The 57,671-nt window shown below is 40.7% G+C and carries 52 protein-coding genes and 1 pseudogene; 34 read left to right on the top strand and 19 right to left on the bottom strand.

Annotated features, from left to right (window positions below):
- Positions 1-150 precede the first annotated feature (150 nt).
- Both ACM0OP_RS09080 and ACM0OP_RS09075 read left to right on the top strand, forming a co-directional pair.
- Positions 151-3,645, top strand: a complete 3,495-nt coding sequence (locus tag ACM0OP_RS09080; protein ID WP_414528078.1) for a WD40 domain-containing protein — start codon at positions 151-153, stop codon at positions 3,643-3,645.
- Between the two features lie 324 nt (positions 3,646-3,969).
- Positions 3,970-4,956, top strand: a complete 987-nt coding sequence (locus ACM0OP_RS09075; RefSeq protein WP_414528077.1) for a retropepsin-like aspartic protease family protein — start codon at positions 3,970-3,972, stop codon at positions 4,954-4,956.
- 7 nt (positions 4,957-4,963) lie between these two features.
- On the opposite strand, the gene trpD is transcribed toward ACM0OP_RS09075, so the two are convergent.
- The 6 genes from trpD to ACM0OP_RS09045 all read right to left on the bottom strand — a co-directional run bounded on the left by trpD (position 4,964) and on the right by ACM0OP_RS09045 (position 11,427).
- Positions 4,964-6,034, bottom strand: coding sequence for an anthranilate phosphoribosyltransferase (trpD, locus tag ACM0OP_RS09070; protein WP_414528076.1), 1,071 nt, complete (start codon positions 6,032-6,034; stop codon positions 4,964-4,966).
- 632 nt (positions 6,035-6,666) lie between these two features.
- Positions 6,667-6,933, bottom strand: a complete 267-nt coding sequence (locus tag ACM0OP_RS09065) for a DUF7219 family protein (protein ID WP_414528075.1) — start codon at positions 6,931-6,933, stop codon at positions 6,667-6,669.
- 143 nt (positions 6,934-7,076) lie between these two features.
- The gene (gene glgB, locus ACM0OP_RS09060) at positions 7,077-9,365 is read right to left on the bottom strand and encodes a 1,4-alpha-glucan branching enzyme (RefSeq protein WP_414528074.1); all 2,289 of its coding nucleotides are present in this window, start codon (positions 9,363-9,365) and stop codon (positions 7,077-7,079) included.
- Between the two features lie 562 nt (positions 9,366-9,927).
- Positions 9,928-10,251 carry a hypothetical protein gene (locus ACM0OP_RS09055; RefSeq protein ID WP_414528073.1) on the bottom strand — a complete coding sequence of 108 codons (324 nt, stop codon included), beginning with the start codon at positions 10,249-10,251 and terminating at the stop codon, positions 9,928-9,930.
- On the bottom strand, positions 10,248-10,931 hold the full coding sequence (locus ACM0OP_RS09050) for a glutathione S-transferase family protein (protein ID WP_414528072.1): 684 nt from the start codon (positions 10,929-10,931) through the stop codon (positions 10,248-10,250). The genes ACM0OP_RS09055 and ACM0OP_RS09050 overlap by 4 nt, the downstream gene beginning before the upstream one ends.
- Before the next feature lie 331 nt (positions 10,932-11,262).
- Positions 11,263-11,427 carry a hypothetical protein gene (locus ACM0OP_RS09045; RefSeq protein WP_414528071.1) on the bottom strand — a complete coding sequence of 55 codons (165 nt, stop codon included), beginning with the start codon at positions 11,425-11,427 and terminating at the stop codon, positions 11,263-11,265.
- Between the two features lie 700 nt (positions 11,428-12,127).
- Between ACM0OP_RS09045 and ACM0OP_RS09040 the strand changes: the two genes are divergently transcribed.
- The 3 genes from ACM0OP_RS09040 (at position 12,128) to ACM0OP_RS09030 (ending at position 15,609) form a co-directional block, all read left to right on the top strand.
- Complete coding sequence (locus ACM0OP_RS09040; protein WP_414528070.1) at positions 12,128-12,826, top strand: hypothetical protein; 699 nt, start codon at positions 12,128-12,130, stop codon at positions 12,824-12,826.
- A 212-nt stretch (positions 12,827-13,038) separates the two neighbouring features.
- Positions 13,039-14,715, top strand: a complete 1,677-nt coding sequence (locus ACM0OP_RS09035; protein ID WP_414528069.1) for a peptidoglycan D,D-transpeptidase FtsI family protein — start codon at positions 13,039-13,041, stop codon at positions 14,713-14,715.
- A gap of 204 nt (positions 14,716-14,919) precedes the next feature.
- Entirely contained in the window at positions 14,920-15,609 is a 690-nt protein-coding gene (locus tag ACM0OP_RS09030; protein ID WP_414528068.1) for a protein kinase family protein, read from the top strand.
- Positions 15,610-15,693: 84 nt separating this feature from the next.
- On the opposite strand, the gene ACM0OP_RS09025 is transcribed toward ACM0OP_RS09030, so the two are convergent.
- Positions 15,694-16,800 (bottom strand): glutamate--cysteine ligase, encoded by a 1,107-nt coding sequence (locus ACM0OP_RS09025; protein ID WP_414528067.1) that lies wholly within the window; start codon positions 16,798-16,800, stop codon positions 15,694-15,696.
- Between the two features lie 437 nt (positions 16,801-17,237).
- Between ACM0OP_RS09025 and obgE the strand changes: the two genes are divergently transcribed.
- The 3 genes from obgE (at position 17,238) to ACM0OP_RS09010 (ending at position 21,773) form a co-directional block, all read left to right on the top strand.
- Positions 17,238-18,266, top strand: a complete 1,029-nt coding sequence (gene obgE, locus ACM0OP_RS09020; RefSeq protein WP_414528066.1) for a GTPase ObgE — start codon at positions 17,238-17,240, stop codon at positions 18,264-18,266.
- A 622-nt stretch (positions 18,267-18,888) separates the two neighbouring features.
- The gene (dnaK, locus tag ACM0OP_RS09015) at positions 18,889-20,793 is read left to right on the top strand and encodes a molecular chaperone DnaK (RefSeq protein ID WP_414528065.1); all 1,905 of its coding nucleotides are present in this window, start codon (positions 18,889-18,891) and stop codon (positions 20,791-20,793) included.
- A gap of 320 nt (positions 20,794-21,113) precedes the next feature.
- Complete coding sequence (locus ACM0OP_RS09010; RefSeq protein WP_414528080.1) at positions 21,114-21,773, top strand: acetoacetate decarboxylase family protein; 660 nt, start codon at positions 21,114-21,116, stop codon at positions 21,771-21,773.
- Positions 21,774-21,824: 51 nt separating this feature from the next.
- Here the strand turns inward: ACM0OP_RS09010 and ACM0OP_RS09005 are convergent, their stop codons facing one another.
- A complete protein-coding gene (locus ACM0OP_RS09005) occupies positions 21,825-22,253 on the bottom strand; it encodes a hypothetical protein (RefSeq protein WP_414528064.1) in 429 nt (142 codons plus the stop codon).
- A gap of 91 nt (positions 22,254-22,344) precedes the next feature.
- Between ACM0OP_RS09005 and rppA the strand changes: the two genes are divergently transcribed.
- From rppA to ACM0OP_RS08990, 3 genes are all read left to right on the top strand, one after another.
- The gene (rppA, locus tag ACM0OP_RS09000; RefSeq protein WP_414528063.1) at positions 22,345-23,070 is read left to right on the top strand and encodes a two-component system response regulator RppA; all 726 of its coding nucleotides are present in this window, start codon (positions 22,345-22,347) and stop codon (positions 23,068-23,070) included.
- Positions 23,063-24,388, top strand: a complete 1,326-nt coding sequence (locus tag ACM0OP_RS08995) for a sensor histidine kinase (RefSeq protein ID WP_414528062.1) — start codon at positions 23,063-23,065, stop codon at positions 24,386-24,388. Before rppA ends, ACM0OP_RS08995 begins: the two co-directional genes overlap by 8 nt.
- Positions 24,389-24,629: 241 nt before the next feature.
- Positions 24,630-25,457 (top strand): Rpn family recombination-promoting nuclease/putative transposase, encoded by an 828-nt coding sequence (locus ACM0OP_RS08990; protein WP_414528061.1) that lies wholly within the window; start codon positions 24,630-24,632, stop codon positions 25,455-25,457.
- A gap of 25 nt (positions 25,458-25,482) precedes the next feature.
- Here the strand turns inward: ACM0OP_RS08990 and ACM0OP_RS08985 are convergent, their stop codons facing one another.
- Entirely contained in the window at positions 25,483-26,076 is a 594-nt protein-coding gene (locus ACM0OP_RS08985; protein WP_414528060.1) for a Uma2 family endonuclease, read from the bottom strand.
- A 149-nt stretch (positions 26,077-26,225) separates the two neighbouring features.
- On the opposite strand from ACM0OP_RS08985, the gene ACM0OP_RS08980 reads away from it, so the two are divergent.
- From ACM0OP_RS08980 to ACM0OP_RS08955, 6 genes are all read left to right on the top strand, one after another.
- A complete protein-coding gene (locus ACM0OP_RS08980; RefSeq protein ID WP_414528059.1) occupies positions 26,226-26,615 on the top strand; it encodes a hypothetical protein in 390 nt (129 codons plus the stop codon).
- Between the two features lie 187 nt (positions 26,616-26,802).
- The gene (locus ACM0OP_RS08975) at positions 26,803-27,726 is read left to right on the top strand and encodes an FTR1 family iron permease (protein ID WP_414528058.1); all 924 of its coding nucleotides are present in this window, start codon (positions 26,803-26,805) and stop codon (positions 27,724-27,726) included.
- An 82-nt stretch (positions 27,727-27,808) separates the two neighbouring features.
- Positions 27,809-30,184 carry a TonB-dependent receptor plug domain-containing protein gene (locus tag ACM0OP_RS08970; protein WP_414528057.1) on the top strand — a complete coding sequence of 792 codons (2,376 nt, stop codon included), beginning with the start codon at positions 27,809-27,811 and terminating at the stop codon, positions 30,182-30,184.
- Between the two features lie 194 nt (positions 30,185-30,378).
- Complete coding sequence (locus tag ACM0OP_RS08965; RefSeq protein ID WP_414528056.1) at positions 30,379-31,341, top strand: 6TM ABC transporter family protein; 963 nt, start codon at positions 30,379-30,381, stop codon at positions 31,339-31,341.
- A 46-nt stretch (positions 31,342-31,387) separates the two neighbouring features.
- The gene (locus tag ACM0OP_RS08960) at positions 31,388-32,254 is read left to right on the top strand and encodes an ABC transporter ATP-binding protein (protein WP_414528055.1); all 867 of its coding nucleotides are present in this window, start codon (positions 31,388-31,390) and stop codon (positions 32,252-32,254) included.
- A 45-nt stretch (positions 32,255-32,299) separates the two neighbouring features.
- On the top strand, positions 32,300-34,090 hold the full coding sequence (locus ACM0OP_RS08955) for an ABC transporter ATP-binding protein (protein WP_414528054.1): 1,791 nt from the start codon (positions 32,300-32,302) through the stop codon (positions 34,088-34,090).
- Here the strand turns inward: ACM0OP_RS08955 and ACM0OP_RS08950 are convergent.
- Positions 34,087-35,700, bottom strand: coding sequence for a helix-turn-helix domain-containing protein (locus ACM0OP_RS08950; RefSeq protein WP_414528053.1), 1,614 nt, complete (start codon positions 35,698-35,700; stop codon positions 34,087-34,089). The genes ACM0OP_RS08955 and ACM0OP_RS08950 overlap by 4 nt on opposite strands.
- Before the next feature lie 982 nt (positions 35,701-36,682).
- On the opposite strand from ACM0OP_RS08950, the gene fdxB reads away from it, so the two are divergent.
- The 5 genes from fdxB to ACM0OP_RS08925 all read left to right on the top strand — a co-directional run bounded on the left by fdxB (position 36,683) and on the right by ACM0OP_RS08925 (position 39,339).
- A complete protein-coding gene (gene fdxB, locus ACM0OP_RS08945; RefSeq protein ID WP_414528052.1) occupies positions 36,683-36,976 on the top strand; it encodes a ferredoxin III, nif-specific in 294 nt (97 codons plus the stop codon).
- Positions 36,977-37,503: 527 nt separating this feature from the next.
- On the top strand, positions 37,504-37,989 hold the full coding sequence (locus tag ACM0OP_RS08940; protein ID WP_414528051.1) for a hypothetical protein: 486 nt from the start codon (positions 37,504-37,506) through the stop codon (positions 37,987-37,989).
- Positions 37,990-38,016: 27 nt separating this feature from the next.
- Positions 38,017-38,178, top strand: a complete 162-nt coding sequence (locus tag ACM0OP_RS08935) for a hypothetical protein (protein ID WP_414528050.1) — start codon at positions 38,017-38,019, stop codon at positions 38,176-38,178.
- Positions 38,179-38,180: 2 nt separating this feature from the next.
- Positions 38,181-38,795 (top strand): cysteine dioxygenase family protein, encoded by a 615-nt coding sequence (locus tag ACM0OP_RS08930; RefSeq protein WP_414528049.1) that lies wholly within the window; start codon positions 38,181-38,183, stop codon positions 38,793-38,795.
- A 52-nt stretch (positions 38,796-38,847) separates the two neighbouring features.
- Positions 38,848-39,339, top strand: coding sequence for an ArsC/Spx/MgsR family protein (locus ACM0OP_RS08925; protein ID WP_414528048.1), 492 nt, complete (start codon positions 38,848-38,850; stop codon positions 39,337-39,339).
- Positions 39,340-39,412: 73 nt separating this feature from the next.
- On the opposite strand, the gene ACM0OP_RS08920 is transcribed toward ACM0OP_RS08925, so the two are convergent.
- Positions 39,413-40,090, bottom strand: coding sequence for a response regulator transcription factor (locus ACM0OP_RS08920; RefSeq protein ID WP_414528047.1), 678 nt, complete (start codon positions 40,088-40,090; stop codon positions 39,413-39,415).
- Position 40,091: 1 nt separating this feature from the next.
- Complete coding sequence (locus tag ACM0OP_RS08915) at positions 40,092-41,195, bottom strand: sensor histidine kinase (RefSeq protein WP_414528046.1); 1,104 nt, start codon at positions 41,193-41,195, stop codon at positions 40,092-40,094.
- A 346-nt stretch (positions 41,196-41,541) separates the two neighbouring features.
- On the opposite strand from ACM0OP_RS08915, the gene ACM0OP_RS08910 reads away from it, so the two are divergent.
- From ACM0OP_RS08910 to ACM0OP_RS08885, 6 genes and pseudogenes are all read left to right on the top strand, one after another.
- Positions 41,542-41,904 (top strand): hypothetical protein, encoded by a 363-nt coding sequence (locus ACM0OP_RS08910; RefSeq protein ID WP_414528045.1) that lies wholly within the window; start codon positions 41,542-41,544, stop codon positions 41,902-41,904.
- Positions 41,874-43,559: a potassium-transporting ATPase subunit KdpA gene (gene kdpA, locus ACM0OP_RS08905; RefSeq protein ID WP_414528044.1), complete on the top strand. Its 1,686-nt coding sequence runs from the start codon at positions 41,874-41,876 to the stop codon at positions 43,557-43,559. Before ACM0OP_RS08910 ends, kdpA begins: the two co-directional genes overlap by 31 nt.
- A 79-nt stretch (positions 43,560-43,638) precedes the next feature.
- The gene (gene kdpB, locus ACM0OP_RS08900) at positions 43,639-45,705 is read left to right on the top strand and encodes a potassium-transporting ATPase subunit KdpB (RefSeq protein WP_414528043.1); all 2,067 of its coding nucleotides are present in this window, start codon (positions 43,639-43,641) and stop codon (positions 45,703-45,705) included.
- Between the two features lie 32 nt (positions 45,706-45,737).
- A complete protein-coding gene (locus ACM0OP_RS08895) occupies positions 45,738-45,926 on the top strand; it encodes a potassium-transporting ATPase subunit F (RefSeq protein WP_414528042.1) in 189 nt (62 codons plus the stop codon).
- Positions 45,926-46,262, top strand: a pseudogene (locus tag ACM0OP_RS08890) (potassium-transporting ATPase subunit C). The gene ACM0OP_RS08895 and the pseudogene ACM0OP_RS08890 overlap by 1 nt, the downstream one beginning before the upstream one ends.
- Positions 46,259-47,380, top strand: coding sequence for a sensor protein KdpD (locus ACM0OP_RS08885; protein WP_414528041.1), 1,122 nt, complete (start codon positions 46,259-46,261; stop codon positions 47,378-47,380). The pseudogene ACM0OP_RS08890 and the gene ACM0OP_RS08885 overlap by 4 nt, the downstream one beginning before the upstream one ends.
- 127 nt (positions 47,381-47,507) lie before the next feature.
- Here the strand turns inward: ACM0OP_RS08885 and cysK are convergent, their stop codons facing one another.
- Positions 47,508-48,461 carry a cysteine synthase A gene (gene cysK, locus ACM0OP_RS08880; protein WP_414528040.1) on the bottom strand — a complete coding sequence of 318 codons (954 nt, stop codon included), beginning with the start codon at positions 48,459-48,461 and terminating at the stop codon, positions 47,508-47,510.
- A 944-nt stretch (positions 48,462-49,405) separates the two neighbouring features.
- Here cysK and ACM0OP_RS08875 point away from each other — a divergent pair.
- From ACM0OP_RS08875 to ACM0OP_RS08850, 6 genes are all read left to right on the top strand, one after another.
- A complete protein-coding gene (locus tag ACM0OP_RS08875; RefSeq protein WP_414528039.1) occupies positions 49,406-49,831 on the top strand; it encodes a hypothetical protein in 426 nt (141 codons plus the stop codon).
- A 41-nt stretch (positions 49,832-49,872) separates the two neighbouring features.
- Positions 49,873-50,139, top strand: coding sequence for a hypothetical protein (locus tag ACM0OP_RS08870; protein WP_414528038.1), 267 nt, complete (start codon positions 49,873-49,875; stop codon positions 50,137-50,139).
- 2 nt (positions 50,140-50,141) lie between these two features.
- Positions 50,142-50,453 carry a hypothetical protein gene (locus ACM0OP_RS08865; protein ID WP_414528037.1) on the top strand — a complete coding sequence of 104 codons (312 nt, stop codon included), beginning with the start codon at positions 50,142-50,144 and terminating at the stop codon, positions 50,451-50,453.
- Positions 50,454-50,617: 164 nt separating this feature from the next.
- Positions 50,618-51,001, top strand: a complete 384-nt coding sequence (locus tag ACM0OP_RS08860; RefSeq protein ID WP_414528036.1) for a hypothetical protein — start codon at positions 50,618-50,620, stop codon at positions 50,999-51,001.
- Complete coding sequence (locus tag ACM0OP_RS08855) at positions 50,998-52,002, top strand: LLM class flavin-dependent oxidoreductase (RefSeq protein ID WP_414528035.1); 1,005 nt, start codon at positions 50,998-51,000, stop codon at positions 52,000-52,002. The genes ACM0OP_RS08860 and ACM0OP_RS08855 overlap by 4 nt, the downstream gene beginning before the upstream one ends.
- Complete coding sequence (locus tag ACM0OP_RS08850; RefSeq protein WP_414528034.1) at positions 51,995-52,366, top strand: hypothetical protein; 372 nt, start codon at positions 51,995-51,997, stop codon at positions 52,364-52,366. The genes ACM0OP_RS08855 and ACM0OP_RS08850 overlap by 8 nt, the downstream gene beginning before the upstream one ends.
- A gap of 94 nt (positions 52,367-52,460) precedes the next feature.
- Here ACM0OP_RS08850 and ACM0OP_RS08845 read toward each other — a convergent pair whose 3' ends face one another.
- From ACM0OP_RS08845 to hypD, 6 genes are all read right to left on the bottom strand, one after another.
- Positions 52,461-53,132 (bottom strand): Coq4 family protein, encoded by a 672-nt coding sequence (locus ACM0OP_RS08845; RefSeq protein WP_414528033.1) that lies wholly within the window; start codon positions 53,130-53,132, stop codon positions 52,461-52,463.
- A 531-nt stretch (positions 53,133-53,663) separates the two neighbouring features.
- Positions 53,664-54,488, bottom strand: a complete 825-nt coding sequence (gene hypB / locus ACM0OP_RS08840; RefSeq protein ID WP_414528032.1) for a hydrogenase nickel incorporation protein HypB — start codon at positions 54,486-54,488, stop codon at positions 53,664-53,666.
- 2 nt (positions 54,489-54,490) lie between these two features.
- Positions 54,491-54,820 carry a hydrogenase maturation nickel metallochaperone HypA gene (gene hypA, locus ACM0OP_RS08835; protein WP_414528031.1) on the bottom strand — a complete coding sequence of 110 codons (330 nt, stop codon included), beginning with the start codon at positions 54,818-54,820 and terminating at the stop codon, positions 54,491-54,493.
- Positions 54,821-54,906: 86 nt separating this feature from the next.
- A complete protein-coding gene (gene hypE / locus ACM0OP_RS08830; RefSeq protein WP_414528030.1) occupies positions 54,907-56,004 on the bottom strand; it encodes a hydrogenase expression/formation protein HypE in 1,098 nt (365 codons plus the stop codon).
- A 59-nt stretch (positions 56,005-56,063) separates the two neighbouring features.
- Positions 56,064-56,279: a tautomerase family protein gene (locus ACM0OP_RS08825; protein WP_414528029.1), complete on the bottom strand. Its 216-nt coding sequence runs from the start codon at positions 56,277-56,279 to the stop codon at positions 56,064-56,066.
- An 81-nt stretch (positions 56,280-56,360) separates the two neighbouring features.
- Positions 56,361-57,500, bottom strand: a complete 1,140-nt coding sequence (gene hypD, locus ACM0OP_RS08820; RefSeq protein ID WP_414528028.1) for a hydrogenase formation protein HypD — start codon at positions 57,498-57,500, stop codon at positions 56,361-56,363.
- Between the last annotated feature and the right edge of the window lie 171 nt (positions 57,501-57,671).

The raw sequence follows: 57,671 nt of genomic DNA, 5'->3' as shown, positions 1-57,671 counted from the left end.
GCTTGCCCTGAGCGCAGTCGAAGGGTGAAAGGGAGAACAGGAAAGGTGTTTCAGAGGCCGTCCGTGTTAAGTAATTTCTAACTCCCCCCTGCTCCCTGCTCCCTGCTCCCTGCTCCCTGCTCCCTTGCTTCTTATGAGGAGTTTTTCAATATGGTTGTTTATCCTAGTCCTCAAGTTTCTTATCAGGTGGGTGGGAGTCTCCCTGCTGATTCTGTAACTTATGTGCGGAGAGAAGCTGATGAAGTTCTGTTTCAGGGATTGTTACAGGGTGAGTTTTGTTATGTGTTTAATGCTCGACAAATGGGTAAATCTAGCTTGCGGGTGAAAACTACTCACCGCCTACAGGCTGAAGGTGTGCGCTGTGGTGTCATTGATATTACAGCCATTGGCACGCGAGAGGTAACGCCAGAACAGTGGTACGCTTCGATTATGGGGCTGTTGGTGAAGAATTTTGGCTTAGATATAAATTTGGGCAGTTGGTGGCGCGATCGCACTCATTTATCATTAGTTAATCGATTGAGTGATTTTTTTGATACTGTACTGCTAGAGCAAATTTCCGCCCCTATTGTCATTTTTATTGATGAAATTGATAGTGTTCTCAGTCTCAAATTTTCGACTGATGATTTTTTCGCCCTGATTCGAGCTTACTATAACCGTCGGGCTGAACAACCCAAGTATTCCCGTCTGAGTTTTGCTTTATTTGGTGTGGCGACTCCGGGAGATTTGATTGCTGATACTACCCGGACTCCCTTTAATGTGGGCAAAGCCATTGAATTACGGGGATTTCAGGGAAATGAAGCTAGGGCATTATTAGTTGGTTTAAATGGTGTTGTTGTCGATTCTCAAGCTACCCTAGAAAGGATTTTATACTGGACTGGGGGACAGCCATTTTTAACCCAAAAGTTATGTCGCTTGGTAGTTCATAGCCAGTTAGATTTTGTTGATCAGTTAGTGCAGACTTATATTCTGGATAATTGGGAAAGCCAAGATGAACCAGAACATTTAAAAACCATCCGCGATCGCTTACTGTATAGTGAAGAACGCAGAGGACGATTACTGGGACTATATCAAAAAATTTTGTTGTGCTTCACCCTAGATCAAGATGGGATTCCTGCCGACAATAGTCCAGAACAAACAGAATTAATATTAACAGGAATAGTAGAAAAACAAGGCGGGTTGCTGCAAATTAAAAATCCCATTTATCAACAGATTTTTAGTTTAGATTGGGTGGGGAAAGAACTAGCAAACTTGCGTCCCTATTCTCAGGCTATCACTGGTTGGATGGCATCGGGATATATAGATAAGTCTTGGTTGCTGCGGGGAAAAGCCTTGGAAAAAATACTGGTATGGACTCAAGGTAAAAGCTTAAGTGATTTAGATTATCGGTTTCTAGCAGCTAGTCAAGAACTAGAACGCAGAGAAGTAGAAGAAACACTGGAAGCTCAAAGATTACAAGAGGTTGAGGCGAGATTAAAACTAGAACAACAGCGTTATTTAGAACAGCAGCAACATCTTAAGCGCCAACGGGTAATGTTAGGAGTTGTCAGTGTGATGATGTTCGTGGCTATTTCCCTGGGACTTCTAACCTACAATCAATATCAACAAACAGCAATTAGTGAAGTTAAAGCGATCGCAGCTGCTGCTAGTGGTAGTTTCAATTCTAACCAGCGATTAGATGCCTTAGTCCAAGCCATTAAAGCTCGTAAAAAGTTGGAAAATTTATTCTTTCAATCTTTTCCTGACTATAAAAAGTTAGATTTGTCAACTAAATCAGTTTTAGAGCAAGCCGTCTATGGAGCCGATGAAGTCAATCGCCTATTGGGTCATCAAGGAATTGTTTTAGGTGTTGATTTTAGTCCAGACGGTAAATGGATTGCCTCATCTAGCTTTGATCGTACAGTCAAGCTATGGCAAACAGATGGCACACTGGTGAGAACCCTGGCAGACTCGACAACATTACACAGTGTCCGCTTCAGCCCTGATAGCCGTTTAATTGCCGTAGCGGGGATTGATGGCTCTGTGCGTCTGTGGACAATAGAGGGTAAATTGCTCAAAAAATTCACAGGACATCAGTCTGCATTATCAAGAGTGGCTTTCAGCCCGGATGGAAAAATTATCGCCTCCGGTAGTGGCGATCGCACCCTTAAACTCTGGCGATTAGATGGTACTTTAATTAAAACTCTTCAGCATAACCGGGGTGTGTGGGGAATTGCCTTCAGTCCCGACGGCAAAACTCTCGCTTCTAGCACAGTGGGCGGAGAGAATTACCTTTGGCAAATGGATGGAACATTGATCAAAACATTCACAGCCGGAGAAGCCAGTATCTGGAGTCTGGCTTGGAGTCAGGATGGTAAAACTCTGGTTTCAGGAGGTGCAGACCATGTAGTCCGACTGTGGAATCAAAATGGTGTTCTGCTGAAAAGTTTTTTGGGACACACATCTGAAATCATGAATATAGCCATCAGCCAAAATGAACAAATCATCGCCTCCGCCAGTGCTGATAAAACCGTAAAATTATGGCGAATGGATGGTACTTTAATTAGAACATTGCGCGGGCATACTTCCAATATAGAAGGAATCGCCTTTAGTCCAGATGGCAAAATTGTCGCTTCTGCTGGCCATGACAACACCATCAGACTGTGGCGAGTTCACCCACCATTAGTTAAAATTCTTCACAGTCATCAAGGAAGAGTATGGCGAGTAGAATTTAGTCCAGATGGCAAATATTTAGCCTCTGTCGCCGGTAAAGAAGTGAAACTCTGGAATCGAGACGGTTCTCTAGCACAAAATATTGTGGAAGAAGATTCCCAAATGCTGAGTCTTACCTTTAGCCCTGATAGTCAAACTTTAGCAATTGTCGGTTCTCTGGGTGTGATGAGACTATGGCAAATTCAGGAGCAGCAGCGCACAATAATTCCCGGAATTGGTTTTGGTCTTTTAGGTATTACCTACAGTCCAGATGCTAAATTTTTGGCAACTGTGGGATTTGACGGTAATTTAAGATTTTGGCAACGTCAAGGGAATCAGCAGTTTCAACTACGTCAAACCATTAACGCACACCGCGATCGCATTTGGGATCTAGCTTATAGTCCTGATGGGGAGTTTTTAGCCTCAGCCAGTGCTGATGGTACAATCAAAATCTGGATCAAAAATGGCGATCGCATATCAGAAAAACCCGTACATACATTAGAAGGACATAATAGTGAAGTCCTGGGTGTCGCTATCAGTCCCAACAGTGAATATATTGCCTCTACCGGCGGCGATGGTAATCTGAGGCTATGGCGAAGAGATGGGACTCTAGTAAAAGTTTTTCCCGGAAATAACATAGGCTTCACAAGAGTAGCATTCAGTCCAGATGGGGAAATGGTAGCAGCTGGCAGTTTCGACAATACCATCAAACTCTGGAAAATAGATGGTACATTGCTAACTACCCTTCAAGGACACAGTTCCAACGTTAGCACTGTCGCCTTTAGTCCCGATAGCAAAACCCTGGCCTCTGGTAGTGATGATCAAGTAGTCATTCTCTGGGATTTAGATCAAATTCTCAATTTAGACCTCCTAGAATCCGGCTGTGACTGGGTAAAAGATTACTTAAGTACAAATACAGATATTGACCAGAGCGATCGCGCTCTTTGTAGAAAATAACTGGGGAGTGGGGAGTGTGGGAAGTTACAATCTTTTCCCCCCTGCACCCTGCCCCCTTGCCTCTTTCTCCCCCTGCACCCTGCACCCCTGCCTACCTCAGTAATGGAATATTTTTTTAATTGTGTCAGTCCCTTATCCGCCACCAAGTTTACCAAAGCTCAACATTCAGTCTAGACTTTTCGATATAGTGAAATAACTATAGTTAATAATAAACAGTATGGCCTACGCCATTTAGCCGATACTGCAAATATTAATTATTGCCTCTCAGACTTCGTATAATTGGCAGATTTTCAGTCCCTTAGCTATGTATAATTGAAGTTAATTATGCTTCAGTCCTTTTTATCTCGTACCACTCTGCTTTTTCTTTCCAGCACTCTCGCAGTTGTGACTGTAGCTTGTCAGCAGAAAATTGGGTCTGAGGGTAGCTGGTCCAATGGTTTGCTAGAACGCAGGGAAAACACTTCTGAAACCATTAGCAATCAAAATTCTCCAGTAAATAATTTAGCAGAATCGCCAAAGACTGAACCAGTAATATTACCAGAGCAGTCAGCGCCGGAAACCACACCACTTCCCCCAGAACCCGCAGTAAATTCCTTTGAAATGGGTCTAGATAGAGCTATCGGGGCTTGGAGTATCAGTCAATCGGCTCAATCTCCAGATGATTGGAACTTAGTAGCCAGTCACTACCAAGAGGCGATCGCACTCATGAAAAAAGTGCCACCTCACAGCCCAGAATTTACCACAGCCCAAGCAAAAATTTACGAATACAACAGTCACCTGGAATCAGCCCAAAAAAGAGCGGTTCCTCCCGCAACTCCCCCCAGAAATGTGATTGTAGCCGTTCCCCAACCTCAAATCCGCCAATTACCTAACCTCCCCCCACCCATATCCAGAAACGAGCAATCAAGATCCGCCTTTATCACCCCAGGCACAGAAGTATTTACTGTCCCCATTAAACGGCGCATGGGAGGAACACCAGTTGTAGAAGTTACCTTCAACAACCAGCAAAAATTTGACATGATTGTAGATACAGGAGCCAGTGGCACAGTTATTACCCAAGAAATGGCTAATAGCTTAGGAGTAGTAACAGTAGGAAGCATTAAAGCCAACACAGCCAGTGCTAGAACAGTAGAATTTCCCATTGGCTATGTCGATTCTATGTCAATATCTGGGGTGAGGGTGAATAGAGTGGCAGTGGCGATCGCCGGGCCAGAGCTAGAAACCGGATTATTAGGTCACGACTTCTTTGGCAAATATGATGTCACCATTAGACGAGATGTAGTCGAATTTACCCCACAATCACCCTCCTAAATCCACTCTATTTGAGAAACTCCACCAGCTGCTCCAACTTTTGCCAAGCAGAACCACTCCGAATAATCTCCCTAGACACAGCCACACCTTGAGCATGGTCTAACCAGGGAACAACACCCGCCACCTGAAGAGCCAAAGAAGCATTTAAAGCCACAGCATCCTCTTGTGCTGGAGTTCCCTTACCTTGTAGCACTGCTTGGAGAATCACCGCATTTTCATCCACATTTCCACCCCGTAATGCCGTAATAGGAGCAGCAGTCACACCTACTTCCTGCGGATTAACAGTCGTTAACTGCACCTCACCACCCGATAAAACTGCCAAATCAGTTAAATCCCCTAAACCAGCCTCATCCAGACGTTCCCGCCCATGTAAAACAATTGCCCGTTCCTTACCTAAATTATGTAAGGCTTGGGCAACAGTCGTTAACAGCTGAGGTGTAAATAGCCCCACAACCTGCCCCTGTGGATACAAAGGATTCACTAAAGGCCCCAGTAAATTAAAAATAGTTCTCACCTTCAGAGTCCGACGCAAACCAGCCACCGCCTTCAGTGCTGGATGCCAACCAGGAGCAAACAAAAAAGTAATTCCTACCTCTTGCACTGCTGCTTGTACCCTTTCACCATCAGCACTGAGATTGACCCCCAATGCTTCCAAAACATCCGCGCTACCAGTCAAACTAGAAGCAGAACGATTACCATGTTTAGCCACAGGCACACCATAGGCAGCAGCCACAAAAGCCACAGCCGTAGAAATATTAAAAGTTGATGAGCCATCACCGCCAGTACCACAGGTATCTATAACCGGAATCGCCGACGGAGTGGATTTTTGCCCATTCCCCACCTTTGATTGAGCTTGTAATACTTCCGCCATACCCGTCAACTCATCGGCGGAAATACCTTTAAAATTCAGCGCCGTTAAAATGGCTCCTGATAATTCCGGTGGTACAGCTTCACTCAACCACCCCTGCATTAATTCCGCCGCTTGCACACGAGTCAATGATTCACTATCCATTAATTGTTGTAGCAGCAGAGACCAGTTAGCAGAAGATTCTGACGCAGAAATTGCAGAAGTCGCCATAATATCACCCTTTATCTATGGTTGAACTCGATTGAATATATGGGAGCTATCCTACCGAAAAATGGCAACCTAACATTCAAAAAGACCCAGGGAACAGAGAACAGGAAATACAGGAAATGTCTTATAGCAACCGCCAAGGACGTTAGGACATAAGCTGATCATAAAAGTTAGACACCCAAAAGCTTTTACCCCACCCCCCACACTCCCCACACTTCCCACACTCCCCAGCTATAAGTCCGTAATTGCCCCATGGCATAATCCAAACCAAATTTAGTTAAGAAAAGGTTATAAAATAGACAAAATTTCGCTACAATAATTTCACTCTGAGGCAGAATTTAGGAGCAAGAATATTGTATAATTCAGGGGTTATTCAAATTGGTGATGAAGTCTTAATCCTACGTCCAGCATACGTTATGGGAAAAGTTGGGGTAGTCTGTGCAACCGAATCAAACCCGCACAATCAAGGCACTACCCGTTGGATTATCCAAATAGATTCAGAAAATATAATAGTTTCACTGACCCACGATGATTTCACACCAGTGAACAGTAAACAGTCATCACGCTGATTGAGTCAGAAATGCAACCCAATCATGTCTCATAACTGATAACTGACTTACTTTAAGTTAATAATTTTACAGCGTTGTCGGTGGTTCTACTTCCTTAGTAATTTGCAGTTCTTTTTTGCTGCGTTTCAACTGTTTCCAAAGAGTTTTAATGCGTTTATATGCTTCCTCTGGCGAGAGTTTACCAGATGTTTCTAAATTGGCAATATAGCCCACTTTATGAGCAAATTCTTGAAGATTGGCATTAAATATGACATTTTCTGGCTGAAATTTGCCATAGTAGGGACTACGAGGGTAAATAAAGTTGTTTTTATGCTCCTGATTTGGCTCTGCCATCAGTTGACCCCCTATAAATTATGTTTCATTCACTAATTTGACAAACTTTGCTGTATTTATCAACACTTTGTAAAAATAGTATTTTCCCTTAGTGCTTCCCCACCCTCCTGATTAGGAAAAAGAAGGGTAAGGATTGGTGATTATTAGATAACTTCGGCTGTCTTTTGTTTATCCAACTTCAACATCAACACTCCTAAAGGTGGTAGACATAAATCTAAGGAATAAGGACGATTGTGCAACGACCAATTATCCGTCCACTTACCACCTAAGTTGCCCATATTACTGCCTCCATAGGGACGAGCATCACTATTAAACAACTCGGTGTAAAATCCCTCTTCTGGTACACCAATGCGGTAGTGAGAATGGGGTTGGGGTGTAAAGTTACAAACCACCACGATAAAATCATCAGAATCCTTGTCATAACGCAGAAAGGAAGCCACACTATGACGATTATCGCTACAATCAATCCACTCAAACCCATTCTCCGCAAAATCCTGGGTATATAAAGCTGGTTCAGAACGGTAGAGACTATTTATATCCTGGAAAAACTGTTTCAGTTGTTGGTGGTCATCATACTGCAATAATTGCCATTCCAAGTCAGCCCAAACATTCCACTCACTCCATTGTCCAAATTCCATGCTCATAAACATGGTTTTCTTCCCTGGGTGAGCAAACATATAGCTAAATAAACAACGCACATTTGCTAACTTCTGCCAAGTATCACCGGGCATTTTGCCAATGATGTTACTTTTGCCATGTACCACTTCATCATGAGACAAAGCTAGCATGAAGTTTTCACTGTGGTTGTACCACATACTAAAGGTAATATTATTTTGATGGAACTGGCGGAACCACGCGTCCATGCTAAAGTAATCAAGCATATCGTGCATCCAGCCCATATTCCACTTTAAGTTAAAGCCTAATCCCCCTGTGTAGGTCGGCCAAGATACCATTGGCCAAGAAGTGGACTCTTCCGCAATTGAAAGCACACCAGGAAAATAAGTGAAAAGATGGTGATTCACCTGACGCAGAAAATCTGCTGCTTCTAAGTTTTCTCTACCACCATACTCGTTAGTTAACCATTCTCCTGGTTCACGACAATAGTCCAGGTAAAGCATTGAAGCCACAGCATCAACCCGAATCCCATCAATATGGTATTTGTCAAACCAAAACAGAGCATTGGCGACTAGGAAGTTTCTGACTTCGTGGCGATTGTAGTTGAAAACGAGAGTACCCCATTCCTTATGTTCACCTTTGCGGGGATCGGAGTATTCATAAAGGTGACTACCGTCAAAGAAGGCTAAACCATGACCATCTTTAGGAAAGTGACCAGGAACCCAATCGACTATTACGCCAATATCGTTTTTGTGACATTGGTCTACAAAATACATGAAGTCTTCGGCACTGCCAAATCTGGATGTGGGGGCATAGTATCCTGTTACTTGATATCCCCAAGACCCATCAAAAGGATGTTCAGCTATGGGTAGCAGTTCTAAATGGGTATATCCTAATTCTTTGACGTAGGGAATCAGTCTATCTGCTAGTTCTCTGTAGGTGAGGAAGCGTGCGCCAGGTTTGAGTTCGGAGACTACTACTACAGGTTCTGTTTCTCCATTGGGTAATTTAGCTGGTTCTGAACTAGAAGCGTGTAACCAAGAGCCTAAATGTACTTCATATACTGAAACTGGTTGGCTGAGTGGGTCGGTTTCACGACGTTTTTCCATCCACTTTTGGTCTGACCAAGTATAAGCATTTAAGTCAGTGACGATAGATGCTGTTTTGGGTCGGGGTTCTTGTTGAAAACCGTAGGGATCGGTTTTTTCGTAAATGTGTCCGTCAAAATTTTTAATTTCATACTTGTAATGCTCTCCTTTGCCGATTTCAGGAATGAATAATTCCCAAACTCCGGTGTGGCCTTTCCGCATTTGGTGTTTGCGTCCGTCCCAAAGGTTGAAATCTCCTAGCAAGGAAACATTACGAGCATTGGGGGCCCAAACGGCAAAGTAAACGCCTTTGACACCGTTAATCTCGGTGGGGTGCGCCCCCATTTTTTCGTATATACGGTGATGATTGCCTTCGGAGAACAGGTGCAAGTCAAAATCTGTTAATTTGGAGGAACGGAAAGCGTAGGGGTCATAGATGACACGCTCATGCTCTCCTTCCTTGATGCGTAGTTGGTAGTTTGTGAGTTCTGCTATTTCAATTGTGCATTCAAAAAAGTGGGGATGATGTACTGGTTGCATCGGGTATTCTTGACGTTGCTCTGGCAGAACTACTGATGCTGCACTGGCATTTGGTAGGTAAGCTCTCACAGCCCAAACTTTTTTACCATTTTTTTCTATGCAATGAGAACCAAGTATTTCAAAGGGATCGTGATGTTGATTCCCTACTATACGGTTAACCTGTTCTGCAACAATTGTTGTGATGGACATGAAGCTACCTAAATTTCGATAAAGTAATTGAATGATATAGTTGCTAACAATATAGACAAATATCCACTCTGTTAGTAGAAGTTTAACCTTCACTAGGGAAACTACAATCCCCTGGATTTTTTGGGGAAAAGCTTCAGGGATGGTTTTCCTCAATATGTTCAGAGATCCATTTACTCAATCCCAGTGCTGATTATATAGATTAGAGCCTGGGTGGTATTACTATGACTAAAATATATTGTTTACATTTATTTTGACCGAGAAGAACGGGATACAAGCCCCGTCACTTCGGCAAGTTTTGCAGTGAGCTTGTCAAACTGCTCAGTGTAAGTCTTTTAGGACGGCTTTTTGGTAAAAGTTGACTGGATAAAAAGGAAGTTTCAGTATTAATTTTAGTTTTGCCATAAATATATTTTACTTTACTATGTAACATACTGATAAATAAATGCTCTGCTGAGTTGGGCGGTTTCTTGCAGTTTTAGCAGGTGGCATTGATCATTTTTGCTTGTGCCTTCTGAAGATAATTTCAGGGGCTTTACGGTTGAAGAGTGTAATAATTATGTTATTAAATATCTAGGAAGGGGAAAATTTGCAGTAGGGCTTTACGTAGTCTGATGAGGTAAATAGTTTGGCGGACATCGGCACTGAGTTTGGGTGGAGGACTGATTTGTAATTGTTCTTGTAATTCTGCGTATTCGGCTGGGTTGAGGGGTTTACCATCTAGGGGCGATCGCGCGTCTATAATTATTTGGGTGCGTAATATCTCTTCTGGTATATCTTCTGGCGGTGGTAATGCTACTAAACCTTGTCCCCAGGTGCTAGTTAACCAGATAAAAATACTGGTGCTAAGAGTTAAAATCCCCAAAAATATTTTTTTGGTTATCTTCATTTTTCCACTCCTGATAATCCCGGTGGTAAGGGTTGACCACACAGTTGATGGATTTGGGCAATACGTTCAAATAACCAGGGGTATTGTTGACGATACTGGGGAATCAGTGCTAGAGGACTAAGTAAAGCGGCGGCGCTAATGTCTGCTATGCTGATGCGATCGCCTACTAAATAATCATGTTTTTGCCAGCGCATCGATAACTCGTCAAATGCAGTGGTCAGTCGCTTTTTCGCTAATTCTACACTAGCCTGATTAATCCCATATTGTTGGCGGACTACTGATATTACAGTTTGGCTCAGTAATGAAGGGTCAATTTCCTTGCCTTCCCCAGCCCGAAACTGATAGTATACAAACCTTGTAGCAGTACCGATGCTTTCATCCAACCAATCTTCTAGCATCGAGGCTTCTATTTGCTGTTCATGATTAGGTAAACATAAACATGGTTCTGGCTGATAACCTTCCAAATATTTTAATATTTCTGTAGAATCCGCGATCGCATTCGGTTCACCCTCAATTTCCGGTAACAATACAGGCAAAGTCTTCAAACCTGTTAAAGGTTTAACTCGGAAAATATGCAGTCCAGGAGTCAGATTTTCAACTTGATAATTAATTTGCTTATAACCCAACCCCAGACGAGCTTTGCGACAATAATGAGATGTACTAAATTGCAGCAGCAACATAAAAATACCTTGTGCAGAAATCAGGATAAATTCTATACACTTAACTGCTAAATCTTCAAGACAAGTATTTTTAATTAAAAATTATACCATAAATAAGACTTACGCAAGAACCGAAACAACTAACCACAGAAGCAACAGATCCCACAGTGGAATAGAAGTTTCCGAATATCTCGGCGTAAGTCATAAAATAGACACCTGCTCCAACGAGGAACTATACTTACCAGTGTCCTTAACTTGCGCTCTTACTGAGATGTTTCCCGTGACTTAAATAGTAAATCTACTGTAGTCAAAAACATCACTATTTATGGGGAGCGATTTTACCACGATAAAATTATGGGGTGCTATCCGGTGCAGGGGCAGGAGTTGCACCGTCGGAAGGCTCACCAGGAGCAGCAGGTGCAGTAGCCGGTGGAGTTTCACCAGGTTGAGGTTCACAAGCTCCTAGAAATGCAGCCAGCCCTAACATCAGCATAAAACCAAAGATTTTTGTTTTCATAATCAACTCCTCTTTCACCAATAATAGCGACAAAAAAAATCGCCTGTTGAATAAGATAACCTATTTATTGCTAATTGTTGAAATGCTTTGTACTGATATTTTCAAAAGTAATACTTTTGGTTGATTTTTTACAGTTTAGTCGTTATGTAGTAGAGTAAGGAGTATCCATAATTAAGTATATTTTCCCGTATATCAATTAGTATATTTTGTATACTTAAAGGTAACATCCACTGGTTAGCAAATACATTCATCAAACTGCTATACAACCAATATGTAATATATATATCTTGCTTTATTCAGTATATAAACTTAATTAAACTTCAAAATTATCTCCCGACAGAGCTTAAGACTTGCAGTAAGTTGGAGTAGATTCAGTGTAGGGTTAAATTACTGACAGTATTGTAAATATTAGAACCAAAAGCATGAGTTTAAATTTTGACCAACGAGGGGTAACAGGGTCTTGCCCCTGACTGCCTTCTATTGCCATACTTTAAGTGCAAAGCAACTCACGAATTTTGAAACTCTCCCTGCTGTTAGCGCAGTATCTTCCTTGGAGAAAAGCCACGGGGATTATGAGTTAAATATTCGGCACAAACGGCATCATAACTGTTTCAAAGCTCTTGTGTGTTTCAGTGCTGTGAACGCAGAACAGGATTCTCACTCTAGCCAAAACCGCCTCTAAATATAAATTATCTTCATTATGGTTTTTGTTCGTAAATCTTCCGTTACTCAAACGGATAATTGGTTCCAGAGAAATTCTATGCCATCTCGTCGTCGTCAAGGCCGCTCTCTATCTTCCAGTTCTCATCTGGAGAGCGCATCTAAACCTACAGGGGAAACTTTACCAGTACCCTCAAGAAGGAAACGGCGTTCTCGTTCTGCTCAACAATTGCCAATTCCGGTAACGCAAGGTTTACCAGAGGTGGCTAAACCGTTACTTCCCCAGTTGAAAAATCAGTCACACACAACCACTCAGAAAAACCCCCAACCAGGGGAAAGTCAGATCCCTGTGATGTCTACTGCTGCAACTCTACCTTTGTGGTTAGCTAGGTTGTATACATCACATCGTTATTCCTCAGTTGTGACATTTTTATTGGTGACAGCAACTTTATGTATGTATGGTTCCATTGTATATTCTCAACAACTGTGGAGTCAGGGATATAAGAACTTGCAAAATCTCCAACTGCGTGAACGACAGTTAACCACCATCAACGCTACTCTGAAAAACAAAATGGCTGAAGAAGGAGAACAGGAAGACACCGGACTAGTGAAACCAACACCAGATAGAACAATTTTTTTGCCCACAGCATCTCCATCTCATAATTCTCATGTCATACAACCGGTAACACCGGCAAATGTAGAAACGCCCCCAAATACTCTCTCGCCACTGGGATATTAGCACCAAACCCCGGCTGTAAAACAAGATAACTGAGTAGGTAAATGCAGAAATCACCAAGTAAGTTAAAATTGAAAAATTTGCGGAATCCAGCCTGGAAAAACGGGAAAAAAGCTTTTCTTTTCCAGTTTATGCAGAGATTCAGCTTTACCTTTAACACTCAACATCAGATCACAAATACTAAATCTCGATTATTCGTGGTTTGGGGGATCTTAATGGTCGCAGCCTTGGGTTTAGCTATTAATTTGTATCAGTTGCAGATTGTTCAGGGAGAAAAGCTAACTCAAAGAGCGCGTCAGCAGCAAATGGTCAGTTTCCGGCCTTTCGTTCCCCGTCGCTTAGTGGTAGATCGTAATAGCGATGTATTAGCGATTGATCGGCCTGTATATACCTTATACGCCCATCCTAAGCTGTTCAATCTATCCAATGAACAAATGGCAGAACGCCTGTCCCCTATTCTGGATAGAACCCCGGCTGAGTTGATCAAAACTTTTGGTAGTCGCCAAAGTGGAATTACGGTGGCTTCAGCTTTACCAGAAGTGAGTGCGGGACGGGTGAGATCATTAAAATCGAATGGCTTAGAGTTAATTCAACAATATTCCCGATATTACCCACAAAAAAACGTAGTTGCAGATGTTGTGGGCTATGTCAATATGGATCGTCGTGGTCAGGCTGGTATAGAATTTAGCCAAGAAAGTTTATTGGAGCGTTCTGTGCAAACGGTGCGCTTAAGTCGTTCCGGGAATGGGGTAATGCTCCCAAATCATGCACCAGAAGGATTTTTAAATTTTGATGACCTGCGACTGAAATTAACTATTGATAGCCGTTTACAAAGGGTTGCCAGAACTGCTTTACAACAACAAGTAGAGAAGTTTCAGGCTAAACGTGGGGCAGTAATTGTTATGGATGCCTCTAATGGTGCTTTATTGGCTCTAACCTCTTATCCTAATTATGATCCCAATGAATATTCCCGTGCTGATATTTCCCTATTTAGAAACTGGACAGTAGCTGATCTTTATGAGCCGGGATCAACTTTTAAGCCTTTGAATGTGGCGATCGCCCTAGAAAATGGTGTAATTAAACCCGATGATATATTTAATGACCCCGGCTCTATTCAGATAGGTAAGCACACCATTAGAAATGCTGGTAACAACATTTATGGCAACATCAACATTGCCCAAATTCTGCAAACTTCCAGCAACATTGGCATGGTGCGGATGATTCAACGGATGCAGGCAACAGTCTATTACAACTGGTTACAACGCTTAGGATTAGGACAAACAGTTGAAACAGACTTACCTTTTGAAGTTCGCGGACAACTCAAAAGTCAAAAAGAATTTCTCGCTTCCCCCATTGAAGCCGCCACTACATCCTTTGGCCAAGGCTTTTCTGTTACCCCTTTACAGTTAGTGCAAATGCACGGTGCTTTAGCCAATGGTGGTAAATTAGTCACACCCCATGTAGTTCAAGGGCTAGTCGATACCAAAGGGCAAATGCATTACGCGCCCAATCTTCTAACACCACGACCCATATTTTCACCAGCTACAGCCCAAACGGTAGTGGAAATGATGGAAACTGTTGTATCAGAAGGTACTGGAAAATCTGCCCAAATCCCAGGTTATCGCATTGGTGGTAAAACAGGCACATCTCAAAAAGCTAGTCCCAATGGGGGTTATATTCCAGATGCGCGCATTACTAGCTTTGTGAGTATCTTACCAGTAGAATCCCCCCGCTACGTAGTTTTTGCAGTAGCAGATGAGCCAAAAGGTGCTGATGCTTACGGTTCCACTGTAGCCGCACCAATTGTCAAAGCCGTGATGGAAGCCTTAATTCCCATTGAAGGGATTCCGCCCAGCCAGGAAATTAAGTCCGACTCTCAAGCAAAACAGTAACGCACCTTCAACAATTCAAAATGCAGTAACCTCACCACAACACACCCAGGAGTAATTTATATTTGTTCATATGGCATTTTTTCAGGGACTTCCAAAATATTTATTCCAGTTCCTGCGACTTTAGTCCAGAAACACATGAATGACCATAATATTAGGAATTTTTAGCCTCTGAAAACATCTCATTGTTCCCGATAGTGATCCAATATGGACAAATCTTCCCCAAAGCAGCTGGTCGAAACTATTTATCGGCAACTACTGCCTAGCTTACAAATTGAAAGTGTTGATCCCCACAATCCCATCCAGGTTCACTCTCTTCCAGAACCTTGGCTGCTTCTGGGTACAGGAAATTATGCCGCAGTAGTCTATCACCCTGACCACCCTGATTCTGTAGTCAAAATTTATGCCCCAGGACGGCCTGGCTATGAAGAGGAAGTAGAAGTCTACCGTCTTCTAGGTTCTCATCGGGCATTCTCTGAGTGTTTCTACGCCAAAGATCAGTTTTTAGTCTTGAAACGGCTTTATGGAACAACTCTCTATGATTGTATCCACTTGGGTTTACCTATTCCCAAGCAAGTAATCCAAGACATTGATGCAGCGCTTGACTATGCCCAAAGTCACGGACTCCACCCTCATGATGTCCACGGTCGTAATGTGATGATGCACGAAGGTAGAGGACTAGTTGTAGATATCTCAGATTTTCTCCATGTAGAAACCTGCTCAAAGTGGAACAACCTCAAAAAGGCTTATTACTGGTTCTATCTTCCGGTATTGTACCCACTTCGACTGCGTGTGCCATACTCTGCCTTAAATATGATCCGCAAATTGTATCGTCTGGGAACTTCTCTCACAACTTCCTGTGGTCAACTAGTCATGAGATTACTAAAGTTTAGATAAAATGGCCGCAGTTGAAGGAACAAAATAGGCAGATTGAACCCAAACTTCCTTTGAGCAAAACCTCACCTAGCATCACACTGGGAATCAGTATCTTTGGTAAGTCTGTTTCAGTGCTTCTTCTATGGAACCTACACTTTTGAAAGTTTCTATGAGTTCATGAGATTTAGTTTTACGCTGGCCTAGCATCTCTTTTAAAGGCATTAATAAATGCACATCTCCATCATTACCCAGGGAAACTTCAGCTATTTCTAAAAGTTGGGTAGCCTGAGCCAAAATTTCCCGATTATCAAACCCTTGTTTGGCAGAAACTTGATGTAAATCTGCATCAGGTATAATCGCCCTCCCCTCTAGGGTTTTATCTAAAATCAAACCTTTTAATAATGCTAACAAACCCCCATAGATAGAGAAATCATCACAACTATCAAAAGCTTTAAATTCGATACGTCCCACTTCCGCCGGAATACGTGCTACCTTTGTTAATGAAGGTACACTTTTAATTAACTGTTCTTGTTTCTCCACAAACACCAAAGCTGCGGATCTTTTTCCCGTTCTCATAAAAGTTCGTACCGATAAACCATCCCATAATTTCCCATTATAAAAAGGAGAACTATAACTGAAAGGAACGATATAGGGACTATAATAAGTTAACTTTTTGCCAATATCGATCAGATTTTCATTTGGTAAATCTGCGACAGAAATATTTAAATCTGGCCCATAAGTCACCATGTAAATATTAGCGGTGCGTTCATCAGGATAAGTCTGTAACTGTTTGAGTTCATAATCATTTAAAGGGGGTTGAGGCTCAAATACAGTCTGATGAGGGTTAAAGCTAGTTAAAACTGGTAAAAAACCGTAGCCAGTCGCCACCTCACGTAATAACTGAAAACTTGCTAACAATTCAGTTAAAGCCCCTTGAATATCAGAGTGAATCGTGGTTCTAATTTCAATCCCTTTAGGTAGACAGTCGATAACTTTATCAGAATCAGCAAATCTTTCAAAGCCTTCGATATACCATCTCTTTTGCCGAATACCAGCATCACCAACGCGCAATTGTGAATAATCATTGGGGTATGTTGGGAGTTTTTCCACAATTTGATCAAAGTCAGCAAATTTTGTCTGGGAAAAATCAGCAAATTTTCCTGATTCGTTGAGAAAAGCGACTTCATGCTCAATACCAAAACAAAATTTCATGTGTAATTAATAATAAGTAATCAGATTTTTTCCTTAGTTGGGTGCTGATGTTATCTCTTATATGGTTATATTTGAGATACTTTCGCATTAATTAATGTATCAAATTTGTAGTCAATTTTTTTAAGTATGGGCAAATTTCGTTAGCAATCTGCTTATTTTTGCTCAGGAGAGTGTCAAAGCCCAAAATTGCCCGTTTTTTGGGGAAAATCATTTCCCCTCAATGTCCCTTTAACCGCGATATTAGGTTTTCGCACCCTTTCCTATCTAGCCGATGCAGGTGAAGAAGATATTTCAGCATATATTGAAGTAAGTAGGCGAGAATAAATCAGACTATCTTAAGCAATCTAAAATTGTTGTAATTCATTTTGGAGTAAGAGTTTCCTCTTAATTCTGAAAAAATTCCCAACGACCAATGACCAATGACCAATAACTAAATCATGCAATTTATTGATCAAGCACTAATCGAAGTTGAAGCGGGTAAAGGTGGCGATGGTATTGTCGCCTTCCGACGTGAGAAATATGTACCAGCAGGGGGTCCCTCTGGAGGAAATGGGGGAAGAGGGGGTTCAGTGATTTTTGTGGTTGATACCAACCTACAAACTTTGCTCGACTTCAGATACAAGCATCTTTTTAAAGCCGATAATGGTGGAAGGGGTGGGCCAAATAACTGTACAGGGGCTAATGGTAAAGATTTAATCGTGGAAATTCCCTGTGGTACATCTGTTTATGATGGGAGTACAGGGGCGTTACTCTGCGACTTAGTTGAACCTGGACAACGTTTTCGGGTAGCTGAGGGCGGAAAAGGTGGATTAGGAAATCAGCATTTTTTGAGTAACCGTAACCGCGCCCCAGAGTATGCTTTACCTGGACTACCAGGAGAAATGAAAGTATTACGCTTAGAGTTGAAACTTTTGGCGGAAGTAGGGATTATTGGTTTACCAAATGCTGGTAAATCTACACTAATTTCCTCTCTATCAGCCGCACGTCCTAAAATTGCCGACTATCCTTTTACAACTCTCATCCCTAATTTGGGTGTAGTCAGAAAACCTACTGGTGATGGGACTGTTTTTGCTGATATTCCCGGTTTGATTGAAGGCGCTTCCCACGGTGCGGGTTTGGGATACGATTTTTTACGTCACATTGAACGCACTAAGGTTTTGCTACACTTGATTGATGCAACTAGTCCAGATGTGATTGGTGAATATAGGACAATTCAGCAAGAGTTGCAAGCATACGGACGAGGTTTAGCCAAGCGCCCGCAAATTTTGGCCTTAAATAAAATTGATGCTGTTGATAGGGAAACAGTAGATTTAGAAGCCTTAGCTACTGAACTGAATCACCTTTCCTTGGGTCCAGTGTTCTTGATTTCAGCAGTTACCCGCACAGGTTTAGAAGCACTTTTACAAGAAGTCTGGGGAGTCCTTGACCAAATGAATACTGCTGAAGAAGTGGAAGTTTTGCGGTAAACCGCTTTGATTTTTCAACTGACTTGCGTAGGTGGAGAGTAGGGAGTGGGGAGTAGGGAGTGGGGAGTGGGAAACAGCCTTTTAACTTGTAAGCGCAAAGCGCAGGCAACGCCAACAGAAATCAAATAGGAATCCTCTATAAGACTAATATTATTAAAATTAATACCTATGTACTAAAAAATAACTGATGTAGAGAATAAATTTAATTTAACCGTGTTTCTAGGTAGACAACATAGTTTTTTAGATACTTATCCTGAGTAAATCCAGGGTTTGTGACAGTTAAAGACGGCAAACACCACTTTGAAATTACGGTTCACCCTAATTGCTGAAAGTATTAATTCTCATACATTAGACAAAGTGAAAGCAAATTTCTCAATGAACCAACTAAATACATCCTTTAAAATTAACCGCCCTGTTCAAGGTTCGGGAAACCCTCCTAAATGGACTGGCTCTCACTGAAGTTCTCAGTATATATATCAGGATAACTTGGGGTTTTAACCCCAGGAAAGCCAAATTAAAGGTCGTTAATGCTGAAATGACTGTTTTTTAAGCAGTTGCTTCAAAATTTAGTTCCTTATATTCCCATTCATTCATTTGTAGTTATACGGAGCCAATACTTACAATGGCAAAAGTAGTTGGAATTGACTTAGGTACCACAAACTCTTGCGTAGCGGTTATGGAAGGTGGTAAACCCACTGTAATTGCTAACGCAGAAGGTTTTCGCACAACACCGTCAGTAGTGGCATTTGCCAAAAACGGTGATAACTTAGTTGGTCAAATCGCCAAACGTCAGGCGGTGATGAACCCTGAAAATACTTTTTACTCAGTCAAACGCTTTCTCGGAAGACGTTATGACGAAGTTGGTAATGAGTCTACGGAAGTTTCTTACAAAGTTCTGAGCAGCAACGGTAATGTGAAGCTGGATTGTCCGATAGTGGGCAAAGCCTTTGCTCCCGAAGAAATTTCTGCAAAAGTTCTTCGTAAACTAGTGGAAGATGCCAGCAAATATCTGGGTGAAACTGTCACCCAAGCTGTAATCACTGTTCCGGCATATTTTAATGATTCCCAGCGACAAGCAACAAAAGATGCTGGTAAAATAGCGGGTATTGAAGTTCTGCGGATTATCAACGAGCCTACAGCCGCTTCTCTGGCTTATGGTTTTGATAAAAAGAGCAACGAAACCATTTTGGTATTTGACCTTGGTGGTGGTACTTTTGACGTATCCATCTTGGAAGTAGGTGATGGAGTATTTGAAGTACTAGCTACTTCTGGTGATACTCACCTGGGTGGTGACGACTTTGATAAGAAAATAGTTGATTTCTTGGCGGAGCAATTTAGAAAAGACGAAGGAATTGACCTACGTCAAGATAAACAAGCCTTACAACGTTTGACTGAAGCCGCAGAAAAGGCCAAAATTGAGCTTTCTAGCGTTTCTCAAGCAGAAATCAATTTGCCATTTATCACTGCTACCCAGGATGGTCCGAAGCACCTGGATACAACTTTAACCCGTGCTAAATTTGAAGAACTCTGCTCGGATTTAATTGACCGTTGCCGCATCCCTGTGGAAAACGCAATCCGGGATGCTAAACTCAGTAGAACAGATATTAATGAAGTTGTACTGGTTGGTGGTTCTACCCGTATCCCAGCTGTGCAACAGGTGGTGAAGAAGGTATTAGATAAAGACCCTAACCAAAGTGTTAACCCTGATGAAGTGGTAGCAGTTGGTGCAGCTATTCAAGCTGGTGTGTTAGCGGGCGATGTTACAGGCATCTTACTATTAGATGTGTCTCCACTGTCTTTGGGTGTGGAAACATTGGGCGGTGTGATGACTAAAATCATTCCCCGGAATACTACCATTCCTACCAAGAAATCGGAAGTCTTCTCTACAGCCGTGGATGGGCAAAGCAATGTGGAAATCCACGTGCTTCAAGGTGAACGTGAGTTCTCGAACGATAACAAGAGCTTAGGAACTTTCCGACTGGATGGTATTCCTGCTGCACCACGCGGTGTGCCTCAAATTGAAGTTACCTTTGATATTGATGCCAACGGTATCTTGAATGTAACTGCTAAGGATAAAGGTACTGGTAAGGAACAATCTATCAGCATTACTGGCGCTTCTACGTTAGATAAATCTGATGTTGACCGGATGGTACAAGAAGCTGAACAAAATGCTTCTTCTGACAAGGAACGTCGGGAAAGAATTGAACGCAAGAACCAAGCAGACTCTTTGGCATACCAAGCTGAGAAGCAGTTGCAGGAATTAGGTGATAAAGTTCCTGAAGCTGACAAGACGAAGGTGGAAGGTTTGGTAAAAGACATCCGTGAAGCTGTTGCTAAAGAAGATGACGAGCAAATCAAGAAGTTAACACCAGAGTTACAACAAGCATTATTTGCCGTTGGTAGCAATATATATCAGCAAGCTGGTGGTGATGCAGCTGCTCCTGGTGCTGCACCTCAAGATGGTGGTTCTACTCCCTCCAGTGGTGGTGATGATGTGATTGACGCTGATTTCACTGAGAGCAAATAGTTGTAAATATTGCCTCCATTGAAGATTTTTACCCATCCAAGCTTATGCCTGGGTGGGATTTTTTTTAAGGTGTGAGAAGTTAAAATTAAACCCATCCCCGCAAACAGGGCTGTTTCATTCTCTTGTGTTGGAGATTTGTCAAGAGGATAATCTCATGCAAAGGCGCATCAGCGTTCGCGTAGCGTGCCGTAGGCTCTAGCACGAAGTGCGTTAGACGCAAAGAAAAATCTGGATTTCCGGTTCAATTCTGTTTTTAGGACTGGAAACTTTCTTTGGTTAAGGATGTGTTTACACCGTAGCGCCACAGAGAAGAGGAAGAACTGACCTCTGTTTTTTTTACTCGAAATTCGTTTATGTCTTACCCTTCAGCCCCTTGGATTCTTAAAGGTGATGCTATTCAAACTCTGCATTTGGTGAATATTGACCGAGTAAGACCGCTTGTGCCGGCAGAGTTAGATATTATTTCTGTATGGCCTGGTAAAACTCTTGGTGGTATGTATTTATCACAGTATAAATCAGGTTCAGTGCTGGAGTACAATGAGTTAATTGTTGCCCCGGCTGTGGTGATTTATCAAGGTAAAATCGGCGTTTGGGTATCTCACATTTATGTAGATAATGCGGATTCTGTAGCTGGTGGTCGGGAAATTTGGGGACTACCCAAGGAATTAGCTGATTTTAGCTGGGAAGAAAAACGTGTCAATGTCCGACAAGGCAATGTCTTGCTATGTACTCTCAACTATAATCAGCAAAGCTTGGCATGGCGACAACGGTTAGGTGCTGCGAGTTTCAGTAGAATGGGTGATAATTTGCTCAAATTTGACTTTGACTTTGAGAGTCGTTTGGGTTTGGTGGGTTCCAAGTTAGAAATTGCGGCTGAAAGTCCTTTTTCTGGGATAGGTTTAAGTCAGCCTTTTGCAACTGTGGGTTGTGAACAAATGACTTTACGGGTGAATGCGCCAAAGGTCGTAGGACGGGAATAATGAAATTTGGTGAGGTGCTAAAAATTAATACGTGATTTATAAAACATGATATTACTCAGTAAATTGGTAACGGGTAAGACGTTTAACCGTAGTTAAATCTAAACCCAACTCCTGAGCAATTCCTATCTCTACGGCGGCGATATCTATAGTTGCTAATTCAATGTCTAGTGTTTTGATGGCTGAGTCGCTTGTTTTAATACTCACCTTAGTAAATCCTGTCTGCTGCTTAATTTCTGCTTCGATGGCTAATACAGCTACAGATAATTGAACTATTACCTGGTGATTCGCTTCTAAATAAATACTGGTGTCATAAGCGTAACTTAACATCTGGTTAGCCACACTTTGTCCTCCTAGCCAAATACTGATACCAATTAGGGGTAATGGTAGCCAAAATTCTAACCCTAAGCTCAAAAGCGTAGATGCTTTGTGACTTTTTATCAGATATTGCCACAAATTTACAAGAGGATTCTGCTTTTGCATTTTCAATAATCAAGGGCTATCTATTGAGAAATATCTGCATTATTATAGATTAATCTTCTCATCCTCATGTATAAATTTTTTAATATTTGGCATGAAAATTTTAGTAGTCGAAGACGATGCAGAACTCTTAGAACCTTTAAACACAGTCCTATCTAGGGCAGGATATATTGTTGATGGGGTTGGTAGCTGTGAAACAGCCTCCTGGTTAATGGGTGAAAAAGATTATGATTTGCTGATATTAGACTGGATGCTACCTACAGGAAGTGGGATTAATCTCTGCCAGCAGTACCGTTTTATAGGTAAAACCTCTCCTGTACTCATACTGACAGCTAAGGACAGTATTTTAGATAAGGTCAAAGGGTTAGATGCTGGCGCAGATGATTATCTTGTCAAACCTGTAGATATGCTGGAATTATTAGCAAGAGTGCGGGCTTTAGCGAGGCGATCGCCTGTTTGGCAAGACCAAATTTTAAAGTTTGCCGACTTACACCTGAATCTAGATACTCACATCGTAGAACGACAACAACAAACAGTGGAACTCTCTGTGCGTGAATGTCAGTTATTGGAATACTTCATCCGTCATCCCCGTCAAATTCTCAGCCGTGATCAATTAGAGCAAGCTTTATGGACATGGGATACAGAGTTAGGAAATAATGCCATCACAGTGCAAATTCGACGATTACGCCAACGTCTACAAAAACTGGGAGTTGATCAATGGATTGAAACAGTTTATGGGTTAGGGTATCGTTTCACACAGGGATTAGGAAGCAGGGCGCAGGGCGAGAAGAATTGTCACTTCCTCATGACGAATGACTAACCTATTTCGCCGCAGTCGTCGCAACTTAGCCCGTTGGTTTACCTTGTCTATGGGAAGTATATTGGTAGTTTTTGCCACTATTCTTTATGTCTATGTTGTCAAAGACCGTCAAGAAGCTTTTGATCTCGAACTCTATGGTAAAAGTCGTGTCATGGCTGCTGGTATTCGCTATCGACTACATCAAGGTCAGTGGCGAGTTAAGCTGGATGATGTGCCTTTACTGGGTAGTAATACTTTATCAATCAGTAGTTTAGAAAGTGAAATCGCTTATGCACGTTGGTATTCTCCAGAAGGAAAGCTACTTCGGTTTGTCAAGGTACAACCTAAAACACCCTTCAAGATTTCTTCAGGATTTGAAACGCTGCAAAAGGTTCTACCAGAATATAGCGATCGCTCCAATTCTCCAGAAATATGGCTACGTCAGGTAACTCTCCCAGTCATACAAGATGGGGTACTAATTGGTTATCTGCAAATTGCTTCACCCCTCACACCTGTCCAAGAAACACTAACACAACTGTGTTTTCTGTTAGCTGTTGGTGTACCTTTAGGACTAGGTGTAATTGCATTGACAGGCTGGTTTTTAGGGGGTTTGGCTATGCAACCTATTCATGATTCATACCAAAGGCTAGATCGATTTACGGCTTACGCTTCCCATGAATTGCGAACTCCATTAGCTAAAGTTTTGAATCACGCTCAATTAGGGTTGATGTATGTGGTGGAGTCTGATACTGAAACTCGCTTTCGCCTCCAGACAATCATTAAAACTACTAAAGCTATTAGTGGTCTTGTTAATGACCTGTTATTTCTTGCACGTCATGAAGGAGAACTTGACCCCAAGCTATTAAAACAAACTGACCTTGTAGAATTGCTGCAAACTTTGGCTGAAGAACAAGCTATTTATTGCGAAGACCAAGAATTAACTTTAAAAACTGATTTTCCTACACAAATAGTCAAACGAGGAATAGAACCAGATTTATTCTCTCAAGCTGTACTGAATTTGTTAAGTAATGCCATTAAATATACGGAACCTGGGGGTTTTATTGAGCTAAAGTTAGTCTGTTTACCTCGTTCAGTAAGTATTCAAGTAGAAGACAATGGTACAGGAATCCCCGAACAAGATTTGCACTATATTTTTGAACAATTCTATCGTAGTCAAACTCATAGAGCGCATAGTGGCTTTGGCTTAGGATTGGCGATCGCTCAACAAATTGTCCAAGCTCACAAGGGTAAAATTACTGTTACCAGTACATTGGGTAAAGGTTCTTGTTTTCAAATAGAATTGTTTGATGAAAAAGCCAAAGTAATTGATAATTCGTAATTCGTAATTATTTGATTACTAGATATTAGCAACAGGACTTACGCAAATTTTTGAAAAAACGTTCGCGTAGCGCATACCGCAAAGGACACAAAGAACACTAAGTCAAGAGGATTTTAGAGAGTTTTTTCGTAAATCCTAAGCAATCTCAAATTAATAGCTGAAGTAACAATTTTAACTACTAAATAAATAGTTCTAATAATGTATAATTATTTTGATTGCAAAATTAAATAAAAATTTCTTCATGCGTCGGGACTCAATTTTTTACAAACTATTTCAACAATCTCCCATATTACTTTTTGAACTATTGACAAATCCTCCAGAAAATGCAAGTGAATATAAATTTGATTCGGTAGCAGTCAAAGAACCTAAATTTGAGATTGATGGCGTATTTCTCCCACCAGAAAATGCTGGGAAAGGCATAGTGTATTTCTGTGAAGTGCAGTTTCAAAAAGACGAAAGACTTTATGAACGGGTATTTGCAGAGACTTCATTATATTTCTACCGTAACCGTAACAGGTTTAGTGACTGGCAAGCGGTGATTATTTACCCATCCCGCAGCATCGAACAAAGTGATATTTATCCCCATCGCAACCAACTAAATGGAGACCAAGTAAATCGGATATATTTAGATGAATTGGGGGATATTCGCTCTTTACCTTTATGGGTAGGATTGATGGTGTTAACTACTGTAGATGATGAACTGGCTCCACAAGAAGCGCGATATTTGCTAGAACGTTCTTCTGTGGAGGAGAGCGAAACTGTAAATTACGCCATAATGGACTTAGTAACCACGATCATGGTGTACAAGTTTGAGCAATTAAGCCGAATAGAGGTAGAAAAAATGTTAGGAATTACACTCAAGGAAACCAGAGTTTACCGAGAAATTAAGGAAGAGGGAGAGCGATCGCTGATCATCCGTTTACTAACACGCCGTGTGGGAGAATTATCTTCAGATGTACTTCAGCGTGTGGAAACTCTGTCTTTAGAACAATTAGAAAATCTGGGCGAAGCATTGCTTGATTTTACTAGCATGGCTGATTTGCAGGTTTGGTTAGAAACGCTCGAATAAACCAAATTTTTCTGTAAATTACTCACTATGGATTTAAAATAATCGCCATATCTAGTACAAAACCCGGTAAAACTTCTTCACCAGAAAGTTGAGGAGGATGATCAAAAGAGAAGTTTAAAACTTCTACCTCCTGTCCTGTCCGATAAATTTCTACTGAAGGTGTTTGCGGGTCAATTAACCAACCTAAACGCGCACCATTGTCTTGATATTCCCGCATTTTGGCGCGTAATTTTGCTAAACTATCAGTTTCTGAACGTAATTCAATCACAAAATCAGGACAAATAGGCGGAAAGCGTCGTTTTTCATCTTTTGTTAAAGCATCCCAGCGTTCTAACTTCACCCAAGCCGCATCAGGACAGCGATAAGCACCATTGGGTAGTTTAAATTCGGTGGAAGAGTCAAAGACTTTGCCTAACTTGGTTTGACGGTTCCATAAACCGAGTTCAATATTAATATCAGAGTTTCTAATTCCGCTTTCTCCGCCTGTTGGAGGCATAATAATTAATTCTCCAGTCTGGGTAAGTTCTAATTGCCAAGGTTCGTTAGCAATGCAGAGTTGATAAAACTGCTCATCGGTTAAACCTACGGCTGGAGGTATGTTTAAGGTGAGGGTTTCCATGATGTTTTCACGAAAAAGGTTAACTCTATTATCGTGGTTAAAATTTGCATGGGTTGAAATAATCTAGAAAATAGCAGGCTGTTATATTTCTGTTATTTTTGTCTGCCATACTCTTCGTATTCACCACATACAGGCATCAGGTAAAAGCTATGTTACGGAGAGCATTTTTAACTAAAACTGTTGTAACTGGTATCGCAGCTACCCTCTTCTTCCCAGGCGCAGCTTTGGCTACATCCTTAGAAACTGAAGCCAAAAAGGAAAAAGACCACAAACATAAGTCTAAGAAGTCTAAAGAACACGCCAGCACAGAAGAATCTACTGAAACAGCCGAAACGACGGAAACGGAAGTAATAGCAGAGTCAGAACCCGAAACTATTACAACTGAAAGCACAACAGAAGAGATTGTTGCTGAGGTTGAAGAACTAGAAACAGAAAAACCCAAGAAATCCAAGCCTCACGGCAAAAAATCCTCTAAACACAAAGAGAAAGTATCTAAAACAGTCAACCCTGAAGAAGAATTATCTGCCGCAACCATATAGTGATCCGCTTTGATTTTTAAACTTACTTACGTAGGTGGGGAGTAGGGAGTGGGAAACGGCTTTTTGAGTTGTAAGCGCAGGCTACGGCAACAGAAATCAAATAGGAATCCTATATAATGCCAATTTGTCAAAAGCAAATTTCCTAATTACGAATTACGAATTAAGAATTACGAACTACGAATTACTTATGAATTGGAGTGCTGCATTACCCACCTTCTTTATTACCCTGCGGGAAGGTGTAGAAGCTGCTTTAGTCGTTGGTATTGTTTTCGCCTGTTTACAGCAAGCGCAAAAGCAAGTTTTGAATCGCTGGGTTTACTTAGGAGTTCTGAGTGGCATTTTAGCCAGCTTTGGCTTTGGTTTGCTAATTCATTTAGGACTCAAGGGATTGCAAACCTCTGACCAACTTTATGCACCTGTATTTAAGCAGTTGTTTGAAGTTGGACTGGGTGTAATTGCGATCGCCATGTTGAGTTGGATGCTGATTTGGATGACAAAACAAGCACGTTTTCTCAAAGCCGAAATTGAAGGTTCTGTGAAAAGTGCCTTGGGTCAAGACAGTCAAGCAGGTTGGGCGATTTTCAGCTTAGTTTTTATTGCTGTCTTTCGGGAAGGCTTAGAAACGGCTTTGTTTATCGTCGCTAAGTTCCAAGAAGGCTGGACACCAATATTCGGGGCTATTTCCGGACTGGCGATCGCCTTTCTCATCGGCATACTGCTATTTAAGTGGAGTGTCCGCATTAACTTGAAGCAATTTTTTCAAGTCATGGGCGTATTTCTACTAATGATTGTCTCTGGATTAGTCATTTCTGCCCTGCACCATCTTGATGCAGCTGCGATCGCCTTTAGCTACATCAACCCCGAAGCCTTGGGTATATGTGGAGATCAGAATACAACTTGTCTGCTTGGTTCCCAAATTTGGGACTTATCCACCACCTTACCCGACCGCCAATTTCCCGGAATTTTACTCAAAACCTTATTTGGCTACAGGCAAAAACTATACCTAGTCCAAGCTATAGGCTATCTCAGTTTTTGGGCGATCGTTGGCGGTCTATACTTCCGCAGTCTCAATCAGCCAACACCATTAAAGCCAGCTACCAAACTCAATTAACCTCAAATCCTGAACACCGATCCTAAAATTTTTTCATTGAGGGGGGACTGTTTAATCATGACATCCCAAGGAGTGCAAGACCATGAAGCAATCAACATCCATTTTCCACCTGAGTTTGACAACCATAATCCTGGGGATATTATCTCAACCAGGAAATGCCCAAACTTTTCCCAGTGTTGCTTCTGTAGAAAACCTGATCCAACAACCGCTACCCTTGTCTGAATGGACTAACAATTCTCATAGTGCTGATGCTTTGAAACAAATTAATTCCACATCAGCCCAAATCCCACCTTCTGAAGAAGAAGAGGAAGAAGAGGAAAAAACCGAATCAGACATAGAACTTCTGGTAACAGGAGAAAGCGACAACCCTATCCAACAACGTTTGGATGCACCCAATCAGGTAATCATCATTGACCGCCAAGAAATTGAGCGATTTAATGATGCGACAGCAGGAGACGTATTGCGCCGATTGCCTGGAGTCGTGATTACAGGCCCCTTTGATGAAAATCGGGATGTCAGACTGCGTGGTTTCAGCGCAGGATTTACACAAATTTTAATTGACGGTCAGCAACTTCCTGATAGCCGTGACAATCGCCAAGTAGAAGTTAACCGCATTCCGGCTAGTGCTATTGAACGAATTGAAATTATTCGTACTCCCACAGCTGGGCAAAATTCCCAAGGGGTAGCCGGAACTATTAATATTGTTCTCAAACAACCAAATCGCCCTATCGGTGTTTTAGATGCGGGGGTGAGTTTCCTGGAAGATAGGCAAATTTTAGGTAATCTCAACTTGCTTTATGGACAAAAACAAGGAGACTTTAGCTATCAAATCAGTGCTGGAGTTCTAACGAGAGGTTCCGAGAAATTCAAAGACCGCCAAACCACAAACGCCAATGGTGCAATCACAGAAGCAGATATCGAAGATGACATCAAAAATTTCGTAGATTATAGTTTTGCACCCCGCTTCCGGTGGCAACTTTCCCCGAAAGATGTCTTACGTGTAGAACCCTTATTATTTCTTACCAACACCACTCGTGATGTAGAACGTAACATCAACAGCACTAACTTTTTTGGTAACGGAAGACTCCAACGCATCCGGGAACGTGAAAATGCAGTTCAAGAATCATTTAAAGATTTCACTTGGCGCATGAGTGGAGTTTGGGAACACGAATTTAATCCCAACGCCCAAATGAACTTGGGATTACTGTTTCAAAAATTAGAATACACCCAAGATAAAACCGAAACCAACACTATCACTGACCAAAACTTTAATAATACTCCTGAAAACACGCCTCAAGCAATCAGTTCACCAAGCAGAAACACCATTAATGAAATTCGTAATACCAACGAACAAGAATGGTTAGCAACCCTGGGATTTAACTTTTTACTGGGTGAAAATCATCGCTTGAGTACTGGTTTTGAAGGTAGTTTTCGAGACAGAGATGCAGGATTTGCCGATAGAGTAGATGTGAAAGCCAACTATGAATTAAGTGAACAACTACTCAGCTTTTATCTCCAAGATGAAATTACACTTTCACCGAATCACCTACTCACAGCAGGTCTGCGCCTAGAAAATATTACCAGTAATTCCACCTCTAGCGACGGCGTAAACATCAGTAACTCAAATACAGAATTAAATCCGTCCCTCAGCTATCGGTATCGCGTCACCCCCAACACTAATTTTCGCCTTGGTGTAGCCAGAACAATTAGTCGTCCAGCGTTCAACAACTTAATCCCCTTTGTCAATCAGCGAAATGGCAATATCAATCAACCTGATGAGTTGGGAAATCCCGAACTTCAGCCGGAAATTGCTTGGGGTGTTGATGCTGGCGTAGAACAAACATTTGGCAATAACACTGGTGTAATTGGTCTCAATGGTTTTATCCGTTTTATTGACAACTTAATTGAAACGCAAATTACACAAGATCCAAATACTAACCGCTTCCGACAACAACCCATCAACATCGGCTATGGCAAAGCTTACGGTGTAGAACTCGATGTCAAAAGTTCTATGGCATTTATTGGCATACCTAATCTTAACCTTTCCAGTAACTTTTCCCTCTTGGGTTCCCAAATACAAGATAGCGTTACAGGTGAATCACGTCCTTTTAACGAACAACCAAACTACGTGATGAATTTGGGATTTGATTACGCCATCCCTGAGTGGAATATGACCTTTGGCGTGAACTATAACTTTACCCCGCAAATTGAATGGGAACAACTCGCAGGTACAAACACTCAACGCCGAATCACGAAATCAATTTCCAGTCTCAATGCCTTTGTTGCTTTTCAGTTACAAGAAAATCTCAATCTCCGTTTTTATGGACGCAATATCGGAGGCATAAATAGTGACAGAATAAACACAACATTCAACCAACAAAATAATTTTGTTAACGAACTTGTTGATTTACAAAGTGCGCCGGCTATCTATGGTTTCAACCTTTCTTGGAACTTTTAAAGGTAATACCATTTTCGTATAAAACTGCGCTTAATTTCTTTCTTTCTTTCTTATCTTTGTGTCCTTTGCGTTCTTTGCGGTATGCGCTACGCGCACGCTACGCGAACGTTCAAAAAATTGACTTGACCCAGAGGAGGCAGAGGAATTTAATAACTCAAATTTTCACCTAATTTGAAACGGATAAACCCATATAAATGAGCAAAATTGGCAAGCAACATTTAGTTTTGGGAGAAAATACTTGGCTAAGTTTAACTAGAAATATATTTCTAGTAATTTTTAGTTATCCTTTTTGGTTGGCCGCCTCCATTATTTCCACAATTGTTCATGCTGCTTTAGAACCTAGTTTAGCTTGGATTGGTAAAACCTTTGTTGAACAATTACAAAATGATAGCGATACCCTTGGTTCTTCATTAATGGAGTATGCTTTAGTATTTGGTGGCTTGATTTTCGGTTTAGGAGTGACTAAATTTGGTAACCAAATCATCAACAAAATCTACGAAAGCCGATTAATTATTAGTTTACAACGAGCCTATCTAGAACTAAGAGGCAAAGAACGTGGCAGAGAAGATGTATCGCGGATTCTCTATGATTGTGAACAAGCCAAAAAAGGATTAGATATTCTCTACAAAGATTCTTGGAAAATAGTTTCACAAACAGTTTCTGTAGTGGTTTGGCAATTAACATTAGCTCCTAATTGGCTACCTGCTTTATTTTTAACCGTCATTCCACCTTTGTTTTTAGTATTTACCTTTGGTCGCCTGATTCAAGGAGCTAGTAAAGAAATTCTCGGACTACAAGGTAAAATTGCTAACTCCACTGACAGAAAAAAAATATTAGAACTTTTCAGCCATCAAGAAGACTTTTTTCGTCATTCTGTCCGCTTAGAATTTTTTAAATCTGGAGCAGAAGTGCTAATGGAATTACTGACATGGATTGGTTTATTATTCCTGGTAATGTTAGCACTGGTTTTTGATATTGGTATACTTCCTCGGAATATTCAAGCTGGAGATTTGGCATTATTTGCAGTGAATTTAAATTTACTAGCGAAGCCTTTAGGAGAAATTGTCAAAGTTTATAACAAAGGTCGAGAATCTTATCCAGCAGTTGTGAGAGTCCTACAACCATCTGATTTCTCATCGTCAAATGCTCAAATTTAAACTCAAAAAAATCCCAGGAAAGCATCTAATTACTTTATCCAAAGATATGGTGCAAGTACTACTACTGCATCCGTTTTGGTTAGCAGCTTCGATTATATCCACAGTTTTAAGCGTAGCCTTTGAGCCGAGTTTAGCTTGGATAGGCAAAACATTTGTTGATCAATTAAAATCGCGTGAGACTGTTCTGAATGAAACTTTAATGAACGATGTCCTAATTTTTGCTGGAGTATTAATGGGATTAGGAATCCTCAAATTTGGTGACAAGATTCTCAACAAAATTTATGATTTACGCTTAACGATTGGGTTACAGCGTACATATTTACAACGTCAACCCGAAGACTTAGGTGGAGAAGATATTTCTCGAATTTTATATGATTGTGACCAAGCTAAACAAGGAATGGATATTCTCTATAAAGATGCTTGGAAAATCGTCACCGGGACGATATCAGTTGTGATTTGGCAATTAACCTTAGCCCCCGAATGGCTACCAGCATTAATATTTGCTGTATTACCACCGATTTTAATAGTCTTTGTGTTTGGTCGCTTTATTCAAAAAATCAGCCAAGAACTACTTCAGTTACAGGGAAAAATTGCTTCATCGACTTCAGACAATCAAAAACTAGAATTATTTACTCATCAAGAATCCTTCTTTAAACAAACAATTCGATTAGAATTTATCAAAAAAGGTGCAGAAGTAATGATCGATTTACTCACCTGGGTAGGTTTATTACTGTTAATTCTTTTAGCTTCCATTTTTGACTTTGGTTTGCTACCCCGCCAAATACAAGCCGGCGACCTCGCTTTATTCGCCGTAAATCTCAACCTCTTATCAAAACCCATCGGAGAAATTGGCAAAGTATACAACAAAGGAAGAGAAGCCTATCCCGCCTTATTACGTATACTCCAACCTTAAAACCTCAAAAAACCTCCGCGTACCTTTGCGTTAAAAAAAACTAATATGCAAGCAAATATGATTCGTAAGGTTGCTGAAAGTGACCCCGATCAATTAATTACTAAAACTCCCGTCTTCATCTTATTCAAACGCTTATTTACTTATATCTGGCAACATAAACTACCATTAATTGGCGGCTTAAGTACCATTGTGGGTCTTTCCTTTCTCCAGGTACTCATCCCCCAAATTACCCGCTATACAATTGATGTATTAATTCCTCAGCAAAAATTTCATCAATTACCTTGGGTAGGTGTAGCAATTATTGGGATTGCCTTATTATTAGGAACCCTGAATTATGCCCGTAGCTATACAATGGCTTTGGTAGGACAGAAAACAATTTACACTATCCGCCATATTCTCTATGAACATTTACAAAAACTGTCTTTAAGTTACTACGAAAATAACCGCACTGGCGCATTAATGGCGAGAGTAACGCAAGATGTAGACTCTCTACAAAACCTGATTATTTCAGATGTGGCAGAAATTGTTGCTGATACTTTTGCCTTTTTTGCGGTTGTTAGTTATCTTCTTTACGCAGATTGGCAACTCACCTGTATGGTTTTGGCTACCTTACCTCTGATGATTTATTTAACTCAGTTGTTTGGTACACGGATGCGGGGTGCTTATCGAGATGTGCAACGACAAGGTGCAGAAATTAATAATCACTTACAAGAAACTCTTTCTAATATTAAAGTCATTAAAGCCTGTGCTAATGAAGGTTACGAAGTTGACCGCTTTTCGGAACGCAATCGTGAAAATATGGCAGCTAATTTGCGGGTGGTGCAGTTGTGGTCGGTGTTTTCACCTGTTATCGACTTGATGAATCATCTAGGGTTAGCCATTGTTATGGTTTATGGTTCTTGGGAGGTAATACAACATCGATTGAGTATTGGCGAGTTAGCGGCTTTTGTGGCTTATCTAAATATCATCAATCAACCAGCGAAAAAATTTAGCCGTCTCTTAAATGTGATTCAAAAAGCTGCAACGGCTTGTGAACGTATTTTTGCAACTTTGGATACTGAACCCGAAGTAATGGAAAAACCAGAGGCGATCGCACTTCCTCATATTAAAGGAAACTTCTGCTTTGAAAATATCACCTTTGGCTATGATATCAATGAACCAGTCCTGAAAGATTTTAGTTTAGAGATTCCAGCCGGAACAACTTTAGCCTTAGTGGGTTCTTCTGGTGCGGGTAAAAGTACGATCGCTAACTTAGCAGCCAGATTTTATGATCCCCAGGAGGGACGCATTACTGTGGATGGTTACGATTTGCGAGATATCACCCTAAAATCTTTACGCAGTCAATTGGGTATCGTTTCCCAAGAAAGTTTACTTTTACACGGTACTATCCGCGAAAATATCGCCTACGGTAAACCAGGGGTAACAGAGGCGGAAATTGTTGCTGCTGCCCAAGCTGCCCATGCTCACGAATTTATTTTAGAATTTCCTCAAGGCTACGATACGATGATTGGGGAACGTGGTGTGAAGCTGTCTGGAGGACAAAGACAAAGATTAGCCATAGCCAGGGCTTTGGTAAAAAATCCCCAATTTCTGATTCTCGATGAAGCTACATCTTCCTTGGATACGGAATCAGAGGCTTTCATTCAAGATGCTTTAAAAAAATTATTACAAGGGCGCACCAGTTTAGTAATTGCTCATCGTCTCTCCACAATTCAAACTGCTGATAAAATTGTAGTCTTAGAAAAAGGTGCGATCGCTGAAATCGGAAATCATACAGAACTATTGACAAAGCAAGGAAGATATGCACATTTTCAGGCTTTGATGCTAAAAAATTAATTAATATTTAAGACTTGCCGTAAAATTGCTTGGTCTTCTAATTTAGGTTTTAAACGCCCATTTTCTACATCTCGAATCCAACTTTGACTCTTACCAGTTAACTTTGCCAATTCCCTCTGAGACAGCTTTAAGTTTTTTCGCGCCTGTAAAATCTGTTCACTGGATAAATCGCTGGTGGTGTTGGCTTTTCTTCTACTTTTGACAGTTCCTCTCGGCTTTTTTTGCGATTTTGAAGGGCGCTGTTGCCATTCTGGGGGTAGTTCAAAAGACAAAATTCGCGCATTCATTAACAGATTCCACTTACCACGAGGACCAGAATCTGTGAGACGGTTGTTACCACCACCATCATTAATCCAAAATTCTAAGGCTTCGTCGGGATCTTCGGGAATACCCATTAACTTTGCCCATAAAGGTTGAATTTCTAAAGGGTAAGTTACAGGGTCAAACATGGGTTTAATGCCATGATGATTAAGAACTTCTAAATCACTTTCAAATGTTCTGAGTAAACGCTTACGTTCTTCCCGTTGTCTAGAGGCAATGGTAACTTTTTCGTCACCGTAAGCAATGCGTAGTAATGTGGGAACAGTGATGCGTTGTTCTTTGCCCATTTTGGTTTTAAACAGCAACCACAGCATTAATCTTACTGCGCCTTCATGTTGCTGCCAAATACTCATAACAGTAGTTAAGAGCGTTTTGGGTAAACTGCCATATTGATAAAATGCAGTTCGCTCTTTACACGCTTGTTTATTTAAGAAATACTGCGCCCAATTTCCGGCTTTTACCTTAAAAGTTATTCCAATCAAATATTTGCACCCTAAATCATCTTCTTGAAAGTGATGCTGAATGTTGATTAACTGCCACAAACGGCTACGTTTTATTGAGAAGGCAGGAATGCGACCTTGTTGAGGCCAATCAATGGAAATCATCAATGAACAAGCTTGCTGTACAATGTTTTTGATTAACCCTAGTTTGGTATTTTTGCTTAAGTCTTTGCGTTTCTCTAAGCCTAAATATTTTTCAATTTGGCGTTCATTAATAGCAAATTCTTCTTGCCAAGGTTGATCTAAGGATGTAGCGTAGGCAGCAAAAATGAGATGAATACAAGCGGCTCTTATATCCACTGCCGCAATAGCTGGTAATTCAGTTATGCTATTGTTACGGTGGGCTTGTTCGGCATGGCTGACGGGGAAGGGATCTTCAAGATGAAAACAAATTGCACCCCGTCCTTGTTTAACTTTGCGTCCATAGGAGAGATAACCGTCTTCATCGATTTCCCAATTCAAGGATGTACGTTGAGCTAATACATTGCACGCTTCCCAAATCACAATGGCGGAAGCAAATGGATTGTTCTTACCATTGGCAAATAAATCTGGACTGGGTGCATCTCTCGGTTCAACTTTGCACCTGCCTTTTTTGGCTTGCCAAGGTATGGGCGAATTATTTGGACAAGCTATCACACATTGTGGTTCAGGATAATAACCCTCACAATTATTACAAAGGTTAGGATCAATCCAATATTCATCGTTCTCTATTTTGATTGCACCCGTAGGACATTGGGGGCGGCAGTTGTCACATCCAACGCAATTGTTGTTAGGAATTGTATAAGGCATACGGCTATCGGGCTTCTTCCTACTCTAATCGTTGAGATGTTTGGTTTCAGTCTCCCTGGATGTTTATGCGTTATTTATCACTTGCCACCAAACTATAATTTTCAGCAAAAAAAATCTCTGATTGCTGTAATAATTCCCCACATCCATATTTTAATTACACATCCAATGGGAAGAAAGTTCAGGCTATTAAGGATACTTTGAGATGAGTTCTTTATTAACTATACATTTCATAAATAATTTCAGATGTTTGTTCATAATGAGCCTGGAAAATTTTCTTAATACTTTAATTAAAGTTAATTGCAAATGATTTTATTGGACTGAGAAGTTAGCCTAAGTTTTTTTGTAGAGCATGGATTGTTGGGAGGATAAAAATTGATTTCATTTATTAATAATTTTAATATTTAAACCCCTATATTTTTCTGTGGCTAAAGATACATTTACAAAATTGAACCTAGTAAGAAAAAATATTTTTTCTATTTCTTAAATACACTCCTAAAAATTAATTATTAATCTGCTATTTTTATTTTATAAATAACAAATAGAAAATTGCAAAGTGTAATGCATGAACAGATAAAGTGTATATTTAGATACGTCTAGATAGATATTTATGATTCTTATAAAATAAAAACTCTCATTATTTTAATAGCTGATGCAATTAACCACATAGATTATTAGTATGGATTGATATCTAAGTATACTAATAATTATGGCTGTGGGAACATGAAATAGCTAGAAAAAGCAGCTAAATACCATCGTGGTGTATTTAGTTTGTATAAAATTGATAATTTGGTATTGGATTCACTGATAAAATTATTGATAATAAATTTCATCTAATAATTAATCTGGCTAAATTAAGCGTCTGATTTATCAAAGGTCATGGAAATTTAATTCGATAAAAAATAGTTGTTGAATAGCAAAACAAGATAATGATATTAGGCTAGGATAATGATTAAAGTAAAAACAAATTCTTAGGAGTTTATTCATGGCACAACTAACAGGATTGACGTTTGGAGGTAATACCTGGACACCTAAATTTGCCCAGGAAATTGACTATGAAAAATGTATCGGCTGTGGCAGATGCTTTAAGATATGTGGTCACAATGTTTTGACTTTGAAAGCTCTCAACGAAGATGGGGAATTTGTAGAAGATGAAGATGATGATGAAATTGAGCGCAAAGTAATGGTTGTTGCTAATGCAGAAAACTGTATTGGTTGTGAGGCTTGTTCACGGATATGTCCTAAGAATTGCTACACCCACGCTGTATTAGACAATTAAGGTTTTTGCGATTTGCTGAAAGTTATTCCGGTGATTAGGAATACTTTAGAAATAAAGCGCGCAGGTACGAAGCAAGGTAATTAGAGGGGAATCATCTATAATAACTGTAACTGGCAAAAAGTTTGCAGTAAACAGAATTGTAAATCTTAAGTTGTTATTTGTTAACAAATTTATACTTGCGAATACACTAATCTGATAAAGATTAAGACTCAAGGTGTGATTTGGTAGTACCTAATTTTTGACAGTAGATGGGAATGACTATTGAGTGTTGGGGGGAAGGATATGAAATTATCTGGAAAATTCCCCCAAGTTTTGTCAGTGTGAGATAGAAATTTAATATGGCGATTCTCACAACGCAGATGGACGCAGATGAACGCAGATAATTTTGTACTTGATTAGACTAGGAAATGCTATACCCTGTAGGCGAGAAGGGGGTAGATAAAACAGTAGAAATAGTTGACGTGTGAGATTGCTGTGAGGTGTGGCGATCGCCTAGTACCGTAAAATAATGATGAGTTGGTATGATTATGCAACTAGATACAAATCGATTTTCATGGTTTCAGGTTCCTGAAGATGTCAAACAGTTATTAATCTTGGCAGCAGAAAGCTGGGAAAATACCTCACAATCAGAAAAATATATGCATCAAGCCTTAGCTAAAGCTGGGGAAAATACTGATATTTTAGTATCAGCATATAGATTTTTTTATTATAAAAATAATTATCCACTGGCGCTACAAACTGCAATTAAAGTTTTAGATAAGATTAAAGAACTAGAAAACCTTCCTGATGATTGGGAACAACTCCAGCCGATATTAGTGAAACGGCAAGAGGAACCCCAAATTAGATTGTACTTAAATGCTTATGCTGCATCTGGAATGGTATTAGCAAGATCAGGGGAATTTGAGCAGGCGAAACAAATCAGTAATAGAGTCAAGTCTATTGACAATAACAATGATTTCGGAGCCGGATTCCTCTTCGATATTTTGACTCGTCCTGCTGATGAGGACGATTAATCAGTTACCTATCAATAATCACAAGTCATGAACAATTTTCTCATCTACCAACCACTGCCACTATCTGAAAACTCTTCTCCTTTTTTGCCTGTTGTTCCCATCAGTCCTTTACCTGCTTCCCCTGGTATTCCTGGTAGTTTTACTCCGCCTAAATTTGTGTTACCCCAGTCTTCTCAATTGATGATTTAATCATGGTCAAAGGTAAGGATTGGCTAGTAAATGGAGACGGTGAATTTCATGTTTGTAAATCTGTAAGGGCATGGGATTTATTAAGGGAAGATTATCGTCTATATCGGTTTTTAACTGAGTTAGAAGATGTTCTCAATGGGGTAAAAGATGAATCTAGTCGTCTACCGGAAATCCGAATGCTTGTCAGGCGCTTGATTGTCAATTCTTACTGGGTACAAAGTCAATATCGAGAGCCTGATCTAAAAACAGGTAACTCTGTTTCAATCCTATACGATGAGTTGGGTTTTCCCTTGACTGTGCAAACGGTGGCATTTGTGCCGGGAACTCGTTCAACTATTCATAATCACGGGACTTGGGGAGTAATAGCTGTGTTAAAAGGTGAAGAAAAAAACACTTTTTGGCGACGTATTTCTAGCCCTAAGTTTGTGGATAAAATTGCACCAACAGGAGAGATAACTTTATCTGAGGGAGATATTATCAGTTTGACTCCAGATGCAATTCATAGTGTGGAAGCAGTGGGTGAGGAACCAACTGTGACTTTTAATGTTTATGGAGAAACTGACCCGCAAAAAAGGTTTGAGTTTGACTTAGTTACCCATACAGCTAGGAAGTTTTGACGGGGGGAATCAGCAAGGAAAATGATTCTTTATTAAATTGGGAGTAATTACAATGGCGAGAGTGATTTTCTACAGCAAACCAGGTTGTAAGGGTGGTGTGAAGCAAAAAGTTGTGCTGACTGCTGCTGGTCATGATGTTGTTGCTTATGATTTGCTGAAGGAACCTTGGACGGTGGAGCGCTTACGGTCATTTTTTGGCGATCGCCCCGTAGTTGAATGGTTTAATCGTTCTGCACCCAAAATCAAGTCTGGTGAGGTGGTTCCAGAAAAACTTGATGCACAAACAGCTTTAGTCATGATGTTACAAGATCCGTTGTTAATTCGTCGCCCATTGCTAGAAGTAGGCGATCGCCGTGAAGTCGGTTTTGATTTGGAAAAACTTGACGCTTGGATTGGCTTAAAGCCTGTGGATGATTCCTTACAAGTAGTCAGCGAAAACCTCACAAGCCAGAATTTGCAAGGCTGCGGCCATGGTCACGGTCACGGTCACGGTCATAGTCATGACCACCATCATGATCATCATGAAGGGGGTTGTAAGCATTAAACAGAAAAGTGTTGTCTGACAAGGGTTTTAGATCGTTGGGAGACAACACTTTTGCGAAACATTACCTCAATGACTATTTTTCTATAATTAAGTCGCTTTTAATTAGGTGTTTTTGTAAAGCAACAACAACAGCCTGAGAGCGATCGCTGACTTCTAGTTTATGTAAAATAGCATGAACATGAACTCTCACAGTTCCCGGAGTAATATATAGTTCCAAAGCAATTTGTTGATTAGTTTTTCCGGCTGCCAAAAATGATAAAATCTCTTGTTCACGCTGAGTCAAAGGATTGACAATTTTAGATATATTCTCCGAATACGGCTCAGAGCTAAAAGTAGCACGAATTTCATTTGTTGCTGTTTCATCCCACCAAGATGCACCCACAGCTACAGAGCGTAGTGCTAATACTAATTTTTCCGCAGCAATTCCTTTGAGACAATAACCTTGAGCGCCAGCCGCAATCAAACGCGAAATCAGGGTTTTTTGAGAATGAGAAGTTAAAACTAAAACTGGTAAACGAGGATTTTGCTGCTTAATTTGTTTACACGCCTCAATCCCGCCAATACCGGGTAATCCCACATCTAGCAACACCACATCCAGAGTGTGTTGACTAACTAACTCAATAGCGGTTTCACCATCTTCAGCCTCAGCAACAATCTCTAACCCAATCTCTTCTTGCAATCGCACGCGCAAGCCTAAGCGAAATAGTTCGTCATCCTCAACTAAAAGAATTTTGATGGGGGTAGACAGCATCTCACGCAGTTAGAGAGGACTGGAACGGGTATACAGGGAGCTTAAAAGCAAACATAGCTCCAACAGGTAATATGTTCTCTGCCCAGATTATACCGCCGTGGGCTGTAATAATTTGGCGAGATAGATAAAGTCCTAATCCTGAGCCTTTGGTTTGGCGTTGGCTATGTCCTTGATAAAATCGCTCAAATAAATGGGAAAACTCTTCAGGTTGGATACCTGCTCCTGTATCCAAAATTTTGACAACTTGATAGGCAGATTGCGATTCTAACACAACTTCCACACGGCCATTGCGGGGCGTATGGTTGATGGCATTGACTAAGAGATTGATTAAGACTCGTTCCAGTTGTAAAGCATCACCTTTCACCCACAACGATTGTCGCCAATCGGATTTACCATAATTAACACAGAGATATACACGCCGATTTGCTGCTAACTCAGCTAGAGTGCTAGTTACTTCTTCTGTCAGCATAGCTAAATCTACAGGTGCTAAGTTAAGTTCTAAACCTTCAGTATCATTACGATAGATATCTAATAAAGTTTCTAGCAGTTGCAGTGAAGTGTGATGACTACGCGCCATTGTCGCTAAAACTTTTTGCTGTGCTGGTAGTATGGGGCCAAATTTTTCAGCTTCAAAGGCTTTGAGAGTTTCAATAGCACCTAATAACGGTGTTTTGAGGTCGTGGGTGAGTGTAGAGGCAAAATCTTCTCGGACTCTGACTAATTCTGCTTGTGCTTCTAGTTTGGCACGAGTTAAGGCGATCGCATCTTCCGAACGACGCAGGCGATCGCTCAACATACCTGTGACAATCAACGCCATTGCTGCGATCGCTCTACTAGCAATTGTCGAAGCGTTAATCATTTTACCTCCTGGCAATACAAGATTCAACATAGTTAAAAACACAGCCGCAATGGTAACTTTAAAAGTTGCACGCCTTCCCAACCAGGCATTTGTCAATAAAATCGGACCCGTGTACAGATACCCAAAAACGTAAGGAATCGGTGTAGAAAACTCCAGTACAATCACAAATATATATAAACCAGCGATGACTAGATATCTGCCCAAACGCGATTCTTTATTAAAACCTTTAGTTATAAAATCTCTCATCCACTAAATTAAGTATTACTAATTAAATCTCCAAAAATGTCCAATTACGCTCAAATTGTATACACAAACTCTACCAATTCTTGGCGTTCTTGGCGACTTGGCGGTTTAATAAATTAAGCTTTCCGACAACTTTTGCATAAGTCCTGATTTATTTTATTCTATTTGATATATTAATAAAATTATTTGGAGCGTTTAGGCAAAAACAAACACCTTCCTAAACATCATAAACATTTAAATAAACACTAAATATAGAAACATATACCCAGTTTTATACCCTTCTAATACTTGTTTAAATTGACGAATTAATTGATGATAAAAATTGTTACAACTTGAGAGAACCAAAATTATGTTCTCTATTCATCATATAGATGCTGACATGGCATTAGGTTTAAAAACTGCGAAAATCACGAGTAATAGCTGTCATTGTGGCATTGCCTTAACCAGCTTAAAATTACCAAAAAAATGCTTTGCTTTGGGCATTATCAGAGATAACCAAATCATCCTATCAAGTGCCGAACCAATAATTTGGTGTGAAGATGACATCCTGGCTGTAGCTCTAAGTGCAGCCTCAGTTCCAGAGCTAAAATTTGCCCTAAATAAAAGGCATCCGGTTCACTACTCATCCCAAGAATGTCCAATTAAAAATCTCAACACTTCTGATCGGGAGCCTTTTAATTCATGTTACAAGGATGGATACAAATTACTTTAACCTTAGTAATAGTCATAGCCACAACTCCCTTATTGGGAAGGTACATGGCGCGGGTGTTCATGGGAGAACAAACACTACTTGACCCCATACTTAACCCGTTAGAAAGAGTAATATTTGCCATTAGTGGAGTACGTCCCCAAGAAAATTTAACAGGTCGGCAATATGCCAAAGAATTGCTGTGTAGCAATCTCACTATGGGGATTTTTGTGTACTTCATCCTGATGTTTCAAGGATGGTTGCCACTCAATCCCACAGGATTAGATGCGCCAAGTTGGGATTTAGGACTGCACACAGCCATTTCCTTTCTCACCAACACCAACCAACAGCATTACTCAGGTGAAACAACCTATACATACAGCAGCCAAGTCTTTGCCCTCGGTTTTTTAATGTTTACTTCAGCTGCAACTGGTTTAGCAGTGGTGATCGCCTTTATTCGGGGTTTAACTGGTAGACCATTAGGCAACTTTTACACTGACCTCACCAAATCAATCACCAGGATATTATTACCAATATCAATAGTTGGCGCATTGCTTTTACTCTTAGCAGGTGTACCAGAAACCCTAGCAGGGCCAGCCACAGTAACCACCTTAGAAGGCGCAACTCAAGTAATTGCCCGTGGCCCAGTCGCCCATTTTGAAATTATCAAACAACTGGGAGAAAACGGTGGTGGCTTCTTTGGCATAAACTCAGCACATCCCTTTGAAAATCCCAATGGCTTTTCTAACCTATTAGAAACCTGCATCATGATTGCCATCCCAGCATCACTAATTTATACCTACGGTGTATTTAGTAATAACCGTAAGCAAGCATGGTTAGTATTTTGGATGGTATTTATAATTTTTGTTTTCTTAGTAGGAATTACAGCAGTAGGCGAATTTCAAGGAAATCCCCTAATTAATCCCCTCTTAGGAGAACAGCAACCCAACCTAGAAGGAAAAGAAGTGAGATTTGGTTGGGCGCAAACAGCACTCTGGGCAGTCATGACCACAGCCACAATGTGCGGCGCTGTCAACGGAATGCACGACTCCTTAATGCCTCCCGGCGGATTTGCCACACTCTTTAATATGTTCTTGCAAATCATTTGGGGAGGACAAGGAACCGGCACAGCTTTCCTATACATCTACTTAATTTTGGCAGTATTCCTCACCGGCTTAATGGTAGGGAGAACACCAGAATTTCTAGGACGCAAAATCGAGAAAAAAGAAATCGTCCTAGCCAGCGTAGTCTTACTAGTTCACCCTTTTGCCATCCTGATTCCCTGGGCAATAGTCTTCGCCTTTCCTGAAACCCTTTCAGGTATTAGCAACCCAGGATTTCATGGAGTTTCCCAAGTAGTTTACGAATACGCATCCGCCGCCGCCAACAACGGTTCAGGATTTGAAGGATTAGGTGATGACACACTTTGGTGGAACCTCAGCGCCGCAGCCAGTATTTTGGCGGGGCGTTATATACCAATTATTGCACTGCTACTTTTGGCAGATAGTATGTCTCGTAAACAACCTGTCCCCATAACCACAGGTACTTTAAGAACAGACACCAGACTCTTCACAGGAGTCACAAGCGGAGTAATTTTAATCCTGGGCGCACTCACATTCCTCCCCGCCCTGGTCTTAGGCCCCATAGCAGAAGCATTCCAATTAACCACAGGACGATAAAAATCTTTCTTCCTTCTTTGCGCCTCTGCGTGTTAGCGAAGCGGGGCGTAAGCCCGAAAAAATTAATTCATCCCCCAAAATGGAAACAACAAAACCCCGAAAACAACGCAAACATAAACCCCAAACCAGACCAGCCGGACTTTACACAAAAGCATTTCAACAAGCATTTGCCAAGCTGTCCCCAGCTAACATGATCAAAAATCCAGTCATGTTCGTAGTCTGGCTAAGTACAATCGTCACAGCATTGATGACAATTGCACCGAACATATTTGGTCCCACACCAGGAGAAAACCCGCGATTATTTAACGGACTGATCACCCTAATCTTATTCGCAACCATTGTCTTTGCCAACTTTGCCGAAGCCGTAGCCGAAGGAAGAGGTAAAGCTCAAGCTGATGCTTTGCGCTCCGCAAAATCCGATGCTCAAGCCAAAAAAATCCTCCCCGATGGTTCCCTCCAAGAAGTAAGTTCCACAGCCTTACGACGAGGTGACACAATCAAAGTAACTGCTGGTGATATCATCCCCGCCGACGGTGAAGTAATTAAAGGTGTGGCTTCTGTGGATGAATCAGCAATTACAGGAGAATCAGCACCAGTATTAAAAGAACCAGGTTCAGACATAGCCAGTTCCGTCACCGGCGGAACCCGTATCACCTCTGACGAACTGATAATTCGGGTGACAAATGACCCAGGAGAAGGCTTTCTTGACCGGATGATTGGTTTAGTAGAAGGTGCTTCCCGCAGCAAAACACCCAATGAAATTGCTTTAACAGTATTGCTGGCAGTTCTCACGCAGGTATTTTTAGTTGTAATTGCCACACTACCAACAGTGTCAGTCTACGTCAACTCACCCATAAGTATTGCCGTACTCATCGCCTTATTAGTAGCTTTAATTCCCACCACCATCGGCGGCTTATTAAGTGCTATTGGCATTGCAGGTATGGATAGAGTCGCCCAATTTAATGTGATTGCCACCTCTGGAAGGGCGGTAGAAGCCTGCGGAGATATCAACACCCTGATTTTAGATAAAACAGGTACGATTACCTTGGGAAACCGCTTGGCAGAAGAATTTATTCCGGTCAACGGTTATGCAATGGCAGATGTAGCGCAAGTTGCTCTGGCATCGAGTGTATTTGATGAAACCCCAGAAGGCAAATCAATTGTCAAACTCGCAGAGAAATTAGGGGCAAAATTAGATTTTGACACCAAGGAAGCCGAAGGTATTGAATTTTCTGCCAAAACCCGCATGAGTGGTATTGACTTATCCAATGGGGTAGAAATTCGTAAAGGTGCAGTAGATGCCATTAAAGGCTTTGTTCGTTCTCGCCAGGGAAAATTAACGCCGGAACTTGATACAGCTTTTGAGCGAATTTCTCGCTTAGGTGGTACTCCCTTAGCACTGTGCAAAAATGATGATATCTACGGCGTCATTTATCTTAAAGATATTATTAAACCAGGGATTCGGGAACGGTTTGACCAAATGCGCCGCATGGGAATTAAAACCATCATGCTCACCGGAGATAACCGAATTACTGCATCTGTAATTGCTGAAGAAGCCGGAGTTGATGACTTTATTGCCGAAGCCACACCCGAAGACAAAATCGAAGTCATTAAAGCTGAACAAGCCCAAGGAAAACTCGTAGCCATGACTGGAGATGGTACAAACGATGCCCCGGCTTTAGCTCAAGCAAATGTAGGTGTGGCAATGAATACAGGTACTCAAGCAGCCAAAGAAGCTGCTAACATGGTAGACCTAGATTCCGACCCCACTAAGTTAATTGATATCGTCACCATTGGGAAACAACTACTAATTACCCGTGGCGCACTTACCACATTTTCTATTGCAAACGATATCGCCAAATACTTCGCCATTCTCCCCGCCATCTTCTCAGGAATTGGCGTTGGCGCTCTCAATATCATGGGTTTAGCAAGTACCCAATCGGCAGTTTTATCAGCTTTAATTTATAACGCCTTAATCATTCCCGCACTCATACCCCTAGCACTAACTGGCGTAAAATTTCGACCATTAACCGCCGATCAACTTTTACAACGTAACATTTTCATCTATGGATTTGGCGGCGTAATAGCACCCTTCATTGCCATCAAAATCATAGACCTTTTAATCACAACCATAGGACTAGCCTAATTCCAAACTCCGCGCCCCTTTGCGTTTAAATCATGAAAAACTTATCCCTCACCCTCTTCCTCATTCTTTCCCTCAACGTATTCCTGGCACAAGCCGTATACGCAGCCACCCCTGACGAAATATCACGCGCTGCATCCTACGCCATTGGACTTTTAGGAATCGCCACTATAGGCGTAAGCACTTATTTATTCCTTGTCATTTTTCAACCGGAGAAATTCTAATGAGCCAAATTACTAAAGCCATTCGTTCCACCTTCGTTTTGTGGATATTAACAGCCTTCCTTTATCCCTTATTCATGCTGATTTGTGGACAGATAGCTTTTCCTTTCCATGCAAACGGGAGCTTAATTACCAATAATCAAGGTACAGTAGTCGGTTCAGCACATCAGCCCTGAATCCGCCCAAGCACAATTATCACGGATTGCGACTGCAAGAAATTTAGATACCCAAAAAATTCAAACCCTGATATCTCAAAACACCGAAGGTAGATTTCTGGGTATATTCGGTGAACCTGGAGTTAATATTCTCAAGCTAAATCTAGCTTTGGATAATTTATGATTCATTCCCATACGCCCTCCCCCGACAGTTCCTATATTCGTCCTCATCGAAGAGGGAAACATAAAATTTTTATTGGTATGGCTCCTGGTGTCGGCAAAACTTATAAAATGCTGGAAGAAGCACATCAACTCAAACAAGATGGTATTGATGTAGTTATCGGGATATTAGAAACTCATGGACGCAAAGAAACGGCCATGAAAGCTACGGGATTAGAAATAATTAAGCGCAAAGCCTTTATCCACCAGAATGTCACCCTAGAGGAAATGGACACAGATGCAATTGTGCAACGTTTACCCCAATTGGTGTTAGTGGATGAACTGGCTCATACTAACGTTCCTGGTTCCTCAAGAGAAAAACGCTATCAAGACGTAGAGGTAATTTTAGCCGCCGGAATTGATGTATATTCCACCGTGAATATTCAACACTTGGAAAGTTTAAACGACCTTGTAGCCAGGATTACAGGTGTGGTGGTGCGAGAACGCATTCCTGATTACTTACTCGATGAAGCGGATGCTGTTGTTGTCATTGATGTCACCCCAGAAACTTTAGAAGAACGTTTACGAGAAGGCAAAATTTACGCTCCTGATAAAATCGAACAATCCCTCAAAAACTTTTTTCAGCGTCGTAATCTGATTGCTTTAAGAGAACTAGCATTACGAGAAGTTGCAGATACAGTTGAGGAAGAAGCAAACACTGCTAATTTTGTCGGACAAAATTGTAATATTCACGAAAGAGTTTTGGTGTGTGTCTCTACTTATCCTGATTCAGTACATTTATTACGTCGAGGCGCACGGATTGCTAATTATATGAATGCGCGACTGTATGCTGTATTTGTAGCCAATAATGAACGATTCCTCACTAAAGAAGAAAGTTTGCACATTGATACTTGTGAGAGATTATGCCGAGAGTTTGGCGGTGAATTTATATATGTTAAAAGCCCAAATGTTGCTAAAGAAATTGCTCAATTAGCAGCAGATTGTCATATTACACAAATTATTATTGGTGAAAGCCAGCAGCCCAGATGGAAAAGATTTTTTAAAATGTCTTTTACTCAACAAATAATAGATTTAATTAGAGATAAAAATATAGATTTACATATTATATCTACAGAAAAATGATTAAAAAAATATAGAGGAGCATCAGACTTCCTGTTTTTATTTCAGCAAGCCCTATTTACTCTAAACTCCAGTTGGGTATTGGGTATTCAGAAGTAACAATCTTTCCCCCCACACTTCCCACACCTCCCTATTCCCTAATCCCTATTCCCAAATCTTGAAACATGGGGGAACTGAGGTAACGTTCTCCAAAGGAGGGCTGAATCATGACGATTAATTTATCAGCATTTTCTGGACGTTGACCGACTTGAATTGCTGCACATAAAGCTGCGCCGGAGGATATACCAGATAGTAGTCCTTCTTCTTTGGCTAAACGTCGTCCGTATGCGATCGCCTGTTCATCACTAACTCTAATTACTTCATCAATCAATTCCAGACGCAGCACATCTGGGACAAATCCCGCGCCAATACCTTGAATTTTATGGAGTCCGGCTGTACCACCAGAGAGAATGGGACTACTGCTAGGTTCGACGGCGATCGCTTGCACACTGGGCTTATATTGTTTAATAACTTCGGCAATCCCCGTAATTGTCCCACCAGTCCCCACTCCAGCAATTACAATATCTACCTCTCCATCGGTATCCGCCCAAATTTCCTCAGCAGTAGTTTCTCTGTGGATTTTGGGGTTAGCTGGATTACCAAACTGTTGCAACATGAAAGCATTGGGAGTCTTGGCCACAATAGCTTCAGCTTGATTAATCGCCCCACGCATTCCTTCCGCCCCCGGCGTTAATTCTAAAGTTGCACCATAGGCTTTGAGCATAGAGCGTCTTTCTTCGCTCATGGTATCTGGCATTGTCAATATTAAATGGTAGCCACGGGCTGCTGCTACCATCGCTAAACCAATACCTGTATTTCCGGAAGTTGGTTCGACTAAAACAGTTTTTCCTGATTCAATTAAACCCTCGGCTTCTGCTGCCAAGATCATACTCAGTGCAATACGATCTTTGACTGAGGCTGCCGGATTCATGCCTTCGAGTTTAACAATAATCCTGGCTTTTACTCCCTCAAATTGAGGAATTTTATTCAGTTGTACTAATGGAGTTTTCCCAATAAGTTCTGTAACATCTTTAGCAATTTTCATAATTTAGCTCCGATGATTTTAATAGTTTGATTGAATCCAGTTTAGATAAGAATAATTAGCCGTTGATGAATTTATTTAATGTAATTTTCTCACCTGTTGGGGATTTTGAATGTTTTTCCATTACCATAATCAATGTTTTTAAAGCAATAAGTTACTACAAAGCTGAAAAAGTAGTTAACCTGACTTTTCATCGGTTATATTTAGTATATTCAACTGCATTTAGCAAAAAAATATGGATTTTTTCAGAAGTTAAGTATATACTCTCGACATAATCTTTTTAATTGAGTACAACTTTTTAATCGGAAAAACTAGAACTCAAAACCTCCTGGAGTACCGCCATCTCTAGCTTTCAACTTGAGTACAGAAATGCTAGTACCCCACCTGACAAATACTAGTACCCCACTTCATAAATACTAGTACCCATACCCCAAAAAATTTATCGAATCTTCATGAAATAACCGTTTTAGCCTGTGAGTACAACTTTAATAGATTTAATAATTTTAATTCCACTGGCTACAACCTATGGATAGAAAGACGACTGCTATAAATTCTATAGGATTTACGCAGAGATTCCCCTCTACCCCCCGAAGTTCCAAGGGTTTTACCCAAAGAATCAGGGGGGACTTCTTAACTCTCCTATTACTAAAAGTTGCTAACTTTTCAGATTAGGTAGAAAACTAACCATTGTTTGTGATTTTTATCCTATGTGGTTTTTATTTCATCGAGGATAAAATATGAAACAAAAATGGTATTAGTCCTAAATTGATAATTAAAACTTTTGTAGAAAAAATCCCTAAGTTTTCCGTAACCAGTGAACAATCTGCATCGAGATAAATAGTTAATCTTTAGTATCAGAAATGTTTAAAACCTGAGCCAAAAAACTGGTTAGGTAAACAGCCATCGATATTTCTTTGGTGCATAATACCTGGATCATGAGAGCAAATATGAAAGTTAAACTTTTAAATGTTCTCGCAGTTTGTTTAGTTACCTTAGTTGTGCTTTCTCCTGGATTACTGGTATTTAGCATAGTTTGGGGACGACATCTTGAGTTTGTGAAGATGCAGCATTTAGCCTGTGAAATTAACAAAGTTCCTACAGGTAATTCTGCCTTAATTACCCAAGCCACGGGTACAGGTTTATCTCAACAGCAGACCAATAAGGAAATTTCTGATCCAAATCTTGTGAACCGATTATTAATTGCTGCCGAGCAATATAGACTTGCTAGCATTTTACAATGGTTTGTCTTAATCACCCCAATTTTTGTCGGATTAGGGATTATTGTTTATGACAGATATCTAGTTTATCGTGCTGCTATCTTAAAAGAAAAAGTGGAAATGTTAGAAAGGCTTTGGCAGCAAAGTATCGAGTAATCCTCACTGCAAATTTTACTCATTAAATCAAGAAGATCACCATGACAGAAGAACGTCAAATCCAATACTTCGATGTAATTGACAAATTACTAAAATGTCCTAATGGTCAAGAACCAGAAGTTTTAGAAGCTCAACCAGAATTAATTGATGCTGCTTTTGTGGAAACAATGTTGCAGGTAGCAACTAGTTTTGCACACGGAGATAATCCAGAAGGCGCTCAGTTTTTATTTTTCGTGGCGCGTGAATTAGCAAAACAATTAGGTTTATATCCTGAAGTTCCCAATTCTGACGTTGCAACTAAGGAGTAAATATGCTGCTAACTGAAACCGACGCTGCACAAATTGCGTTAGAGTTCCTGATGGCAGACTGGAATATCTCAGAAGATCATAGAGAGTGGTTTGTCATGTTTGGTTCTCGGTTGATAGGCGAAAGTTGGTACATTGTTGAGTTGGGTGTTGAAGGTTTCCCTGATCGTTGGTTTATTGAAGTCTATGATACGGGAATGTGTGACCCCAACTATACATTTGTTTCGCCAATTCCGGCTTCAGAAGGATTTACAGATTTTGTCGATGTGCCAGAAATGATAGCAGAAGTTTTGGTGGCGGAGCGTAAAGCTCGTTAATCATAACTGGGGTGGTAAATACTGTAAATTGGCATTAATTCAATATGATCACTAGATGAGGTGGAGCTAAACTGAAGCACACCTCATTTTTTAATAGCAAAAACAAAAAAATACTGTAATTTGTCATGCTTAATTGACAATTATATGTTATATTAAATAGCGTGATGAACGCTACAGAAGTATCAGTTAAAATGATTGCTGAACATATCCTAGCTAAAGAATTCACAAGAGTTGTCACTGACTGTTACCCGACACTTGGGAAGTTACTAGAAGGGTGTCATGTGAAAGTCATCACCTGTTTTTGGGGAAGACCAGCTAGACGTTTGCAATATATAGGGATTTACTGCTCGGAAGAGATGCTTCCCTATATTGAAGCTCAAAAAGCCGTACTCAGAGAACTAGCAGATAATATGGGGCTAGTTCAAGTGGTCTGTATGAATGCAAAGCGGTTACTACGCGACCCGATATCAAAACTTAAGCAGACCAATCCTCATTTATGGTTGGAGTTGCAGTGGGTGCTAACTCAAAATAGCGATCGCCAACAATGAAAACTGGAATTTTTTGCAATTACGAAAATCATCATCAAGATGTTCGCCGTACCATCTTTGAACAAATGGAGTTAGTGCAACAGGCGGAAAGCTTAGGCTTTGACTCAGCCTGGATCAGTGAACATCATTTTAATGAATTGAATCTCAGTTCATCAATGTTGATGTTGATGGCACACCTAGCGGCACTTACTTCAAGGATTCAATTAGCGACGGCGGCGGTATTACTGCCATTTCATAACCCAATTCGAGTAGCAGAAGATATTGCCACCCTGGATAATTTATGTAATGGACGCTTATTATTTGGAATTGCCAAAGGCGGGCCCTTCCCTCAGCACAATAAGCATTTTGACACACCACTAGGGGAATCTCGCGCCAAAATGTTAGAGGCGATCGCCTTAATTCAGAAGCTGCTGTATGACAATAACGTGTCATTTAATGGGCAGTATTACCATTGCGATCGCCTGACAATTTACCCCAAACCATTGCAACATCAAATTCCAGTTTACATAGCCACTGGTGACGCTCAAGGAATAGAATTTGCCGCCCAAAATTCCTTTGCTTTAATGGGAGGTCCACCCTTCTCCTTAGAGAGACTGAAAAACACCGTCGCCAAATATCGAGCCTTAAATACTAGTGGTTCCGAAAAATTTGTATTGGCACGTTTCTTTTATGTAGGTAAAACCTCCGAAGAAGCAGTAAGTGAAGCCTTACCATTTATTCGCCAATTCAGCCAAAAAATGCAAGCCAACTCGGCTTACATTATGCAAAATAGCTCCAATCCCAATCAGAAACCATTTGACCGTACAAACATTTGTTTTGATGAAGACTATTTAATTGAGAACTCAATTATTGGTAATGTGAGGACTTGTCGTGACAAAATCAAAACATTTCAGGACGAGTTAAATCTCGGCACATTAGCACTCAAACCCGTATCTTTAGTTTTGCAAAATAACTTAGATAGTTTGCAGCGCTACAACCAAGAGGTGCAAAATTATGTCTAAATTACATCTGCTTCCTCCCGACGATTTGCCACCTACAAAGGTGACGAAACAGGATGGAATGCTGCTTTTAGAATTTGAGCGTTCTACTGGCAGATGCTTTTTTCAAGCTTGCGATCGCATTACGCAAGTCTTATTATCAAACTGTCAGTGGTATTTCACCCACAATAGCACAACCCTGATGCTAATTATTGACTGCCCTGACATAGTATCCTACTGGCATATAGTCAGCAATATTCCCCAACTAGGCAATAGATTAGAGAGATTTACCAGCGACGCTAAAATCCGCGTTTATCCTCCCTTTGGAAAAGGAGCGCCATTTGAAATTAGCGTTCATGAAATTTCCGCTTATCGAGATTGGCTTTAATCGCAAACCCTTTCACAGCAAATATTTTACTCCCCTCCTCCCTTGCAGGGAGGGTTTGGGGGTGGGGTGACATAATTATGATCATCGTCACATATCAAACAAACTTCATCCCCAACTTTTCCCGAACATCACATAACTGCATATCCCAATATTGATCCCATTTTTGAGCAATAAACTTACTTGGAGTTTGAGAACCTAAATTATAACCACGGAAAATTTCCACCATAAAAGATTCCAGTTTATTGGGTTGATAAAAAGTAACTTTTAACAAAACCAGACTAACAATAATAGCACTGAGAGGCATAGGTGTTTGAGCTAGAAAGAAAGCTTGTAAGCCAGCTTCACCAATTTGATCAGTATCAAATCCACCAACTAAATGATAAAAATCATGGGTAGTTCTAGTAAGCATCTTGAGATAAGAGATATCATCAACAACAGGAACCGTCTTGTAGAAATAGGGATTATAGCCTTGGAACTTAATTTTATGAGCATAAATATGACCTAAAGTTCCCTCTGGAAGCTGGATTAATTCATCTAAATTGAAGGGTGCAGGTAGCCAGCGTTCTTCAAATAAGATGTTTATCTCCGGAATTTTTCTTAACTCCTTAACTATGTTTTTTCCTATTCCTGTGCTATCAAGTACATCATCAAATTTAAATAATTCATCAGTGCTACCATCGTCAATTTTTAAGTTACTAGATGCGAGAAATTGAATAATGTAAGTAATAATTCCTTTATTAGTGACACGATTAATTATATTGACCATAATGATTTTTGGTGTTAAATTATAGATTTGCTAATTAAAACCTGAAATACCTACTCTAAAATTAATCCATTCCCAGTCAAGGAAGAATATGCACTATTTATTCTTGATAAAAAAAATAATTTATTCATTAGTCCATAGAGGGATTGCATAAAGCAGTAATTTATTGTTTATTGAAGGGTTACATCATAAAACCCCAACTTATCTAAAAAGTCGAGGCTCTGGGTATAAGTAGAAGCATTATTACTTTAGCCTTATGCTTCACTCCACTTATTTAACTTGGCAATGACATAATAGGAATCCGATTTGACTATTGAAAAAATCTAAGTATATGTAGGGTGTGGCAAGCTTAAAATGATGCATTATGTTTCTCTTGTGGAACAGGCATCTTGCCTGTTCTGGGGGAACCAGTAGCCCACCCCACAATATTTATGTTTATGCACTATTTTAGGCTTGTCAGTCCACTACTTGTGTTTCATAAATTAAATATGAATCCTATAGTTGTAAATTTTCTCCCCTACCTACTTGAACAAATTAAACAGATGCAGATAACCACTTATACCAAGCGTCTAAACCAGTGCCAGTAGTAGCAGAAACCTGAAAAATTTGAATTTGGGGATTAACCTGTCGCGCATAATCTAGACATTTTTGGACATCAAACTGTACATAAGGCAATAAATCAACCTTAGTAAGAATCATAATTTCACTAGCGCGGAAAATATGGGGATATTTAATCGGCTTATCTTCACCCTCAGTCACCGAGAGAATCACCACCTTAGCCTGTTCTCCCAAATCGAACAAAGCCGGACAAACCAAATTTCCGACATTTTCAATCATCACCACCGAATTGAGAGGCGGGTTCAATTGTTGTAAACCCCTGTCAATCATAGCAGCTTCCAAATGGCAACCAGTACCCGTATTAATCTGCACAACCTTACAGCCTGTTTCCCGAATCTTTTGGGCATCATTAGCTGTTTCTTGGTCGCCTTCAATTACACTAATAGGTAACTGATGCTTTAAATCATGAATAGTCCGCGTTAACAGAGTAGTTTTACCCGAACCAGGAGAACTCATTAAATTCAAAGCTAAAATATTGCGTCCTTTAAACCATCCCCGATTTTCGGCGGCGATCAAATTATTTTTCGCTAAAATATCTTGCTCTAAAGATATAGTTGTATGATGAATTTTCGCATGAACTTGAGACGCTTCATGGTGAGACTCATGATGATGAGAATGAGTGATTACAGTTCCATCAGGTAAAGTATGAGTATGATCATGGTGATTGTGTTCAACCTCACCAGTTTCTAAATTAGTAATTGTGCTTTCAGCATCATCAGAACAACCACAAGTTACACACATAATTACTCTATTTCTATTTCCTTAATTTTCAGTTCTTCACCAGTTATCAAATCTAACTGCACACTACCACAGCTACATATACCAAAAGGTTTATCTAAAGGTATTTCTGCACCACAGTCACGACATCGTGCTAAACCGGGAATTTCCCTAATTTCTAATATCGCCCCCACCAAAACAGTACCTTGAGTACAGATATCAAAACAGAACTGAATAGCATCAGGTAAAATCGCCGAAAGTTTGCCAACTTCTAACACCACACGTTGCACCTTTGCACCTTGGGCGTGTTCGCTAACAATAGCCACAATATTTTGCGTAATACCTAATTCATGCATATAAATTATTCAATCCTTACAACCCTTTTCTTCCCTCTCTTCCTTGGCGTACTTTGCGTACTTTGCGGTTCGTTACTCCAAAACAATCAACAAATTCTCGGTAATTGTTCACCTACCAACATATCTACAATTCTTTCAGTTCCAAAAGCCGTTCTTAACAAAACAACCCCTGGAGGAGAAGCAATAACCTCACCAATCACACAAGCATCCTTCCCCGCAGAATGAGACTTCATCGCTGATAAAACAGTTTCTGCATATTCACCTCCCACCACCACCACTAAGTTACCCTCATTCGCCAAATACAAAGGATCTAAACCTAGTATTTCACAAACACCTTTCACCTCTTCCCGCACAGGGATAGATTCTTCATCGAGACGAATACCCACACCAGAACTGAGGGAAAATTCATTTAAAACCGTAGCTAAACCGCCCCGTGTCGCATCGCGCATGGCGTGAACTTGAGGACAAACACTAAGGATATTTTCTACTAAACTATGCAAAGGTTGACAGTCACTTTCCACATTAGTTTCTAATGCTAATTCTCCACGGGCGATTAAAATTGCTGCACCATGATTTCCCAATTCCCCATTAGTAATTACTACATCTCCCACTTGAATATTATGGGCGGAAATGTTAATTCCTGGAGGAATTACTCCAATACCTGTAGTATTAATAAACAGCTTATCAGCAGCACCCCGTTGGACAACTTTGGTGTCACCTGTGACAATTTGCACGCCAGCTTTTTGGGCTGCTAATTTCATACTAGTAACGACACGCCGCAAAGTTTCTACTGGTAATCCTTCTTCTATAATAACGCTACAAGTGAGATATAAAGGTTTAGCACCACTGACGGCTAAATCATTAATAGTGCCATTAATTGCTAATTCGCCAATATCACTACCGGGAAAAAATAAGGGGTCTACAACATAAGAATCTGTTGTAAATGCTAGTCTATCTCCTTGTTGTGTGAGACTAGCTAAGTTTAAGCTGGCTTGGTCTTCTAATTGAGAGAGAATTGGATTATCAAAGCTACTAACAAAGATATCTGCAATTAAATCGCGCATGGCTTTACCACCGCTACCGTGGGCGAGGGTAATATGGGTGTCTCTCACCTTACTTTTTTGGGGTTTGCCGATTTTTTGCAGTAAAGGATTTGGGGTTGGGTGTTTGGGGGAAATATTCATATTAAAAAACGAACCGCAAAGGACACAAAGTGCGCGAAGAAGGAGAGAAAGAAGAAAGTTTAGATGCCTTTTTCTTTATGTCTACCGCTATGTTTATCTATATGTAATTGACCGCCTACAGCCCAATTTTCTCGCTCAAATTCGTCAATATGTATGGTTATCCATTCTGGGTTGGAACCCAAGGTTTCAATGAGTGTATCTGTGAGGGCTTTGACTAGTTGGCGTTTTTTTTCGATGGAGTGACCTTTGGCTATTTGTACGGTGATGAATGGCATATATTTTTCTCCTAGTTTGTAAATAACCCCACCCCCAGCCCCTCCCCGCAAGCGAGGAGGGGAGTTAGAGAGTATGTGTGTTTACTTAGATAAAGCTAGTTTTTGGGCTTTTTTACTAATGGTGGAAAGTCGTCCATATTTGTAGTAGGCTGCACACGCACCTTCGGAGGAAACCATGCAGCTGCCAATGGGTGTTTCTGGTGTGCAAGCTATACCAAATACTTTGCATTCCCAAGGTTTTAAAACTCCTTTGAGAATTTCTCCGCATTTACAGGCTTTGTGGTCGGCTACTTTTAAGTTAGGAATAATAAATTTCTGTTCGGCATCAAATTTGGCATATTCAGTCCGAATTTTTAAGCCTGATTCTGGTATTTCCCCTAAGCCTCGCCAATCAAAGTTTTCTCGCACTGCAAATACTTGGTTCATGGCTTGCAATGCTATGAGGTTTCCGGCTGGTTCTACTAATCTATTATATTGGTTTTCTACTTGGCAACGGTGTTCTACTAGCTGTTTTAATATCATCCAAATTGATTGCAGGATATCTAATGGTTCAAAGCCGGAAACTACTATGGGTTTATGATATTTTTGGGCGATAAATTGATAGGGTTCTGTACCAATTACCATGCTGACATGACCAGGGCCGATAAATCCATCTAGTTGTAAATCTGGGTTATTTAGTAGGGCTTGGAGGGCGGGTATTACTAGGACGTGGTTGGAAAACATACTAAAGTTGGTGATGTTTTCGGCTGCTGCTTGCAAGATGGTAAGGGCGGTACTGGGGGCGGTGGTTTCAAAGCCGAGGGCGAAGAAGACTATTTCTTTGTCGGGGTTGTCTCTGGCGATTTGTAGGCTATCTAATGGGGAGTAAACCATGCGGATATCTGCGCCTGTGGCTTTGGCTTGGAGGAGGTTGGTGGTGGAACCAGGTACTCTCATGGTGTCGCCAAATGTGGTGAGGATGACGTTATGATTTTGGGATATGGCGATCGCATCGTCTAATCTCCCTTTTGGCATGACGCATACTGGACAACCAGGCCCGTGGATGAGTTCTAGGTTGTCGGGAAGAATGTCTTCTATTCCGTATTTAAAGATTGAGTGGGTATGTCCTCCGCATATTTCCATGAGTTTGAGAGGATGTTTTATTTGGTTACAGAGTTGGTTTATTTGGTTGCTTAGGGCTAGGGCTTTTTCTGGTTCTCGAAATTCGTTGACGTATTTCATAGTTTTTTTTTACGTTAGCGTAGCGTGCGCGCAGCGCATACCACGAAGGGCGCGAAGATCACTAAGGAAGAGGGGAAAAAGGAAGAGGGATAAGTTTTACCTCCCCTCCTCGCTTGCGCTACGGTGTACACACAAGTAGGCCTAGAGCGAGTTTCCAACCAAAAAAGGTGG

Origin of the sequence: Nodularia chucula CCY0103 (assembly GCF_963923915.1) — a bacterium.
GTDB lineage: Bacteria > Cyanobacteriota > Cyanobacteriia > Cyanobacteriales > Nostocaceae > Nodularia > Nodularia chucula.
The sequence above is the reverse complement of the archived record's forward strand: the minus strand, read 5'-3'. Positions and strand labels throughout refer to the sequence as shown.

Excerpts from the sequence above, each read along its gene's own strand:
- ACM0OP_RS09080 (WP_414528078.1), top strand. The coding sequence starts at position 151 with ATGGTTGTTTATCCTAGTCCTCAAGTTTCTTATCAGGTGGGTGGGAGT.
- ACM0OP_RS09075 (WP_414528077.1), top strand. The coding sequence starts at position 3,970 with ATGCTTCAGTCCTTTTTATCTCGTACCACTCTGCTTTTTCTTTCCAGC.
- trpD (WP_414528076.1), bottom strand. The coding sequence starts at position 6,034 with ATGGCGACTTCTGCAATTTCTGCGTCAGAATCTTCTGCTAACTGGTCT.
- ACM0OP_RS09065 (WP_414528075.1), bottom strand. The coding sequence starts at position 6,933 with ATGGCAGAGCCAAATCAGGAGCATAAAAACAACTTTATTTACCCTCGT.
- glgB (WP_414528074.1), bottom strand. The coding sequence starts at position 9,365 with ATGTCCATCACAACAATTGTTGCAGAACAGGTTAACCGTATAGTAGGG.
- ACM0OP_RS09055 (WP_414528073.1), bottom strand. The coding sequence starts at position 10,251 with ATGAAGATAACCAAAAAAATATTTTTGGGGATTTTAACTCTTAGCACC.
- ACM0OP_RS09050 (WP_414528072.1), bottom strand. The coding sequence starts at position 10,931 with ATGTTGCTGCTGCAATTTAGTACATCTCATTATTGTCGCAAAGCTCGT.
- ACM0OP_RS09045 (WP_414528071.1), bottom strand. The coding sequence starts at position 11,427 with ATGAAAACAAAAATCTTTGGTTTTATGCTGATGTTAGGGCTGGCTGCA.
- ACM0OP_RS09040 (WP_414528070.1), top strand. The coding sequence starts at position 12,128 with ATGGTTTTTGTTCGTAAATCTTCCGTTACTCAAACGGATAATTGGTTC.
- ACM0OP_RS09035 (WP_414528069.1), top strand. The coding sequence starts at position 13,039 with ATGGTCGCAGCCTTGGGTTTAGCTATTAATTTGTATCAGTTGCAGATT.
- ACM0OP_RS09030 (WP_414528068.1), top strand. The coding sequence starts at position 14,920 with ATGGACAAATCTTCCCCAAAGCAGCTGGTCGAAACTATTTATCGGCAA.
- ACM0OP_RS09025 (WP_414528067.1), bottom strand. The coding sequence starts at position 16,800 with ATGAAATTTTGTTTTGGTATTGAGCATGAAGTCGCTTTTCTCAACGAA.
- obgE (WP_414528066.1), top strand. The coding sequence starts at position 17,238 with ATGCAATTTATTGATCAAGCACTAATCGAAGTTGAAGCGGGTAAAGGT.
- dnaK (WP_414528065.1), top strand. The coding sequence starts at position 18,889 with ATGGCAAAAGTAGTTGGAATTGACTTAGGTACCACAAACTCTTGCGTA.
- ACM0OP_RS09005 (WP_414528064.1), bottom strand. The coding sequence starts at position 22,253 with ATGCAAAAGCAGAATCCTCTTGTAAATTTGTGGCAATATCTGATAAAA.
- rppA (WP_414528063.1), top strand. The coding sequence starts at position 22,345 with ATGAAAATTTTAGTAGTCGAAGACGATGCAGAACTCTTAGAACCTTTA.
- ACM0OP_RS08995 (WP_414528062.1), top strand. The coding sequence starts at position 23,063 with ATGACTAACCTATTTCGCCGCAGTCGTCGCAACTTAGCCCGTTGGTTT.
- ACM0OP_RS08990 (WP_414528061.1), top strand. The coding sequence starts at position 24,630 with ATGCGTCGGGACTCAATTTTTTACAAACTATTTCAACAATCTCCCATA.
- ACM0OP_RS08985 (WP_414528060.1), bottom strand. The coding sequence starts at position 26,076 with ATGGAAACCCTCACCTTAAACATACCTCCAGCCGTAGGTTTAACCGAT.
- ACM0OP_RS08980 (WP_414528059.1), top strand. The coding sequence starts at position 26,226 with ATGTTACGGAGAGCATTTTTAACTAAAACTGTTGTAACTGGTATCGCA.
- ACM0OP_RS08975 (WP_414528058.1), top strand. The coding sequence starts at position 26,803 with ATGAATTGGAGTGCTGCATTACCCACCTTCTTTATTACCCTGCGGGAA.
- ACM0OP_RS08970 (WP_414528057.1), top strand. The coding sequence starts at position 27,809 with ATGAAGCAATCAACATCCATTTTCCACCTGAGTTTGACAACCATAATC.
- ACM0OP_RS08965 (WP_414528056.1), top strand. The coding sequence starts at position 30,379 with ATGAGCAAAATTGGCAAGCAACATTTAGTTTTGGGAGAAAATACTTGG.
- ACM0OP_RS08960 (WP_414528055.1), top strand. The coding sequence starts at position 31,388 with ATGGTGCAAGTACTACTACTGCATCCGTTTTGGTTAGCAGCTTCGATT.
- ACM0OP_RS08955 (WP_414528054.1), top strand. The coding sequence starts at position 32,300 with ATGCAAGCAAATATGATTCGTAAGGTTGCTGAAAGTGACCCCGATCAA.
- ACM0OP_RS08950 (WP_414528053.1), bottom strand. The coding sequence starts at position 35,700 with ATGCCTTATACAATTCCTAACAACAATTGCGTTGGATGTGACAACTGC.
- fdxB (WP_414528052.1), top strand. The coding sequence starts at position 36,683 with ATGGCACAACTAACAGGATTGACGTTTGGAGGTAATACCTGGACACCT.
- ACM0OP_RS08940 (WP_414528051.1), top strand. The coding sequence starts at position 37,504 with ATGCAACTAGATACAAATCGATTTTCATGGTTTCAGGTTCCTGAAGAT.
- ACM0OP_RS08935 (WP_414528050.1), top strand. The coding sequence starts at position 38,017 with ATGAACAATTTTCTCATCTACCAACCACTGCCACTATCTGAAAACTCT.
- ACM0OP_RS08930 (WP_414528049.1), top strand. The coding sequence starts at position 38,181 with ATGGTCAAAGGTAAGGATTGGCTAGTAAATGGAGACGGTGAATTTCAT.
- ACM0OP_RS08925 (WP_414528048.1), top strand. The coding sequence starts at position 38,848 with ATGGCGAGAGTGATTTTCTACAGCAAACCAGGTTGTAAGGGTGGTGTG.
- ACM0OP_RS08920 (WP_414528047.1), bottom strand. The coding sequence starts at position 40,090 with ATGCTGTCTACCCCCATCAAAATTCTTTTAGTTGAGGATGACGAACTA.
- ACM0OP_RS08915 (WP_414528046.1), bottom strand. The coding sequence starts at position 41,195 with ATGAGAGATTTTATAACTAAAGGTTTTAATAAAGAATCGCGTTTGGGC.
- ACM0OP_RS08910 (WP_414528045.1), top strand. The coding sequence starts at position 41,542 with ATGTTCTCTATTCATCATATAGATGCTGACATGGCATTAGGTTTAAAA.
- kdpA (WP_414528044.1), top strand. The coding sequence starts at position 41,874 with ATGTTACAAGGATGGATACAAATTACTTTAACCTTAGTAATAGTCATA.
- kdpB (WP_414528043.1), top strand. The coding sequence starts at position 43,639 with ATGGAAACAACAAAACCCCGAAAACAACGCAAACATAAACCCCAAACC.
- ACM0OP_RS08895 (WP_414528042.1), top strand. The coding sequence starts at position 45,738 with ATGAAAAACTTATCCCTCACCCTCTTCCTCATTCTTTCCCTCAACGTA.
- ACM0OP_RS08885 (WP_414528041.1), top strand. The coding sequence starts at position 46,259 with ATGATTCATTCCCATACGCCCTCCCCCGACAGTTCCTATATTCGTCCT.
- cysK (WP_414528040.1), bottom strand. The coding sequence starts at position 48,461 with ATGAAAATTGCTAAAGATGTTACAGAACTTATTGGGAAAACTCCATTA.
- ACM0OP_RS08875 (WP_414528039.1), top strand. The coding sequence starts at position 49,406 with ATGAAAGTTAAACTTTTAAATGTTCTCGCAGTTTGTTTAGTTACCTTA.
- ACM0OP_RS08870 (WP_414528038.1), top strand. The coding sequence starts at position 49,873 with ATGACAGAAGAACGTCAAATCCAATACTTCGATGTAATTGACAAATTA.
- ACM0OP_RS08865 (WP_414528037.1), top strand. The coding sequence starts at position 50,142 with ATGCTGCTAACTGAAACCGACGCTGCACAAATTGCGTTAGAGTTCCTG.
- ACM0OP_RS08860 (WP_414528036.1), top strand. The coding sequence starts at position 50,618 with ATGAACGCTACAGAAGTATCAGTTAAAATGATTGCTGAACATATCCTA.
- ACM0OP_RS08855 (WP_414528035.1), top strand. The coding sequence starts at position 50,998 with ATGAAAACTGGAATTTTTTGCAATTACGAAAATCATCATCAAGATGTT.
- ACM0OP_RS08850 (WP_414528034.1), top strand. The coding sequence starts at position 51,995 with ATGTCTAAATTACATCTGCTTCCTCCCGACGATTTGCCACCTACAAAG.
- ACM0OP_RS08845 (WP_414528033.1), bottom strand. The coding sequence starts at position 53,132 with ATGGTCAATATAATTAATCGTGTCACTAATAAAGGAATTATTACTTAC.
- hypB (WP_414528032.1), bottom strand. The coding sequence starts at position 54,488 with ATGTGTGTAACTTGTGGTTGTTCTGATGATGCTGAAAGCACAATTACT.
- hypA (WP_414528031.1), bottom strand. The coding sequence starts at position 54,820 with ATGCATGAATTAGGTATTACGCAAAATATTGTGGCTATTGTTAGCGAA.
- hypE (WP_414528030.1), bottom strand. The coding sequence starts at position 56,004 with ATGAATATTTCCCCCAAACACCCAACCCCAAATCCTTTACTGCAAAAA.
- ACM0OP_RS08825 (WP_414528029.1), bottom strand. The coding sequence starts at position 56,279 with ATGCCATTCATCACCGTACAAATAGCCAAAGGTCACTCCATCGAAAAA.
- hypD (WP_414528028.1), bottom strand. The coding sequence starts at position 57,500 with ATGAAATACGTCAACGAATTTCGAGAACCAGAAAAAGCCCTAGCCCTA.